Origin of the sequence: Flavobacterium resistens, assembly GCF_900182645.1 — a bacterium.
Taxonomy (GTDB): domain Bacteria; phylum Bacteroidota; class Bacteroidia; order Flavobacteriales; family Flavobacteriaceae; genus Flavobacterium; species Flavobacterium resistens.
On record NZ_FXTA01000006.1, the window covers coordinates 57,672 to 115,342 of the forward strand.

At 33.5% G+C, this 57,671-nt stretch carries 53 protein-coding genes (2 of these 53 cut by a window edge); 12 read left to right on the forward strand and 41 right to left on the reverse strand.

Annotation, left to right across the window (positions count from 1 at the left end):
- The 3 genes from FN795_RS19360 to FN795_RS19370 all read left to right on the forward strand — a co-directional run.
- On the forward strand, nucleotides 1-754 hold the 3' portion of the coding sequence (locus FN795_RS19360) for a RagB/SusD family nutrient uptake outer membrane protein (RefSeq protein WP_142452136.1). It extends 749 nt beyond the left edge of the window; only the last 754 of its 1,503 coding nucleotides appear in the window; its start codon lies off the left edge, out of view; it ends in the stop codon at nucleotides 752-754.
- 265 nt (nucleotides 755-1,019) lie between these two features.
- Nucleotides 1,020-2,267, forward strand: a complete 1,248-nt coding sequence (locus tag FN795_RS19365) for a glycoside hydrolase family 71/99-like protein (RefSeq protein ID WP_142452137.1) — start codon at nucleotides 1,020-1,022, stop codon at nucleotides 2,265-2,267.
- A 25-nt stretch (nucleotides 2,268-2,292) separates the two neighbouring features.
- The gene (locus FN795_RS19370) at nucleotides 2,293-4,311 is read left to right on the forward strand and encodes a glycoside hydrolase family 97 protein (protein ID WP_142452138.1); all 2,019 of its coding nucleotides are present in this window, start codon (nucleotides 2,293-2,295) and stop codon (nucleotides 4,309-4,311) included.
- 305 nt (nucleotides 4,312-4,616) lie between these two features.
- On the opposite strand, the gene FN795_RS19375 is transcribed toward FN795_RS19370, so the two are convergent.
- From FN795_RS19375 to FN795_RS19385, 3 genes are all read right to left on the reverse strand, one after another.
- The gene (locus FN795_RS19375; protein WP_142452139.1) at nucleotides 4,617-5,534 is read right to left on the reverse strand and encodes a hypothetical protein; all 918 of its coding nucleotides are present in this window, start codon (nucleotides 5,532-5,534) and stop codon (nucleotides 4,617-4,619) included.
- A gap of 373 nt (nucleotides 5,535-5,907) precedes the next feature.
- Complete coding sequence (locus FN795_RS19380; RefSeq protein ID WP_142452140.1) at nucleotides 5,908-6,342, reverse strand: DUF6526 family protein; 435 nt, start codon at nucleotides 6,340-6,342, stop codon at nucleotides 5,908-5,910.
- 258 nt (nucleotides 6,343-6,600) lie between these two features.
- The gene (locus FN795_RS19385) at nucleotides 6,601-7,095 is read right to left on the reverse strand and encodes a DNA-deoxyinosine glycosylase (RefSeq protein WP_142452141.1); all 495 of its coding nucleotides are present in this window, start codon (nucleotides 7,093-7,095) and stop codon (nucleotides 6,601-6,603) included.
- Nucleotides 7,096-7,288: 193 nt separating this feature from the next.
- Here FN795_RS19385 and FN795_RS19390 point away from each other — a divergent pair, with 193 nt between their 5' ends.
- Nucleotides 7,289-8,296, forward strand: a complete 1,008-nt coding sequence (locus tag FN795_RS19390) for a helix-turn-helix domain-containing protein (protein ID WP_142452142.1) — start codon at nucleotides 7,289-7,291, stop codon at nucleotides 8,294-8,296.
- A gap of 65 nt (nucleotides 8,297-8,361) precedes the next feature.
- On the opposite strand, the gene FN795_RS19395 is transcribed toward FN795_RS19390, so the two are convergent.
- From FN795_RS19395 to FN795_RS19430, 8 genes are all read right to left on the reverse strand, one after another.
- A complete protein-coding gene (locus FN795_RS19395) occupies nucleotides 8,362-9,561 on the reverse strand; it encodes an NAD(P)/FAD-dependent oxidoreductase (protein WP_142452143.1) in 1,200 nt (399 codons plus the stop codon).
- A complete protein-coding gene (locus tag FN795_RS19400) occupies nucleotides 9,558-10,097 on the reverse strand; it encodes a low affinity iron permease family protein (protein ID WP_142452144.1) in 540 nt (179 codons plus the stop codon). The genes FN795_RS19395 and FN795_RS19400 overlap by 4 nt, the downstream gene beginning before the upstream one ends.
- Nucleotides 10,075-12,924 (reverse strand): AsmA-like C-terminal region-containing protein, encoded by a 2,850-nt coding sequence (locus FN795_RS19405; protein ID WP_142452145.1) that lies wholly within the window; start codon nucleotides 12,922-12,924, stop codon nucleotides 10,075-10,077. The genes FN795_RS19400 and FN795_RS19405 overlap by 23 nt, the downstream gene beginning before the upstream one ends.
- A gap of 12 nt (nucleotides 12,925-12,936) precedes the next feature.
- Nucleotides 12,937-13,767, reverse strand: a complete 831-nt coding sequence (locus FN795_RS19410) for an MlaD family protein (protein WP_142452146.1) — start codon at nucleotides 13,765-13,767, stop codon at nucleotides 12,937-12,939.
- 22 nt (nucleotides 13,768-13,789) lie between these two features.
- Nucleotides 13,790-14,569 (reverse strand): ABC transporter ATP-binding protein, encoded by a 780-nt coding sequence (locus FN795_RS19415; protein ID WP_142452147.1) that lies wholly within the window; start codon nucleotides 14,567-14,569, stop codon nucleotides 13,790-13,792.
- A gap of 1 nt (nucleotide 14,570) precedes the next feature.
- Nucleotides 14,571-15,329, reverse strand: a complete 759-nt coding sequence (locus tag FN795_RS19420) for an MlaE family ABC transporter permease (protein WP_142452148.1) — start codon at nucleotides 15,327-15,329, stop codon at nucleotides 14,571-14,573.
- Between the two features lie 259 nt (nucleotides 15,330-15,588).
- Nucleotides 15,589-17,859 carry a glycosyltransferase gene (locus tag FN795_RS19425; RefSeq protein WP_142452149.1) on the reverse strand — a complete coding sequence of 757 codons (2,271 nt, stop codon included), beginning with the start codon at nucleotides 17,857-17,859 and terminating at the stop codon, nucleotides 15,589-15,591.
- On the reverse strand, nucleotides 17,840-18,919 hold the full coding sequence (locus tag FN795_RS19430) for a glycoside hydrolase family 130 protein (RefSeq protein ID WP_142452150.1): 1,080 nt from the start codon (nucleotides 18,917-18,919) through the stop codon (nucleotides 17,840-17,842). Before FN795_RS19430 ends, FN795_RS19425 begins: the two co-directional genes overlap by 20 nt.
- Before the next feature lie 261 nt (nucleotides 18,920-19,180).
- Between FN795_RS19430 and FN795_RS19435 the strand changes: the two genes are divergently transcribed.
- Nucleotides 19,181-19,348, forward strand: coding sequence for a DUF1328 family protein (locus tag FN795_RS19435; protein WP_142452151.1), 168 nt, complete (start codon nucleotides 19,181-19,183; stop codon nucleotides 19,346-19,348).
- Between the two features lie 80 nt (nucleotides 19,349-19,428).
- On the opposite strand, the gene FN795_RS19440 is transcribed toward FN795_RS19435, so the two are convergent.
- The 13 genes from FN795_RS19440 to FN795_RS19500 all read right to left on the reverse strand — a co-directional run bounded on the left by FN795_RS19440 (nucleotide 19,429) and on the right by FN795_RS19500 (nucleotide 32,153).
- Nucleotides 19,429-19,893, reverse strand: coding sequence for a DUF1440 domain-containing protein (locus tag FN795_RS19440; protein WP_142452152.1), 465 nt, complete (start codon nucleotides 19,891-19,893; stop codon nucleotides 19,429-19,431).
- 34 nt (nucleotides 19,894-19,927) lie between these two features.
- The gene (locus tag FN795_RS19445; RefSeq protein ID WP_142452153.1) at nucleotides 19,928-20,437 is read right to left on the reverse strand and encodes a DinB family protein; all 510 of its coding nucleotides are present in this window, start codon (nucleotides 20,435-20,437) and stop codon (nucleotides 19,928-19,930) included.
- A gap of 20 nt (nucleotides 20,438-20,457) precedes the next feature.
- The gene (locus FN795_RS19450) at nucleotides 20,458-20,832 is read right to left on the reverse strand and encodes a VOC family protein (protein ID WP_142452154.1); all 375 of its coding nucleotides are present in this window, start codon (nucleotides 20,830-20,832) and stop codon (nucleotides 20,458-20,460) included.
- A 71-nt stretch (nucleotides 20,833-20,903) separates the two neighbouring features.
- Nucleotides 20,904-21,113 (reverse strand): hypothetical protein, encoded by a 210-nt coding sequence (locus FN795_RS19455; protein WP_142452155.1) that lies wholly within the window; start codon nucleotides 21,111-21,113, stop codon nucleotides 20,904-20,906.
- Between the two features lie 12 nt (nucleotides 21,114-21,125).
- Entirely contained in the window at nucleotides 21,126-21,506 is a 381-nt protein-coding gene (locus FN795_RS19460) for a DoxX family protein (RefSeq protein ID WP_035650975.1), read from the reverse strand.
- A gap of 129 nt (nucleotides 21,507-21,635) precedes the next feature.
- Nucleotides 21,636-22,367 (reverse strand): GNAT family N-acetyltransferase, encoded by a 732-nt coding sequence (locus FN795_RS19465; RefSeq protein ID WP_142452156.1) that lies wholly within the window; start codon nucleotides 22,365-22,367, stop codon nucleotides 21,636-21,638.
- A 69-nt stretch (nucleotides 22,368-22,436) separates the two neighbouring features.
- On the reverse strand, nucleotides 22,437-23,042 hold the full coding sequence (locus tag FN795_RS19470; protein WP_142452157.1) for a Crp/Fnr family transcriptional regulator: 606 nt from the start codon (nucleotides 23,040-23,042) through the stop codon (nucleotides 22,437-22,439).
- A 6-nt stretch (nucleotides 23,043-23,048) separates the two neighbouring features.
- Nucleotides 23,049-23,873: a hypothetical protein gene (locus FN795_RS19475; RefSeq protein WP_142452158.1), complete on the reverse strand. Its 825-nt coding sequence runs from the start codon at nucleotides 23,871-23,873 to the stop codon at nucleotides 23,049-23,051.
- A gap of 271 nt (nucleotides 23,874-24,144) precedes the next feature.
- On the reverse strand, nucleotides 24,145-25,563 hold the full coding sequence (locus tag FN795_RS19480) for a TolC family protein (protein ID WP_142452159.1): 1,419 nt from the start codon (nucleotides 25,561-25,563) through the stop codon (nucleotides 24,145-24,147).
- Between the two features lie 124 nt (nucleotides 25,564-25,687).
- On the reverse strand, nucleotides 25,688-28,852 hold the full coding sequence (locus FN795_RS19485) for an efflux RND transporter permease subunit (protein WP_142452160.1): 3,165 nt from the start codon (nucleotides 28,850-28,852) through the stop codon (nucleotides 25,688-25,690).
- 11 nt (nucleotides 28,853-28,863) lie between these two features.
- The gene (locus FN795_RS19490; protein WP_142452161.1) at nucleotides 28,864-30,081 is read right to left on the reverse strand and encodes an efflux RND transporter periplasmic adaptor subunit; all 1,218 of its coding nucleotides are present in this window, start codon (nucleotides 30,079-30,081) and stop codon (nucleotides 28,864-28,866) included.
- Between the two features lie 247 nt (nucleotides 30,082-30,328).
- A complete protein-coding gene (locus FN795_RS19495; protein ID WP_142452162.1) occupies nucleotides 30,329-30,922 on the reverse strand; it encodes a TetR/AcrR family transcriptional regulator in 594 nt (197 codons plus the stop codon).
- A gap of 313 nt (nucleotides 30,923-31,235) precedes the next feature.
- Nucleotides 31,236-32,153 (reverse strand): SMP-30/gluconolactonase/LRE family protein, encoded by a 918-nt coding sequence (locus tag FN795_RS19500; RefSeq protein ID WP_154275374.1) that lies wholly within the window; start codon nucleotides 32,151-32,153, stop codon nucleotides 31,236-31,238.
- 383 nt (nucleotides 32,154-32,536) lie between these two features.
- On the opposite strand from FN795_RS19500, the gene FN795_RS19505 reads away from it, so the two are divergent.
- The 3 genes from FN795_RS19505 (at nucleotide 32,537) to FN795_RS21495 (ending at nucleotide 35,208) form a co-directional block, all read left to right on the forward strand.
- Nucleotides 32,537-33,973 carry a gluconokinase gene (locus FN795_RS19505; protein WP_142452163.1) on the forward strand — a complete coding sequence of 479 codons (1,437 nt, stop codon included), beginning with the start codon at nucleotides 32,537-32,539 and terminating at the stop codon, nucleotides 33,971-33,973.
- A gap of 75 nt (nucleotides 33,974-34,048) precedes the next feature.
- Nucleotides 34,049-34,492, forward strand: a complete 444-nt coding sequence (locus FN795_RS19510; RefSeq protein ID WP_142452164.1) for a cupin domain-containing protein — start codon at nucleotides 34,049-34,051, stop codon at nucleotides 34,490-34,492.
- Between the two features lie 338 nt (nucleotides 34,493-34,830).
- Nucleotides 34,831-35,208, forward strand: a complete 378-nt coding sequence (locus tag FN795_RS21495) for a hypothetical protein (protein WP_167498101.1) — start codon at nucleotides 34,831-34,833, stop codon at nucleotides 35,206-35,208.
- A gap of 83 nt (nucleotides 35,209-35,291) precedes the next feature.
- On the opposite strand, the gene FN795_RS19515 is transcribed toward FN795_RS21495, so the two are convergent.
- From FN795_RS19515 to FN795_RS19555, 9 genes are all read right to left on the reverse strand, one after another.
- Complete coding sequence (locus tag FN795_RS19515) at nucleotides 35,292-35,636, reverse strand: dimethylsulfonioproprionate lyase family protein (protein ID WP_142452165.1); 345 nt, start codon at nucleotides 35,634-35,636, stop codon at nucleotides 35,292-35,294.
- 16 nt (nucleotides 35,637-35,652) lie between these two features.
- Nucleotides 35,653-36,078, reverse strand: a complete 426-nt coding sequence (locus FN795_RS19520; RefSeq protein WP_142452166.1) for a DoxX family protein — start codon at nucleotides 36,076-36,078, stop codon at nucleotides 35,653-35,655.
- A 270-nt stretch (nucleotides 36,079-36,348) separates the two neighbouring features.
- Nucleotides 36,349-37,143 carry a helix-turn-helix domain-containing protein gene (locus FN795_RS19525; RefSeq protein WP_142452167.1) on the reverse strand — a complete coding sequence of 265 codons (795 nt, stop codon included), beginning with the start codon at nucleotides 37,141-37,143 and terminating at the stop codon, nucleotides 36,349-36,351.
- A 136-nt stretch (nucleotides 37,144-37,279) separates the two neighbouring features.
- Nucleotides 37,280-37,597 carry a GIY-YIG nuclease family protein gene (locus FN795_RS19530; protein WP_142452168.1) on the reverse strand — a complete coding sequence of 106 codons (318 nt, stop codon included), beginning with the start codon at nucleotides 37,595-37,597 and terminating at the stop codon, nucleotides 37,280-37,282.
- Between the two features lie 290 nt (nucleotides 37,598-37,887).
- Nucleotides 37,888-38,700: a hypothetical protein gene (locus tag FN795_RS19535; protein WP_142452169.1), complete on the reverse strand. Its 813-nt coding sequence runs from the start codon at nucleotides 38,698-38,700 to the stop codon at nucleotides 37,888-37,890.
- 11 nt (nucleotides 38,701-38,711) lie between these two features.
- Nucleotides 38,712-39,233 carry a hypothetical protein gene (locus FN795_RS19540; RefSeq protein ID WP_142452170.1) on the reverse strand — a complete coding sequence of 174 codons (522 nt, stop codon included), beginning with the start codon at nucleotides 39,231-39,233 and terminating at the stop codon, nucleotides 38,712-38,714.
- Nucleotides 39,234-39,571: 338 nt separating this feature from the next.
- Nucleotides 39,572-40,660 carry an efflux RND transporter periplasmic adaptor subunit gene (locus tag FN795_RS19545; RefSeq protein ID WP_142452171.1) on the reverse strand — a complete coding sequence of 363 codons (1,089 nt, stop codon included), beginning with the start codon at nucleotides 40,658-40,660 and terminating at the stop codon, nucleotides 39,572-39,574.
- Complete coding sequence (locus tag FN795_RS19550) at nucleotides 40,650-43,934, reverse strand: efflux RND transporter permease subunit (protein WP_142452172.1); 3,285 nt, start codon at nucleotides 43,932-43,934, stop codon at nucleotides 40,650-40,652. The genes FN795_RS19545 and FN795_RS19550 overlap by 11 nt, the downstream gene beginning before the upstream one ends.
- Nucleotides 43,935-43,945: 11 nt before the next feature.
- Nucleotides 43,946-45,331: a TolC family protein gene (locus FN795_RS19555; RefSeq protein ID WP_142452173.1), complete on the reverse strand. Its 1,386-nt coding sequence runs from the start codon at nucleotides 45,329-45,331 to the stop codon at nucleotides 43,946-43,948.
- A 164-nt stretch (nucleotides 45,332-45,495) separates the two neighbouring features.
- Between FN795_RS19555 and FN795_RS19560 the strand changes: the two genes are divergently transcribed.
- From FN795_RS19560 to FN795_RS19570, 3 genes are all read left to right on the forward strand, one after another.
- Nucleotides 45,496-46,533 carry a sensor histidine kinase gene (locus FN795_RS19560; protein ID WP_035651006.1) on the forward strand — a complete coding sequence of 346 codons (1,038 nt, stop codon included), beginning with the start codon at nucleotides 45,496-45,498 and terminating at the stop codon, nucleotides 46,531-46,533.
- Nucleotides 46,533-47,231, forward strand: coding sequence for a LytR/AlgR family response regulator transcription factor (locus FN795_RS19565; protein ID WP_142452174.1), 699 nt, complete (start codon nucleotides 46,533-46,535; stop codon nucleotides 47,229-47,231). The genes FN795_RS19560 and FN795_RS19565 overlap by 1 nt, the downstream gene beginning before the upstream one ends.
- Nucleotides 47,232-47,474: 243 nt before the next feature.
- Nucleotides 47,475-47,879, forward strand: coding sequence for a hypothetical protein (locus FN795_RS19570; RefSeq protein ID WP_244290009.1), 405 nt, complete (start codon nucleotides 47,475-47,477; stop codon nucleotides 47,877-47,879).
- 88 nt (nucleotides 47,880-47,967) lie between these two features.
- Here the strand turns inward: FN795_RS19570 and FN795_RS19575 are convergent, their stop codons facing one another.
- The 8 genes from FN795_RS19575 to FN795_RS19610 form a co-directional block, all read right to left on the reverse strand.
- Complete coding sequence (locus FN795_RS19575; protein ID WP_142452176.1) at nucleotides 47,968-48,684, reverse strand: DUF4386 domain-containing protein; 717 nt, start codon at nucleotides 48,682-48,684, stop codon at nucleotides 47,968-47,970.
- Between the two features lie 172 nt (nucleotides 48,685-48,856).
- Nucleotides 48,857-49,621, reverse strand: coding sequence for an SDR family oxidoreductase (locus FN795_RS19580; protein ID WP_142452177.1), 765 nt, complete (start codon nucleotides 49,619-49,621; stop codon nucleotides 48,857-48,859).
- A gap of 132 nt (nucleotides 49,622-49,753) precedes the next feature.
- A complete protein-coding gene (locus FN795_RS19585) occupies nucleotides 49,754-50,482 on the reverse strand; it encodes an SDR family oxidoreductase (RefSeq protein ID WP_142452178.1) in 729 nt (242 codons plus the stop codon).
- Nucleotides 50,483-50,665: 183 nt separating this feature from the next.
- Nucleotides 50,666-51,589, reverse strand: coding sequence for a helix-turn-helix domain-containing protein (locus FN795_RS19590; protein WP_142452179.1), 924 nt, complete (start codon nucleotides 51,587-51,589; stop codon nucleotides 50,666-50,668).
- Between the two features lie 93 nt (nucleotides 51,590-51,682).
- Nucleotides 51,683-52,246, reverse strand: a complete 564-nt coding sequence (locus FN795_RS19595; RefSeq protein ID WP_142452180.1) for a 2'-5' RNA ligase family protein — start codon at nucleotides 52,244-52,246, stop codon at nucleotides 51,683-51,685.
- A 17-nt stretch (nucleotides 52,247-52,263) separates the two neighbouring features.
- On the reverse strand, nucleotides 52,264-54,525 hold the full coding sequence (locus FN795_RS19600; protein WP_142452181.1) for a CocE/NonD family hydrolase: 2,262 nt from the start codon (nucleotides 54,523-54,525) through the stop codon (nucleotides 52,264-52,266).
- Nucleotides 54,526-54,635: 110 nt separating this feature from the next.
- On the reverse strand, nucleotides 54,636-54,950 hold the full coding sequence (locus FN795_RS19605) for a response regulator (protein ID WP_142452182.1): 315 nt from the start codon (nucleotides 54,948-54,950) through the stop codon (nucleotides 54,636-54,638).
- A gap of 467 nt (nucleotides 54,951-55,417) precedes the next feature.
- Nucleotides 55,418-56,350, reverse strand: a complete 933-nt coding sequence (locus tag FN795_RS19610; RefSeq protein ID WP_142452183.1) for an alpha/beta hydrolase — start codon at nucleotides 56,348-56,350, stop codon at nucleotides 55,418-55,420.
- Nucleotides 56,351-56,724: 374 nt separating this feature from the next.
- Between FN795_RS19610 and FN795_RS19615 the strand changes: the two genes are divergently transcribed.
- Nucleotides 56,725-57,671 carry the 5' portion of an MFS transporter gene (locus FN795_RS19615; protein WP_142452184.1) on the forward strand. Its footprint extends 649 nt past the window's final position, so 947 of the gene's 1,596 nt are visible here — the first part of the coding sequence; the start codon lies at nucleotides 56,725-56,727; its stop codon lies off the right edge, out of view.

Sequence of the window (57,671 nt, forward strand, 5' to 3'; positions counted from 1 at the left end):
ATTAACGCCAGATTTCTTTGCCAATTTCGCTACAGAAAATCAAAAATCACCTGAAATCATTTTTGCAATTCCTTACGATTCAAAAGCAGGAACTGTTGGAAACTACATGAATTCAATGTCTTGCCACTACTTGCATAAATTGACTGTTTCTGCAACTGCCGATTATCCTTGGAGCGCAAACGGAATGTGTGCACAGCCAGGAGTATTCTCAGCTTTTGCTGATACTGACAAAAGAAAAAAATGTATGGTTGCCGGAGATCAGATCAATAAAGCTACAGGACAAGTGATCATTATGGATAGCGGTGAAAAGTTAACTTATACAGAAGAAGTTACTAGTGTAGCCGATGCTAAAGAAAATCAAGGAGTACGTTTAGGAAAATATGAAATGAAAGAAGGTGAACAGTGGGAACGTGATCACGATTTAGTGGTAATTCGTTATGCCGAAATCTTAATGATGCAGGCAGAATGTTACGTTCGTTTAGGATCTCCTGATTTGGCAAAACCATTCTTGCAACAAGTAACAGCGCGTGCAGGTGAAGAAATGCCAGCAACAATTGATCTTCATTTTATTGATCAGGAATTACTTAAGGAATTTACTTTTGAAGGAAGAAGAAGAACAGATAACATTCGTTTTGGAACATTTTTCTTGCCATGGTGGGAAAAAGGAACGACTGAAAAATACAGAGCTATTTTCCCAATTCCAAGTACCGTTTTAACTACAAATAAAAACCTAAAACAGAATCCTGGGTATTAGGTTATTGAATGTCAGTCTTCCATGTTGGTTAGTCGTGGAAGGCTGACATATTTTTAAATCTGGATTATTCTTAGGTATAAATCATGGGAATATTATTAAACACATAGAAACACAGATTTTATGTGTAGGCAAAGAATATAAAAAAGAAACTTATTTCTTTCACAAAGATTGCTATGTGCATTTTAAATAAGTGAAACGCCTTTTTTTGAGTGCTAAAAGCTATGTTTCTATGTGTTTAAAAATAAAAAAAACAAATTACATCAATATGAAAAGATATATCACCTTATTGTTTTTTGGGATCGTGAATATTTTAATCGCCGCCGGATGTAGCAGCAGTGATGACAAAGGTCCAGATAAACCAACTGAACCGGAAACACTTGCTCCTGTCGCGATTGAAAAAACGAACAGCACCAAAATTTACGTTCATTATATGCCTTGGTTCGAAACCAATGAAAGCAGTGCCGATAAAAAATGGGGATATCACTGGACAATGGCAAATAAAAATCCAAATACTATTGGAGCAAACAACCGCAGGGAAATTGCATCCTACTATTATCCACTGATTGGGCCTTATCATTCGGGCGACAATAATGTGATTGAAAATCATTTATTATTGATGAAATATTCAGGAATCGATGGTGTTTTGATCGATTGGTACGGCACTTATGACGTAAACGATTACCGAATGGTAAAAGAAAATACAGAGCAATTAATTGCCATGCTAAGTAAAGTCGGACTTGAATATGCAATTGTTTATGAAGACCGAGTAACAACAAATGTTGTAAATGCAGGAAAAGCAATTTCTGTTACCAGTGCTGCAAAAACTGATTTAGCTTACATGCAGACGAATTATTTTTCTAACGCCAACTACATCAAAATAAACGGAAAACCTCTATTGCTGAATTTCGGTCCAATTGTATTGCAGACACCAGCCGAATGGACAAATGTTTTTAGCACATTATCTGCAAAACCTACTTTCCTGACGCTTTGGGATCAATCTGTTGAAGCGGGAGATAATGCTTCTGGAGAATATTCATGGGTTTATAAAAACAGCACTTATTTAACGAATTGGTACACCAATACAAAACCAAAACTTTCAGTTGCAATGGGAAGTGCTTATCCTGGTTTTAAAGATTTTTATGCCGAAGGTGGAGGCGGAGCAGCAATTGGATGGACAATTGAGCACAACAATGGCGCAACGCTTGATGAAACGCTTTCTTTGGCTAAAAATGCAAACCTGAGTTATTTGCAGTTGATTACTTGGAATGACTTTGGTGAAGGTACAATGTTTGAACCAACAGTTGAATTTGGTTACAATTATATCGAAAAAGTAAAAACTTTTGCCGGAGTAAAAAACACCGAATCCTATTTTGCAGATATCAGCAAACTATATAACCTAAGAGTTGAAAAGAAAAGCAGTGCCGATGCTCAGAAAAAATTAGATCAGGCTTTTAATTATTTTGTTTCGATGCAACCTGCAAAAGCAAAACAAGTAATAAGCGAAATAAAATAAGAGCTGTAATTAATACAATTAAATAATGAAAAACATAAGATATAGATACTGCCTGATCGCATTAGCCTCAATGCTGATTTGCGCTTGCGGTACTAAAAAAACGACATATAAAATCAGCTCTCCTGGAAAAAACACCGAATTAGTTTTTGAATTGACTGCTTCTGGACAACCTCAATATAGTTTTACTTCTGGCGGAAAATCGGTTATTGAGCCTTCTTTGCTGGGTTTTGAGTTTCAGGGAATTCAAAAAATGACAGATGGTTTTGAAGTAGTTTCTACCGAAGAAAAAACTTCCGATGAAACTTGGGAACAACCTTGGGGAGAATTCAAAAAAGTGAGAGATCATCACAATGAATTGATTGTTCATTTAAAAGAAGCAAAAGGTGAGGAACGCTTGGTTGATATTATTTTCAGAGTTTTTGACGATGGTTTAGGATTTCGCTACTCTTTTCCCAAACAACCTAATTTAGGAAAAGTGAAGATCTCGAATGAAATTACGCAGTTCACTTTCAAATCAAATAATGACGTTTGGTGGATTCCTGTGCACCGCGAAAATAGTTATTATGAAAGTGAATATCGCAAAACGCCAATCAGCAAAACCGATACCATTAATACTCCGGCTACTTTCGAAACAAAAGAGAAATTATATGTAGCGATTCACGAAGCTAACTTGACTGATTTTGCTTCAATGACACTTTTAAAAACAAGTGATAAACAATACAAAAGTGATTTAGTGCCTTGGGCTGATGGTGTAAAAGTGTATGCCGAAACTCCTTTTGTAACGCCTTGGAGAACTATTGTTGTCGGAAAAACTCCAGGTGATGTGGCGACTTCGACTATTATGCTGAATTTAAATGAACCTTCAAAAATTGAAGATCTTTCCTGGATTACACCATCAAAATATATTGGAATTTGGTGGGGAATGCATTTAGAAAAATTCACTTGGGGACAAGGGCCTAAACACGGTGCTACTACAAAAAATACCAAAGAATATATTGATTTTGCTGCGAAAAACAATTTTGACGGCGTTCTGGTTGAAGGCTGGAACGAGGGCTGGGACGGCGACTGGACTGCCGACGGATCTGCATTTAGTTTTGTAAAAGCCTATCCAGATTTTAATTTGGAAGAAATTACAAAATATGCAGCCATAAAAAATGTCCGATTAATTGGCCACCATGAAACTGCGGGCGCTTCTAAACATTATGAAAGTCAGCTTGAAGATGCTTTTAAACTGTATCAAAAAATGGGAGTTAATTCGGTGAAAACGGGTTATGTAAACAAGTATTTGGATAAAAAAGAATGGCACGATAGCCAGTATGGAGCGCGTCATTACAGAAAAGTAATTGAAACGGCGGCTAAATACCATATTATGATTGATAATCACGAGCCGATGAAAGGAACGGGAATTCAACGCACGTATCCAAACTTTATGTCGCAAGAAGGCGGAAGAGGACAGGAATACAATGCATGGTCTGTAGATGGCGGAAATACTCCACAACATTTAACAACTTTGCCATTTACAAGAATGCTTTCCGGACCTTTTGATTATACGCCCGGGAATTTCAATTTTGATTATAAAACGCCTTCTGGAGCACGAGTGCAAACGACTTTAGCGAATCAATTGGCTTTGTATGTTATTATTTTCAGTCCGTTGCAAATGGCTTCTGATTTGCCAGAAAATTATGTTGGCAAGCCTGAATTTCAATTCATAAAGGATGTTCCTTGTACGTGGTCATACACAAAAGTTTTGGATTCTAAAATTGGAGAATACACTACAATTGTTCGTAAAGATTGGGACGAGAAAAACTGGTATTTAGGTTCAATTACAAACAAAGATGCCAGAGATTTAAAAGTGGAATTGTCATTTTTAGATGCCGGAAAAGAATATGAGGCAACCATTTATGCTGATGGAGAAGGAGCAAATTATAAAACAAATCCGTATCCGGTTACGATTTCAAAACAAAAAGTAAATAATAAAAGCGTAATAAATATCAAATTGGCAGCTGGAGGAGGAACAGCTATAAAATTCACTCCGTTAAATTAATTGAATTAGTTTTCGTTTTATTTTAGTTAAGTTTAAGTTTGAGCAAATGAGCCCGATTTCTTTTTAAAGATTTCGGGCTTGTTTATTTTTTGTTTCAGGTTTCAGGTTTCAAGTTTCAAGTTTAACGTTGACAGTTTAACCGCAAAGCACGCAAGGTTTTTATTATCTGTATGGCTTAATATAAACGCAAAGTTCGCAAAGCTTTGTGTAAAAAAACTTTGCGAACTTTGCGTAATCCTTAGCGTGCTTTGCGGGAAATAAAAACTTAGTATCTCAGAACCTTAGCACCTTAGCATCTTAAAAAATTATTTATGAAGTTTAACATGGCTTCCAAAAGTATAAACAGCAGCTATAGTTGGTCCATTATAACCCCATTTAAAGAAACCATTTAGTCTTTCTTTTTGAGCATCAACTCTAATGTTTAAGCCTGTAAATCCTGCTGTTAAACTAAAGTTTTTATAAACGTTATATAATACAGAAAGGTTGTAGCTCAAAATACGGCCATCGATATCATTTACTTTTAAAGCGAAGTAATTGAAATTAGCATAAAGTCCCACTTTTTTGCCTAATACAAATTCTCCCCAAACACCAATATCTGGTAATGGCGCAGTTACACCGAAATCATCATGAAATTCGACGCCCTGTGTCTGACCTTCTAGTCTCAGACCAACATCTATTAACATTACGTGAGCACCTATTAAGGCACCTATTTCATAAGTTGGTTTTGACACAAACGCGTAGCCATAATATATTCTAATAATTTGATTGTCAAAAAATGCTGAAACACGACCATCAATTGGATAAGTATGATCACCGAATTCGATATCTTTTTGAAGGGTTTTTGTTGATGTTCTGTCTAAATAATAATATTCAGAACCTAGTCTTGATCTTCTTGAAATGCGCCACTCAAAAGAAGCAGCAAATGATTGGGTGTTTTTTTTAAAACCGAGATCTTTTTCAAAATCGATCATATTTCCAAAATTACCGTTGTTGCTTCCTACTTCTACCTGTGTGTTGTTTATTGGAAAAAATGCACCGGCTGTAAATTTAAATCGACGTGCGTGCCAAGGCAAATCTTCGGGATCATAATTTTGACCTTCGTCAGATTTTAAAGAGTTGTTTTGTACGGCGGGTAAAGTTTCGGCTGGAATTTCGGCAGTAGTTTGTGCTTTGGCCAAAAAACAAGAGAAGAAAACTATCATAAAACAAATTAATTTTTTCATCGGATTTAATTTTAGAGTTTTTGATAAATTTTTAACACTTAAAGTTAACAAAAAAAATCATTCATTTAATTTTTTGCCGTTTATTATTTAGATAATTCCGTTGATTATCAGTTTGATAGTGTTTTGAGATTCAAAAATTTATAAAATATCTCTTGAAAACGAGAGCCGCGTGAGGGATAGAAGCTGGCTGCCGAAGCAGCGCGGATAGCCCGACAGCTTTTAAAAAAAGGCCTCAATACGCACAAAGCATATTAAGGCCTTTTTTTAAAAGGTGGCACGCCCTTATTGAAGTTATGAGTTATGAGTTTTGAAATGTAAAATGATGACATATAGTGTGAATTCATAATTCATAATTCAAAACTCATAACTAAAATCAAACCCTGTTATAATCCGCTTTCCAGTGAATGATTGCTTTTTTGATGGCATCGCCGGTAAGATTGTTTTTTAAGGCATCTTCCAGCAAGGGTAAAAATTCATTGTCTGGTGCAAAACGAAGTGCGAAAATTTGGTCATCAGTTAATTTGTATTCGAATTCTTCAAGTCTTTTTCCAGTTAAAGTGAAGTAACGATAACGGAGTTCTAAGCGTACGATTCGGTTTTGTAAAATCAGGGCGTAATGCTGACGAAGCATGAAAGCCAGACAAAAAAGAAATATAAAGCAAACGCTTATAAAGGACCAAATTAACGTGTCGTTTGTAGTGCAGGCAAAATAAATGCTGCATAGCAAAAAGACAGTTAAAATGGGATAATATACAAAATGATGAGGTGTGTAAAATCGTATGTGGTTGTAATAGGTTTGAACTTTCATAATTGTTGTTTTTGGTATTAATTAAAAAAACAAAGCTACCCTAAAAATTAGAATAGCTTTCTTTCTCAAAATAAACTAACATAACCAATGTTTCCTTTATACTTTAAACTTTTTAAAAGTTTGTAATTCTATTTATTTGAAAAAAGCCTTCATTTCTGTCTTAAATCTTTTGCTGCTATGGCTTTAATTTCTTGATAGTAAAATTAGTACGTGTGGGATTTTTTTCGTTATACTTTAAGTTTAAATTGTTATATGATTTCAACTTTGATTTCGTAAATCGGCAATAATTTTCCATTCGGATAATTTTGAATCGAAAGTTTTTCCAGCATTCGCGGGGCTTGTTGATGGAAGTGTGTAAAGTTGGTAAGGATTTTTCAGATGAACGTATTTTTTGAAAAAGGCATGCGCTTTCTGGCCATTGAAAAGTATGGTTTTGATATTTGGATGCTGTTTTAAAAAGCTTTCAAAATCGTTGGCAATTTCATTTTTAATAGCAGTATCCAAACTTCCTATTCGTTCACAATATTGTAAAACATCCCAAACTGCAATTTTATTTTTTTTAAGTATTTCTTTTCGGACTTCATAATCAGTGGAGGAATCTTCATTGAGAATTATGAAAATGAATTTCCAGAAATTATTCTGCTTATGTCCGTAATATTGATTTAGTTCTAATGATTTTGTACCGGGCATTGTTCCGAGAATCAGAATTTCAGAGTCGTTTGATGCGATTGGAGCGAACGAATAGCTTTTCATTTTTTTTGAATTAAGAAAATTTCTGTTTGAGTTAAATTTTTAATTCCGAAGTAATTATAAAACAAAACGCCAAAATTATATAACATTTTTGATGAATGCTTGACCGAACTTTGGAATATTGATTTATAAAACAAAAGAATTTGTTTTTTGCCTGAAATATGAAATAAAAATACCAAATCTAAATATAAGCAAAATGAAAATAGTTACCATACATACAGAGCAAATCCAAACTGTGTTTGAGGAATTAAACAGTAATCTTGACGGAACCATAACTTTTGATTTCGATGAATATGCTTTAGAAATCAACAATAGTTTTGCTAAAGGAACTATAACTGGAGCTTCTTTCAATGATAATATTTCATATGTTCAATTTGATATGACGTTTTCGATGGCTGTTCGAATGGATTTTTTGAATGTGATATCAACGCCTGTTTATTTTGCTTATTGCTCAAAAGGAGGTTTGTCGCACAGTTTTGGAATTAATGGCGAAGAACGTAAGTTTCAGACTTTTCAAACTGCTATTTTGGCTTCAAATCAAAATCAGGATAATGTTTTGTTTTTTGAAAAAGATGTGAACACGAAACTGACTCTGATTATTGTAGGAACTGAGACAGAATCTCACTTAATGCCTTCTTTAAACCAAAAAGTAAAAGAAACTTTTTTTGAAAATAATGCACTTCAGAACTTTTTTTATATGGGTTCATACAATTTAAAAATTGCTGAAAAAATCGAACAACTAAATGCCGTAACTCAAACCGGTATAGTTAGAAATTTGCTGAAAGAAGGAATTCTGAAAATCATTCTGGCAATGGAAATCCAACAACATAGCGACGATTTAAATGCTTTTCCGAAAGATGCAAATTGTCTGACATTAAAAGAAATGGAAGAAATAAAAGAGCTTTCAGAATTTATTAAATTAAGTCCGGAAGAACCATTTACTATAAAATCGCTGAGTAAAAAATCGGGTTTGTCGCCAAATAAACTTCAGGAAGGATTTAAAATGATTCACGACAGAACGGTCAATGATTACATAACACACATGAGGGTTTTGAAAGCCGAAATTTTAATGCGTACATCCGATTTAAATATTTCTGAAATCGTATACTGCATTGGTTTTACGAGCAGAAGTTATTTCTCTAAAATTTTCAAACAAAAATTCAATTGCAGTCCGAAAGAGTATAAGTTTAATTTAAGTTGCTAAGGTACTAAGCTATATTGAAGCGAAACTTAGAATCTTAGCAACTTAGTACCTTAGTACCTTTTTTCTCAACGCCCAAAGCGGTAATATTCTAAATCCATATTGCTTTTATTATTTATCGAATCTAAAATTGAATTCATTCCGATGATGCTGAATGTGATTCCGTTTCCGCCAAAGCCTAAAACATAATGCTCATTTTTTTTAGGATCTGGTTTTCCAAAATAAGGTAAACCGTCTTTTGTTTCGCCGAATGTTCCCGCCCAGGAATAATCTAGCTTAAAATTAATATTTGGAAATTTTCTTTTGAAGGAACGCATTAAAAACTGTTCTTTTTTCGGAATTAATTTATCACGTTTTTTAGCGTCTACGAAATCTTCATCGCCACCGCCTATAATCAATCTGTTGTCTGTGGTGGCTCTAAAATACAAATAAGGATTTGAAGTATCCCATAAAATTGAGTTTTTGAAGACTGCAGGCAAATCAGGTAAACTTTCAGATGCGATGACATAAGTACTTTTTAAATCGACCACTTTTTCTTTTAGGGTTTCAGTGCTTTCATAACCAGAACAATGTATTATGTGCTCTGCCGTAATAAGGTTTCCGTTTTCTGTTTTAGCAATAGATTTGCCACCGTGATTACTTATCGATTCAATATTTGTGCGGTCAAAAATTTCCATTCCTTTATCGCGGCAATAGATAAGTAAATCTTGCGCCAAATGATAAGGATCTACAACAGCAGCTGTTTTCGATTCTATACCAGCAATTGCTTTTAATCCCATTGTTTCTAATTCGGCTTTTCCAAGCCAGTTGACATCAAATCCGTGTTGTTTTCTAACCTTGAATTCATTTTTTAGAAAAGAAATATCTTTTTTAAGCGTACAGAAATAAATACTTTTTTTGAACTCAAATCCGCAGTCGCTTTGTATGGTGTCAATAATAGTACGCAAATCAAAAATCGCTTTTTTTCCATTTCTGTAACTGTTTATAGCACAGTCAGCGCCGCGCATTTTGATGAGTTCGTGCAACGAAACATCAATTTCATACTGAAGCAATGCGGTGCTCGCGGCGGTGCTGCCGTTGCAAATATCGCGTCGGTCCACGAGAACAACCTTTTTTCCGTCATTAATTAATTTATAAGCAATTAATGCACCTGTAATTCCTCCGCCAATAATCAGAATCGGGGTTTCGATATCTGAATTTAAGGAGGGATAACTTGCCTTCATTTCGTTTTTTAATGGCCAGAAAGTTTCGGTTGAGCGTAGTTTCATTTTTTAGCGGTTTTTGAGGTAGTTGTCGAATTTGGTTTTTTTGCTGTTTTGCTTTTAGGCTTATTCGGAATTTTATTTTCGGTTCTATTTTTATTTTTTCGCGAATGTTGCTCTTGTGCTTCAGCAATAGAATGCGATGTTCTTATGGTTTCGTCTTTTTTAGCCAGCTCACTTAACCTGCGATAATATTTTTGAACGATTTCCATTTCTTCTTCAGTCATGCTTTCAATATCAACCAAGCTGTTGCTGGAAAATTCGCTTGATGCAACCAATTCATTAAGTTTTAGCTGAATCGCCAGTGAATCTTTGTTTTGCGCTTTCTGAATTAGAAAAACCATCAAAAAAGTGATGATGGTGGTTCCGGTATTAATAACCAATTGCCAGGTTTCAGAATAGTCGAAAAATGGCCCGGAAACTGCCCAGACTACAACAATTAAAAAAGCGATAATAAAGGCCGGAGTGCTTCCGGTGGCTTTGCAGACTGCACTTGAAAATTTTTCGAATGCGCTGTTTTTATTTTGAGTTTTTGTTTTCATTTGATTTTGCATTTTTGGGTTTGCTTACTTTTTCTTCCCGAATTACTTTGTTGTGTTTTTCATCATAAACAGCTTCATCTATTTTTTGTCCTGTTTTGCTGAAAATCTTAATTTTTGGATCTTCATGTGTTCCAGTGATGACAATTGGAAATCCGATTATCCCAAATGGCGGAAGTCCCAAACGCATTCTTAAATCCAATAAACCATCAAAACTCGTAGTACCTTTAATCGTTGGTCTAAAACTGGCAACGGAAAAAGTAAATGGCTCAACATGAATCAAGTTATTATCAATACTCGAATTAATTTCGATTCCTTTCATATCTGGATTATCCAAACCTTTTTGGCCCGTTTTTGAACTGATTCCGTCAAATAATTTTAAGCCTTTTACCTGAACATCACTTAAGTTTATGGTTCCGCCACCTTCGAGGGATTCATAAATTGGTCCCATATTTCCGTTTAAATCGCCTTTGACTTTATAATCAACAGAAATAATTCCCTGCGCTTTTTCGGCAACAGTTACCATGTCATGAAACATCGGAATTTCTTTGTATGCACGCTGAACGCTAAAATCTTTGGCTGTAAAATGTGCATCAAAATGGGCTGAAGTTGGCGATTCATCTTTATAAGAAGCATCAATTCCAAGAATACAATCGATAATGCTAAAAGTGGCTTTTTCTAAATAAAAACCTTCTTTTGCGATACCCACTTTTCCTGAAAGTTTGTTTAAAATCAATCCGTTGTATTCGACTTTATCGGCATTGGCGTTAAGCGAAACATTCAGATTTTTAGGAACAATTACAACACCGCTCATTTTCGGATGGTCTTCTTTGGCATAATCCACTTCAATATTTCGGTCTTTATTTTCGCCTTTTTCAAGTGCCATAAATTCATCAACATTGATCAGTTTTGATTTCATGTTGAAATTTCCGCTCAAAGTTCCGTGTGATTCAAGGAAATAGTTGATGGTGTTTAAAAGATATCCGTTAATGTCAAAATCTGATTTTCCATATGAAGCATAGAATTTCTCAAACCACATTTTTTCATTTTGAAAGCGGAAATTTCCTTGTTTGATGAAGAAAGCTTTCGGAAAAAGTTCTGATGTTGCTTTAATGTTTTTTAGTAGAAGAGTTCCTCGATTATCCAACTTATGATATTGTCCGGTTGTCGCATAACTTTGTTTTCCTTTAAGCGAAAGATCAGCTTTTGCATAACCAGTAATGTCAATTCCTTTTTGAGAAAAAACCTGATAAATTCGGCCAACATTCAGCTCTCCTTTAATTTTTGCATTATAAGCCAAATCACTAAAATCAGAAAGTGTTGCGTTTACATACATCGGATTTCCCTCAAAAACAAAGGATGCCGGTGCAACTGCCACGATTAAATCCTGATATGTTCCCGCTTTATTGAGCACATTGGCCACAAAAGTGATATCGGTAATTGGGTTAGGATAGGAGTTGGTTTTGAGCCAGCCGTTATGTAGTGCGATGCCGCCAATGGTTTTTGGAAATAGTTTTTTTGAAGTGCTAAAAAGACCTTTAGCCTGAATATTCGTTTTTAAAATTCCTTTTAATTCAAGAGAATTCAGACCCAGTGCTGCGTCAACAACAGCGAGATCTAATGCGCCTTTTACGCTTGCATCAATCATCATTTCGTTAAAACCTTTACTGCGCAGATAAGCATTGAAATAGTCTTTTTCGCCTACTTTAAATTTAAAAGTTCGAAGATTGACCAATAATTGCTCCATGTCTAATTCAGGTAAAATCGCATTCAGATCCATTTGAAAATCAGTCAACGGAACTGGGGCATTTTTATAATTTACAGCGCCATTATCGATTTTTAAATTGAAAGCTAAATTTGGTTTTTGTTTTTTGGCGACATTGTAATTTCCTTTAAAAGTGAAAAGCAAATCGCTTCGACCGGAAACTTCAGTTTTTTCCAGCCAGGTCAAATATTCCGGAGGCATTACAGATAATAAATCTTTTACAGTTGTATTTTCTGAAGCGGCTTTGATGTTGATTTTATAGCCATCTTTTAAAATCGTAAAAAGCCCTGTAAATTTTAAGGGCAGTTTATTGATATGAAGTTCATTTTTTTGAAGAATAAACGAAAGAGCGTGCGTATTGATTCGGGTTATTAAATTGGCACTGACATTTTTTCTTCGTAAATAACCTGTCCGATCATAAAAGAAATCGAGATTGTCAATTTTTGCATTTGTATTTAAATCAAATATATCTTCGCTCAGATTTCCTTTTCCGATGTAATTAAAGCCTTTCGCATCAACCAAAATCTTCGCCGAACGATCATTGTATTTTACATGACAATTTTTAAGATCAATTCTTTCTAACCGAATTGCAGTTCCTTCTTCAGGTGCATTTGGATCATTTTTTTCATCTTTTCGATCTTCTGGCGCGATATAAATATTGTAATTAGCTTGTCCCTTTTGGTTGACCATTATATTGATTAAAGCATCAGAAACGTACAATTTGTTGATTTTAACTTCATTGTCAAAAATCAATCTTTTCAAGTTTATTCCAAATGCAACTTGTTCGGCTTTCAGTAAAGTATCATTGCTGAAAGGCGCAGATCCTGTCATCGACAAATCATCTAATGAAACTGTCAGCGACGGAAAATGAGTAAAAAAGGAGAGTTTAGATTTCGAAAAATCCAATTTGGTATCTAAACGTTCATTGGCAATTTTTTTAACTTCAGAGGCAACTTTTCCGGGGAATAAAAGCGGAATCAAAAACAACAATAACAAAACTCCTGCTATCGTTATTCCTGTCCATTTTAAAATTTTAAGGCTTATATTTTTATACGAAGTTTTCATGGCGTAGAAATTTTACTGTTTTTTTTCAGGCTCTTTTTTAGCCTCTTCGGCTTTTTGTTTGTCCTGTTTTTCTTTTTCTTCCTTAGCTTTTTCTTGTTTTTCCTTTTCTTCTTTAGCAGCTTTTTCTTGCTGTTCTTGCTGCTTTTCTTTAATTTCTTCTTGCTTTTTAGCTTTTTCTTTCTCTTTTTTCTTGAAGTAGCCTCTAAACAGGAAATTGCTTTTTGCGGCTTCCATATTTTCACTGAAACCTTTAGTGCCACTTTCTAAGTTTGAAAGTGTATTTGTAACACTGTTTGCCATTTTATCATCGCGCACTAGTCTTGCTAAAGCACCATTTCCGTTGTTCATACTGTGACTGAAAATGGCTAATTCTTCGGAGATTACGCCTACGTTGTCGACACTTTTTTTGACGCTTTTCATGATATCATTCATTTCTATACCATCAATTGATGCTATTGCGCCGTTGTCTTCAATGATTTTTGTTGATTTTGGACCTGGAGAAATTGTCAGTACTTTATCGCCCATTAACCCATCTGAGCCAATGCTGGCACGGGCATCGGTTTTTATGAATTTGCGTATTTCATCTTTTATAACCATCGAAACAATTACAGAAGAGTCGTTTATAATTCTGATTTCTTCGACAGTCCCAATGTTGATTCCAGAAAAACGAACATTGTTCCCAACTTCTAAACCGCTTACCGTTTTAAATTTTGAGCTAATGTGAAATGTTTGGCCAAATAGGTTTTTTTGTTTTCCAATAAAATAAATGGCCATAATGAAAAGCAGCAGTCCAACTGATACAAACATTCCTAATTTCCAAGTATATCCAGATTCCTTTTCCATGATTTCTACAATTTATTTTGCTTTATTCAAAAAATGAGCGTACCCATTCGTCCTCGTCTTTTTCTAATTCTTCATAAGTTCCTTCAGCATGGATAACACCATCTTTTAAAACCATAATCCTGTCGGCAGTTAATTTGGCACAGGCCATATCGTGTGTAATAATTATCGATGAAGTTTTTTGTTTGTGTTTGATATCCAGAATAAGTTCGCTTATTTCTCGCGACGTAATTGTGTCTAATCCTGTTGTGGGTTCATCGTATAAAATGATTTCCGGTTTTAAGATCAGCGTTCTTGCCAGACCAATTCTTTTTCGCATTCCGCCAGATAATTCGGCTGGCATTTTATCAATTGCATCGCCTAGACCAACACTATCAAGGGCTTCTATAACTTCATTTTCAACTTCATCTTCGGTTAAATCTCTTCTATGTGCACGTAATGTAAAAGCCAGATTTTCTCTAACCGACATTGAATCGTAAAGCGCACCGCTTTGAAATAAAAAACCAATTCGAACCCGCATTTTATTCAATTCTTCTTTTGAAAGATCCAGTAAATTTTCATCAAAAACAGTTATTTCGCCCTGATCAGGTTCAATCAAGCCCACAATACATTTTATGGTAACTGATTTTCCAGAACCAGAACGGCCTAAAATCACCAAATCTTCACCTTTATTGACGGTGAGATTCACACCTTTCAGAACTTCGTTGTCTTTGCCAAAAGTTTTGCGCAGATTCTTGATCTCAATGATTGGAGTCTGTTTTTTTTCTTTTGATTTTGGGTCGATATTTTTCTTTTCCTTAATCATCTTAAAAAAATAAATCGGTTATCTGTACAGCCACCATATCAATAATAAAAATGCTTAATGAAGCTGTAACTACGGCCGAGTTTGCGGCTCGTCCCACACTTTCAGTTCCGTTTGCGGCATTAAAACCTTTAAAACAGCCAATCATTCCGATGAAAAAACCGAAGAAAAAAGTTTTGATTGTTGCCGGAATTACATCTAAAAATTCTAACGATTGTATAATCTGTGTTAAATAACGACGGAAAGTCACATCGCCATGAATATTGATTCCTGCATAACCTCCCACAATTCCAACCGCATCTGCAAAAAACACCAATATAGGAACCATTAATGTACAGGCTAAAATTCGTGTTACAACTAAATAATTATAAGGATTAATTGCCGAAACTTCCATAGCATCAATTTGTTCTGTCACTTTCATTGAGCCAAGTTCAGCTCCAATTCCAGATGAAATTTTTCCGGCACAGATTAGAGCTGTAATTACTGGTGCAATTTCACGAATCAAGGAAAGTGCCACCATTCCCGGAAGCCAGCTTTCGGCACCAAAAGTTACTAAAGTAGGTCTGGATTGAATGGTTAAAACCAAGCCCATGATAAAACCTGTTATCGCTACTAAAGGAAGCGATTTGTAACCAATGACATAACATTGCCTTAAGAACTCTTTTGCCTCGTAAGGAGGAATTAAAAGTTCCTTAAAAAATCGCGATGCAAACATCGTTGCACTTCCAATTTGTGAGAATGTATTTTTTAAGCTGAGAATCAAAATATGTCTTTTTTAAAGTTGAAACATGTTATAAATCAGTTTTTAACAGTTTTATGTTACTTTTCTAATTATACATGAAAGTTACCCTAATACTTGTTAAAATCTTTTACACAACTTTTTTTGAAGCTTATATAATTTACATTCAAAGGCAATATTTTGATGAACGTGACGTTCGCAGGTTTTTTAAAACAAAAAATCCCTTTCATTGAGAAAGGGATTTTAAGGGTTTAATTGAATTTTGGTCAGCGTTATTGCAAATTTAAGAATTTATAGCAATACCTCTACGAGTTTTTATTAGAGGAATAACTTTAGTTTCTGAATGAACGAAATTTTCCATTAATAAACGTGCGGTTAAAAAACAAATGGTCGATTCTGCACCTTGATTTAAGTTTACGTTTTCCTTTTCAAGACCGTCGTAACCACCGCCACTTATTGGATTATACATAATTTGGCCTAAATGATTTTTTCCTAAAAACCAGTTAAAAGCGGCTTTCATTTTGTGTTTGTAATCCGGGATTTCAAATGCATCATAAAAAGCATTTAAAGTCTGAATCGTATAAGAAACATCAATTGGTTGTTCACCATATTCTCTTGGAACTGAATTTTTTTGAAGCCAGCCCTGATTTGAAATCACTTTAAACTCTTTGTTGACAAACATTTTTGACATTAAAAAATCTAAAGAATCTAATGCTACTTTTTTGTAAATCGGCTTGTTGGTAATTAAATAGGCATAAAGCATTGATTCTGGAAGAATTCCGTTTGCATAGGTCAAATAATTTTCAAACCATTTCCAGCTTTCCGATGCGTGATCTTCGTAATTGGCAAGCAGTTTTGCATTTAATTTATTAATGATTGCCGCAACATATAAATTAGGAACAGCATTATGATAATAATACAAACCTTTTGTAGCAAAACCTATTGAACGCGGAGATTGAATCGTTTCGGCCCATTTTAAGGAATTCAACAAGCATTTTTCTGCTTTTTTTGAAATGTTTTCAGGCAGAATATCCTTATTAGAAATCACAACTCCTAAAGCCCAGATTGCTCTTGCATTAGAGTCTTCTAAATTCACCTCGGCATTTTGTTCAATGTGTTCGCGATAATCCTGATCGACATAATTGATGAAGCTGCCGTTTGGTTTTTGACATCTTTCAATAAAATCCAAATAAATTAAAATATATGGCAAATCTTCTTTGTCTTGCGTTAATTGATAATGCATGCAAAAAGCAATCAGCGCACGCGCATTATCATCTAAAGTATAACCAGATTCCAAATCTGGAATCGAAATTTTGCTGAATTGGATAATTCCCAAATCAGTAGTTAATTTTTTAATATGATTTAAGTGAATTTTTGGATAACTAAATTTAATTTCAGAGGTATTTTGAAACAGTTTTTTATAAGTATTCATGTGTGTAATAGCACAGTTTTCCCATGAAAATGCTCTGGTTTTTGAGAAAGCCTGAATTCCCATTTCATGTCTTAAATCTTCGTCGGAAATTAATTTTAAAGCAGCTTCTGCAAATTGATCTACATTTCCAATATCAACTAAAAATCCCAATTCAGGAGTCAATACTTCTCGTGTATGCGGAATTTTTGAAGCGACCATTGGGCAGGCACAGCTCATCGCATAAGAGAAAGTTCCACTTACGGCCTGATTTGGATCTTTTGATGTAAACAAGTAAATATCAGTTGCTTTTAAATAATCTAAAAGCTCGTTTGTCTCTAAATATTCATTTATAAAACGGACATTATTTTGCAAACTTAGTTCTTCGACAATTGCTTCTAATTTATTGCGATAAGCATCAACGCCGTCGACAATTAAATTTGGATGAGTTCTGCCAATTATTAAATACAAAACATTTGGCTCTTTTTCAATAATTTTCGACAATGCATGCAAACCTGTTTCGATATTTTTCCCTTCGCCCAAAAGCCCGAATGTAGATAATACCAAACGATCCTGAATATTGAATTTTGCTTTTGCCTGATACGGTGTCTCATAAACTACAATATGCGTTCCGTGGTGCATTGTTGTGATTATTTCTTCTTTAATTTCATAATCGTTCATCAAAATCTCTCTTGATTGATTTGTCATTACAAAAACAGAATTGCTATAACTCAAAAGTAATTTTACAAATGTTTTCAAATCATTGTTCGGATTCGGAATAACACTGTGAAAAGTAAAAGTTACCGGTTTTTTTATAACGTTTAAAAAATCAAGCAAATGATCTCCATAATTACCACCAAATAAACCAAATTCATGCTGAATGTGGACTAATTTTACGTTTTCATCTTTATTGATTTCCTCGGCTACTTTTGCATATTCTTCTCTGTTTTTAGTATTTAAAGTATATGCTTGTGTGGGATTTTCTTTTGGTTTGTCAACTAATTCGCAAATTTCGCAAGCAATCGATTTGCCAAAAACATCTGTAATTCCTTTAATGGTATCTTGCGTATAAGTTGCTATTCCGCATTGTGTTGGAGGAAAAGTAGAAAGAAAAACTATTTTCGATTTATTTGATATCGTCTTCATGGGGATTCTGTTTTAATTCAGTTAATAAGTCGTTCAAGTTCAGTGAAGCCACCGCAATTTTGTCATCGGCGGCGCCGTAATAAATATATAGAAGGTCATCAAAAATGGCTGTTCCGGTTGGAAAAACTACATAATTTACATAACCGTGTCGTTCGTAATGTTCTGAAGGCGTAATGATAGGTTTTGTCAATCTTGACAGCACTTTTGCTGGATTATTAAGATCCAATAAAGCAGCGCAGGAATGATATACCAAACCTTTTTCTCGTCTTTCAGCTGCATGATAAATCAGCAGCCAACCATCTTTGGTTTCAATTGGTGGGGCGCCTGGACCAATATGACTGGTTTCGTGGTCAAATTTTGGTTCCAGAATAATATGGTCTGGTAAGTTTTTGATGTATTCCTTCCAGAATTCAACTGTTAAGTCATTTTTTTTCTCAAAAGAGACAATCTGAATGGAAGGAAACAATCTATGTAAAGCTATAAATTTTCCGTCAATTTTCTTAGGAAAAAGGACTACATTTTTATCCCAAACAAACAAATTTTCCTTCATTGTTTCCGTCAGCGGATAATTTCTTTCAGTATTGAAAGCCAATATTCTTGCTATACTTGGGTTTTGTAAGTGTCTTCTAATCAGATTTGTAAAATCGTGTAAAATAAATTTAGGCGTTATTATCCCTTTTTTTTTGAAAGAAATCAAATCTTTTGATGTTGCCAAAGCACCGCATGCATTTATTCCGTCATATGTTACATACGTCATATAAAAAGTATCATCAATTTTTGTTATTCTGGGATCCTCAACCCCATGGATTTCATAAATATATTCAGGAACAAAAATTGGCTCTGAACGTCGCTCTACTAATGTTTTTGGTCCCTCAAATTTGCAATATCCAATCGTTGAAAAGTTGCCTCTTTTTGCAGCCCTGTAAAACATATGAATGTTATTTCCATCTTGATAAATAGCAGGATTTAAAACACCTAATTCTTCAAAGGAGCGTTCCGTTTTTTCTAAAATGATGCCATGTTTTGTAGCTGTTATGCTTTGAACCGTTGCTATTTCCATAGTGCTAAAAATTTTTATCTAAAATTACTTTAGGAACTAGGCGACGATTAATCCAATCGATCAAAAAGTTAACTCAAAAGCATTTGCATGGGAATTTTGTAACAGCGATTTATGAATTTTAAAACGTTATGATAGAATATATTAAAATACTAATGCGTTAATAAAAAAACTTTTAGAGTTAATGAAAAATTATCCAAAAATTACCTTTGAAAAATAATAAAAAGACTATGAAAATTTTATTAAAAAATAAAATCATGCAGTATGACACATTGGACAGTTACTTTTGTTGTACTCGCTTTAATAGCAGGAATCTTGGGATTTGGGACAATGGGAAATGAGCCTTCTATGCTTGGTCAAGCGTTGTTTATTGTATTTTCGATATTATGCTGTATAACCGTAATTATAGGAAAGATAAAAGTGGCACATTAAAGCAGTAATGACTAAAAAAAAAGCGAAACCTAAATTATTAGGTTTCGCTTTTTTTAATTTTATCTTTTGTTGTCAAGCTATTATCGCAACGATAGATATTTTTTATGAAGGAAAGCTATCGGAGTTCCAATGCAGCAGATCAAAATTATCATGGATAAGAATAACGGAAAATCTAAATGTTTTTCTGGCAAAACTGGAAATACAACCGGAAGAACTACAAGATTCATTATAATCCAAACAAAAATGCCGTAAACAATTCCAGATATTAATGTGTTTTTTTTCAAAAATGAAAAATAAGGGTAAACGGTAAAATAAAACCAAGTAAAGGTAAAAGCTATAAAATAATGCAATAATAACCCGTATAATGCCATTTGCGAACCTCCAGAATAGGCTTCTTTTTTGAAGATACCGCTTGCAATGGATTGTAAAATTTTAACTCCGGTAGTTTTGTTCAGAATTCCGGCATAAATAGTAATTGCAGCAACAACGTCGAGAGTTCCGGCAATTAATCCTGTAATAAAAATTGCTCCGCTTTTTGATTTCATATAAATAGGTTTTGGTTGATTTGAAGCTTTGGAATTATATTTTGGTCAGCATTTTAAAAATAGAATTTAATTGGTGTGTATGTCTTTGCGTATGTACGAGTGCAAAATGAATCCATTCATAAATCGTGAAATTTTCAAAACCCGGAACATGAAAATCCAGACAAGTTTGGGTTAAATCATGCTTTTCAGTTTCCTCAAGCAAATCCGATTCTATTTTTAAGATGGATAAAGTTAATGAATTTTTATTGTAATCTTTTTTTTCCGGTACAAGAAACTCAGGCGCATTCATTTTCGAATTAAAATTGAGAAAAATAGAATCCAATTGCGATACAAATTCCTCGTATTTCCGAATGGTTTTTTCTTTTCTTCCATCAAATAATTTTGGATAACCAGAACAGGCAAGTATAATATGTTGTGTTGTTTGTCCTGCGGTCCAGCCGTCTTTATAAGGAATTGTGTTAAATTCTTCTTCTGAAAAAGAAGAAACTATTTCGTTTAATTTTTTGAATGTTTCAACAATATTTTTTTGGACTTCGGTTTTCATATTATTGATTTTTAAGTTAATCAATTTACGGATGTAATCCACCAGACATTTCCAAACGGATCAGTTACGCCACAGGTTCTTCCATAATCCTGATTGCTTAATTCCATTAAAGAAGTGGCTCCGTTTTCTAAAGCTTTTTTATATGTTTCATCAGCATTTGGAACGTAAACAAACAAGTTTGCATTTTGTTTTGCCCAGTCTGTTATTTCATCGGTAATCATTATCGTGCTTCCGTTGAGTGTGATTTCGGCGTGCATAATGGTACCGTCTTCGCGAAGGGATTTGGAACTCGTTTCAGCTGCTCCAAAGACATTTTTTGTGAAATCTATAAATTTAGATGCGCCTTGCAAAATTAAATAAGGCATTATCGTTTGGTGTTCTGCTGGAATATTCATTTTTCAAAAAATTAAGTAAATTAAAATTACAATTTTATTTTTAATATTTTGTAATTCAGTGAATTATGAATTTAAAGAAGTGTTTCGCAATGGTATCCGCAGGAATTTAGAAGTTCAATTACGCTCGTATTGCAAATGAATGATGCCTGAATACGAAGAATTTTATCGCAATCTTCTAAATCAAAATTGATAATGCTATTTGGAAAATGTTCAAGAAGTTTCCCAACAATCAGATTAGATTGTTCAACTTCCTGAACATTTGTTTTGAAAACCTCAATCATCACAACCCAAGGTTATAAGGCTATATTTTTATAACGTTCTATTTTATGATAATAGATATATGAAATTGCTAAAATCAATAAAATGATCAATGGGAAAAAACTTTGAAAGTTGACTCCATCAACTGCAAAATGACTAATTGAAGCAAAGATAAAATCGAATCCGAATCCGGCGTATGCCCATTCTTTTACATTTTTTGGAACTTGAGGAATGACTAACGCTAAAACTCCCAATACTTTGAAAACGACTAAAGCATTTCCAAAATATTCTGGATAACCTAAATGTCTGATTCCTTCTTTGGCCAATTCAGTTTGCGAAGTAAGCGCGGGCATAACTCCTTCGAATAAGAAAATTAGAATTGTCGTTGTCCAAAAAATAATTTTTGCTTTTTTCATGTGGTTTTGTTTTTAAATAGTTATTAGTTAATGTCTTACAAACTTAATAAACTTATTTTTCTCCGAAATACACATTTACGACTATTTTAGGGGCATTTGAGACAAGTGTCACTTATGATGTAAAGAAATTTAGCTTAAAAAGTAATTCGTAATCGAGAACAAATCCTCAAAACCTAATCTGCTGTAAATGTTTTTTCCTAAAGCTGATGCTTGTAATTGTGCATATTCACAATCAGCATCAATAGCTTCATTGATGGCATACTTCATGATTTCTTCGGCAAAACCTTTTTTGCGCATTTCAGGAATGACACCAACTCCGTGAATTCCCATGATATTTTCGGTTTGAAAAAGTGTAAGGGTTCCTATTGATTTCTCTTCGAAATGAACGAGATAAAATTTGACATTTTGATAATTTGAAATCAATGTTTCTTTACTGATTACATAATTAAAAGATAACGGATAAATATCTGACCACGTTTTCGCATCGTCTTCTTTTAAAACTCTTTTAAAAGTAAGCTTGTTTTCCAGTTGAAATTTTTCATCCAATTTTAAAGCCATTGCTACAAGTTGGTTTCGAATTTCAAATCTATTTTTCTCAAGAATTTCATTTGAATTACTTTCGAAAATATCCCAATACGGAATCACTAAACCTGGTTTTTTTTCAATTGTTTCCAGAATTTGCGGAATATTTTCTTCTGTAATATCTTCTCGAAACCATAATCGGTTTGGCCATCCTGAGTTTTTTATTTGACTAAATTCAAATGGATCATTTTTATGATAAGAAAGGAGCGGAGTGGCAACCGTTTTCCAAAGAGTTGTAAGATTGTCAATGTTATCTTTGATGAGGTTTATATTTTTCATTTTAATATCAAATTAATTATAAAACAAAGATAAACGGGCAATGTGAGGAAAGCCTTTACATATGTTGATTTACAAAACTTTTTCGAGATTTTTTCTAATTCGGCTTAATTGTGTTGGTGTAATGCCTAAATGCGAGGCAATATGCAATAACGGAACGCGATCTGCAATAGTGGGATGTTTCTCTAAGAAACTTAAATATCTTTCAGTTGCATTTTGCATAACCAAAGCAATCTCTCTTTGTTCTTTTTCAATAATCCAGTTTTTTTCCAAATAGGCAATATAGAAGGTTTTAAGATCATCGTTTTCGTTAATCAACTGGGTATATTTTTTGTAATCAAGAGTGATCAAAATACAATCTTCTAAAGCTTCAATTGTAAAACTGGAGGGAGTTTGTAGTATTGATGAAACTTTAGAGCATGCAAGTTTGTTTTCGAAAAAAAGGTTTTTGTTATAGAAATTTCCTTGTTCGTCTGTAATAAAAGTTCGCAGAATTCCTTTTGCAATGAAATAAAGATTTTTGCAGATTTCTCCATTTTCTAGTACTATTTCTCCTTTTTTGATGGTCTGGAAATGTGTCAGGTTTTCAATCAATTTCCAGGACTTTTCAGAAATTGGAGCGTAACTTTCGAAATATAGTTTTAGATTGTTGAGGTATGTGTCTTTATTGAAAGTCATAGTATTTTATTCGAAGCTAATTCTTAAAGTATTTTCTATTCTGGCTTTAACACCTTTGTAGGTTCCTGGTTTCCAATTATTGTAATCTTTCTTTAGAGTATTTATAGCAAGATTAACTAACTCTTGTTTGTACTTTTTATTAATGCCTTTTTCATTTACCCAATTAGTTTCTTTTAGATTACTTATTGTCCCATCTTTTTCTACAATAAATTCTATATCAGTAAATAAATCGTTCATACTTTTTTTATTTATCGGTAAATTAGTTTTTATGGTTGTGTAATAATCATTTTCAATAGCAATTTTTGGGTTTAGTATTTTTGGTTTTTCATTTGGCTCTAAATCGTAAATACTAATAACTTTATTATTGATGTTAATGTTTTTTATTAGAATTTTTATTGCATCATTTTCTATTTCGGATTTATAATTTTCGCCATATTTTGCCTTCATTTTTAAATCAATGTAGGCACTATAGCAACCTTGTGTCTGTCCTTGATATATAACACACCCTAAATCCTGAATTCCTAGTTTAAATTTTTTCCTTTTGAGAACCTCTTTAATTTCTTCTTCATAAGGTTTAAAATCGCAACCAAAACATATGGTTTGAACATAAACGCCATCATATTTTGAAAGATCATTTTTTGCCCTTTCAATTTCACCACTGCATAAAGTGTCTGTTTTAGGAACATTCTCCATGTATTTTGTATAAACTAACCTTGGAAGTTTAACAACTTTAGTTGTATCAAACGTTGATACATTAGATATTTCTTTGTTTTTTTTGCAGCTAATTGTTAGAAAGAAAAATATATATAGAAGGAAGTAATATTTTTTCATATAATGATTAATAATCTAAAAGTAAATATATGAAATTATAGAAATGTATTACTAATGTAATTTATGTTGTGGAGCTTCTTGTGAAGATTTCTACTTCGGCGCAATGATAAAAATGAAAATAAATCGGCTTAAAAAACATGGCGTTCTTTGCGTATCCCGCTAGCTATCGGGATTGCGCCATTTGCGGTTAAAAACAAAAAAAAACGCCATGAAACCAAAAAGTCTCACAGCGTTTTCATCTCAAAAAATAAATAATTAACGGGTATGGGTATTATTTCCAGCCGCCTCCGAGTGCACGATACAATTCAGTATTGGCTGTTAATTGTTGTCTTTTTATGTCTGCTAATTCTAATTCGCTTTGCAATAAATTAGCCTGTGCAGTTAAAACTTCAAGATATTCTGCCATTCCGTTTTTGAAAAGCAGATTGGCATTTTTAATAGCTTGTTGCAACGTTTTTACTTTTTCCTGAAGAAAAGTTTCCTGTTGTTGCAATTTTTCGTTTACAACCAAAGCATCAGCAACTTCGCTTACAGCAATCAAAACCGATTGTCTGAAATTTAAAACTGCTTTTTCTCTTTCGGCAACAGCGATATTATATTGCGTTTTTAATTTTTTATTGTTCAATAAAGGTTGAGTCAAACCTCCGGCAACCGTTCCAAACAAAGAAGCTGGAATTGTAAACCAACTGCTGGTTTCAAAAGAATTCACGCCACCTTGAGCTGTAATTTTCAATGTTGGATATAAATCTGCTTTTGTGATTCCGACGTTTGCATTTGCTATTTTTAAAGCTAATTCAGCACTTTTAACATCAGGTCTTCTGCTTACTAATGAAGATGGAATTCCAACTGAATTGTTGTTTTTAACTGGAACTGAACTTAAAAGAACTGTTCTTTGTTTTGATGTTGGAAACGAACCTGTCAAAACACTTAAAGCATTTTCCTGAATTGCAATATTTTGCTCCAATAACGGAATCAATTGCGCCGAATTTAATTTCTGCGCTTCAGATTGCTGAATGGCTAATGACGTTGTTTGTCCCGCATCATATTTTAATTTGATGATGTTGGTTGTACTGTCATTTAATTTCAGATTTTGTCTCGCAATATCCAATTGTGCATCCAGCATTAAAAGATTATAATATCCTCTTGAAACATTGGCAACTATATTTGTTTGCAAAGCTTTTTTAACTTCTTCAGACTGAAGATATCCTGCAAAAGCACCTTTTTTCTGGTTTTTGATTTTTCCCCAAATATCAGCTTCCCAAGAAAGCGTTGCTCCAGCCGAATAATCATCGATATGTTTAGCACCTAAAGCCTGATTTAGGTTCATTCCTGTAAAACTATTGTCAGACGGATTACTTGAACTTGCATTTACAGCTAAATTAATCTGAGGAATATTTCCCCATTTTGACTGTGTAAAACGGTATTGTGCAATTTCGATGTTTTTGGTAGCAATCTGCAAATCATTATTTCTTGCAATGGCGCTGTCAATCAATTGTACAATATCTTTTTCGGTATAGAAATTTTTCCACTCCAAATCGCCAATACTTGCCGTATCTTTTGAAACAGCTGCATTCCTGAAATTCTCAGGAAATGCATCTTTTGGTGTTTCAATATCCTTTGATACCTTACAGGATATTAAGGTCGTGATCAGAATGGCGAAGACCACGATTTTGGTTATATGATTTTTCATTGTCTTTTTATTAGATTTCTGTACAAGTATCTTTTCTAGTTTCAAGATCTTTTGAGATTCTGTACGATATATAAGCGATGCCAACTATTATGGTCACCAAGATTGTCGTTATATAGTTTTCCATTTATTTTTCTTCGTTATGAATTACTGCTACTGGTTTTCCAGTAACTTTTTCTTGTAAATGTTGGAATACGATGAATAAAACCGGAATAATAAATAATCCGAGAATTACTCCAGAAAGCATTCCGCCCGCTGCTCCAATACTAATCGAATGATTTCCTTGAGCCGATGGTCCTTTGGCACTCATCATTGGCACTAAACCAACCACAAAGGCTAGGGAAGTCATGATAATTGGTCGCAAACGTAATTTTGCAGCGTCGATTGAAGCTCTTACTAAAGCTTGTCCTGATTTTCGTTTTTGGACCGCAAATTCCACAATCAAAATGGCGTTTTTGGCGAGAAGTCCAATCAGCATGACAAGTGCAACCTGAACGTAAATGTTGTTTTCAATTCCGGTCAAGCCGATTGCCACAAATACTCCAAAAATACCTGCAGGGATTGATAAGATTACAGCCAATGGCAGAATATAACTTTCATACTGTGCGGCAAGTAAGAAATAGACGAATATCAAACACAGTAAGAAAATTGTTGCCGACTGTCCTCCAGAAGAAATCTCTTCGCGAGTTTGTCCTGAAAATTCATAACCATAACCTGCAGGAAGCTGTTGTGCTGCAACTTCTTCAATTGCTTTAATAGCGTCTCCAGAACTAAATCCAGGTTTCGGAATCGCATTAATCGAAATTGAGTTGAATAAGTTGTAACGTGAAGCGGTTTCTGAACCATAAACACGAGTCAGTTTTACTAAAGTGTTTATCGGAACCATTTCGCCTGTTTTGTTTTTTACAAAAACTCGGTCAATTGATGATGGATCAGCTCTGTCAGCAATATCAGCCTGAACAACAACTCGGTAGTATTTTCCGAATCTATTGAAATCGGAAGCCTGAGCACTACCAAAATAAGTCTGCATCGTTTGTAAAATGTCTTTTACATTTACACCTAACTGATTTGCTTTTTCATCATTAATATCCAATTGCAATTGTGGATAATCAGCTTTGAAACTGGTAAAGGCTACAGCAATTTCTGGGCGTTTCATTAATTCTCCAATGAAATTTTGAGAAATTCCACTGAATTTATCCAGTTTTCCTCCGGTCTTATCCTGAAGCACTAAATCTAAAGCTTCAACATTACTAAATCCAGGAACAGTCGGGAAACTGAAAACGAAGAAACTTCCTCCAGAAATACTACCCAATTTACCACGAACCTGATTCATGATTTCGTCGATGTTTTTCACTTCGCCACGGTCTTCATTTGGTTTAAGCAATACGAAAACAACTGCTGAAGACGGACTTGTAGAATTTGTCAATAAGTTGAAACCTGAAATTGCGGTTACAAATCGTGATGCATTTAAACCTCTTAAAGTATTTTCTGCTTCCGTCATTACTTTTTGAGTTCCGTCAAGAGATGTTCCAGATGGCGTGTTTACTGCAATCGCAATAAATCCTTGATCTTCTGTTGGAATAAATCCTGCTGGAGTTGTTTTTACCAATATAACAGTTGCTATTGTAATTGCAGCTAATCCGCCTAAACTCAACCATTTTTTTCTGATTAAGAATTTAATTCCGCCCACATAACGATTCGTAAGCGATTCAAAACTGCTATTGAAAGCGGTAAAGAATTTTTCTTTAAATCCTTTTTTCACGTAAGGCGCATTTGCATCGTGAGCACTATGATTATCTTTCAAAAATAATGCAGCAAGTGCAGGAGACAATGTCAGGGCATTAACAGCCGAAATTACAATTGCAATTGCCATAGTAAAGGCAAACTGACGATAGAAAACTCCCGTAGAGCCTTCCATAAAACCAACCGGCAGGAATACAGCAGCCATTACCAGCGTAATCGAGATAATAGCACCCGTTATTTCGTGCATTGCTTCATGTGTGGCTACTTTTGGAGATAAATGTTTATGCTCCATTTTCGCATGCACGGCTTCTACGACGACAATCGCGTCATCCACCACAATACCAATCGCCAGAATTAATGCGAAAAGCGTTAGAAGGTTGATCGAGAATCCGAATAACTGCATGAAGAAGAACGTTCCTAAAATTGCTACAGGTACAGCAATAGCCGGGATTAATGTTGATCTAAAATCCTGAAGGAAAATAAATACCACAATAAATACCAGTATAAAAGCTTCTAATAAAGTGTGTTCAACCTGTTCAATGGATTGATCCAGCGATACTTTTGTACTATAGAAAATATTATGTTTTATTCCTTTTGGGAAATCTTTAGAGGCTTTTTCCATCATTTTATTGATGGCGATCTGAATATCATTTGAGTTGGAACCCGCTAACTGAATAACTCCAATTACAACTCCTTTTTTACCATTTAAACGTGTTAAACTGTTATAAGAATATGCACCTAATTCAACTCTTGCAACATCTTTTAAGTGAAGAACAGAACCGTCAGGATTAGAGCGAATTGCGATATTTTCATAATCTTCTGGTTTAGTTAGTTTTCCTTTGTATTTGATTACATATTCAAAAACTTCTTTGCTTCGTTCACCAAATTTACCAGGAGCAGCTTCCAAACTTTTATCCTGAATGGCACTCATGATTTCGTTTGGTGTCACTTTATAAGTTGACATTTGCGTTGGATTCAACCAAACACGCATAGAATAATCTTTTACACCACCAAAAATACTGGCAGAACCTACACCCGGAATACGTTTTAATTCCGGAATAATATTAATCTGTGCATAATTGGCAACAAAAGTCTGATCGTATTTTGATTCATCTTCGGTATACATACCAATTGCCATGATGAAACTGTTTTGTTGCTTAGCCGTGATCACACCTTGCTGTACAACCTCTGCAGGCAGTTGGCTTGTCGCTTGAGCAACTCTGTTTTGAACGTTAACTGCAGCTTGATCGGCATCTGTTCCTAATTTAAAGAACACTGTGATAGCCAAACTACCGTCATTACTCGCGGTAGAACTCATGTAAGTCATGTTTTCTACACCATTTATAGATTCTTCCAAAGAAGGTGCAACAGAACGCAAAACCGTTTCTGCGTTTGCTCCCGGATATACCGCCGTTACCAAAACCGATGGAGGCGCAATATCAGGAAATTGCTGTAAAGGCAATTTAGTCAAGCCAAGTACTCCCAGAATCACCAATAAAATGGAAATAACGGTTGCCAGTACAGGCCTTTGTATAAATATTTTGAACATTGTCGTTTTTATTATTTTTGATTAATTACTTGGGCAACTTTAGTTGATTTTTCAGGTTGAATAACTTGTCCTTCTTGAAGTTTGTCAATACCGCTCAAAACGATTTGGTCACCTGATTTTACACCATCTTTGATTAGATAATTAACACCGCTTTTACCAGCAATCGTGATTGGCATTTTGCTTACTTTATTGTCTTTGCTTACAGTGAATACAAATATTTTATCCTGCATTTCAACCGTAGCCGATTGTGGAACTAAAATCGCATCGTCGTGCTGAACGCCTAAACGGATTCTTCCTGTATTTCCAGAACGTAAAATTCCGTTTGCATTTGGGAAAGTTGCTCTTACAGTAATCGCTCCGGTAGTTTTGTCGAACTGACCGTCAACCATATCAATTTTCCCAGTTTGAGGATACGCATTGTTATCTGCCAAAACTAAAGTTACAGGAGGTAGTTTTCTGATTTTATCACCGATAGTATTTCCGGCATATTGTGCTTTGAAATTGATAAAATCAGTTTCTCCAAGAGAAAAATAAGCAAAAACTTCATGAACATCTGAAAGATTTGTCAAAGGTTCAACATCTGTAGCTGAAACTAAACTTCCTTGTTTTTTAGGTAATCTTCCAATGTAGCCACTTACAGGAGCAGTTACAGTAGTATATCCTAAATTGATTCTAGCCGATCCAACCATTGCTTTTGCTTGTTCGATATTTGCAGCAGCAATTTTTTGAGAAGCTTTAGCCGTTTTTAATTGATAGTCTGAAACTACTTTATTTTGAACTAATGGAGTCAATTTGTCAACTTCTAAATTAGCGTTTATCAAAGCCGCTTCTGCTGCGTGAAGATTTGCTAAAGCATTATTCAATTGTTCGCGGAAAGGACGTTCGTTTATTTTGAATAAAGTTTGACCTTTTGTTACATAAGCACCTTCGTCAACATAAACTCTTTCAAGGTTTCCGCTTACTTGCGGACGAATTTCAACGTCAACAGTACCTTGTATAGAAGCAGGATATTCAGCGTCAGTAGTTGTGTTAGCGCTTGTGATTGCTGCCACAGGTAAAACCGGTGGAGGCGGAGCAGCAGGTGTCTGATTTTTATCAGCACAGCTGCTTAGTACTAATGCCAGAATAAAGCTGGTTATAATTACATTTTTCATTTTCATATTGGTTTTAATTTGTTGGACATTCATTTGTTTTAAAATCTTTTGCATTCTGACATTCTCAGGATTCATAATTAATTTAATTAAATTATCTAACGTTGTTAAGTTTAAGTGCGCAATTTTCTTATTGTAAGCTGTTTTTTTGATTCTGCTTTAAATCGGTATTAAATCATTTATCACTGTTAAGTAAGAGAGTAAAAAAAAGCTCTAATTACGTTAATTAAATTTTCTAACAGCGTTAAGTTAAACTTCTAAAAAAAAGGATTTTTAAAATTGTCCTTAAATTATTTTACACTGTTAAGTGAAATTGAAAATTTTTTTATTGTATTGATTTGATAATACCGCCAATAGCGTCTTTCAAAATTTGATTGTTGATACTTTCCAAAGCTCCATTTCTGTTAATGATGTTGATCGCAATCAAACCATGAATAATAGAAAAGAAAGTAAAATACTTTTGTTTAATAATTTCCGCATCCGGATTGCTGTTTTTCATGACTTCAGCAATAACTGCTGTGAACATCATATAAGGCGAATCTGAAAGCGAACATTGTTGCGAACAGCAATTCATCTGAACTCCGAACATTACCTGATACATTTCGGTATCTGTAAAGGCAAAATCCCAATAAGCCATCCACATGGCTTCTAATTGTTCTTCTGGTTTTTCAAATTTTGCTTTCGCTTTTTCTAATTCTTTTGCCAGTTTAATAAACCCTTGACCAGTCAATTCAGTCAAGATAGCATCTTTATTAGAAAAGTATTCATAAATAATAGGGGCAGTATATTCAATTCTGTCAGCAATTTTGCGCATACTCAAACCATTCCAGCCGTCTTCTTTTACGATGTCATAAGCAGCCCCAAGAATGTTACTTCTTGTCTCTTCTTTTTGTCTTAAAATTCGATCTTTACTAGCCATTTTGATTTAGTATTAAATTGTTTAACACTGTTAGGCAAATGTATGGCGGTTTTTCTGATTATGAAATATTTTTATCATAATATTTTCTTATTGAATCATAGAGAGTTCTAAAATGCTAGTAAAATATGGCATTTCTGAAGGTTTTCTATTTTTAGAAAATTTCATTTCAAGCAAAATTCAAACCAAATTCGAATCAAATTAAGATGTTTTTGAAGTTTTTTGATTCTGGAAAATGTCTGATTTCTCATTAACGAATAAAATTTCAATCAAAATTTTGGAAAATGATAAAAATAAAAAAGAGAAATAGGAACGATTATTTCATTCCCCGAACATTCATTTCTATTGTATAAACACTTTTACTGGCAGTAATAAATAATGTTTTAAATTTTTTTCCTCCAAAACAAACATTAGCGGTCCAAGGTTCAGGAACATCAATATGGGCTATTTTTTTTCTCTTTGGATTGAATACAGTAACTCCTTTTCCGCATAAGTAAATATTTCCGGACTCATCTATTGTCATTCCATCTGAGCCTGATTCAGTAAACAGCGTTTTTTTGCCTAAAATACCGTTGCTTTCGATTGTATAAGAATACGTTTTATTTGCTCCTATATCCGCTACGTATAAGGTTTTCCCATCTGAAGTTCCAATAATGCCATTCGGTTTTACAAGGTCATCGGCAACGTTGATAACTTTGGATTTATCCGGAGATAAATAGTAAACAGATTCTTTCTCAATTTCTTTGGAAGTATGTTTCCAGTAATCTCTTTGATAGAAAGGATCTGTAAAATAGATACCGCCTTTTGGGTCAACCCAAAGATCATTGGGACCATTCAGCCTTTTTCCTTCGAAGTTGTTTAATAATACAGTATAATTTTTGTTTTTGTCTATTTTCCAAAGCTCATTTTTTTCATCGGCGCAAGCCAAAAGGTTTCCTGCATGATCAAAATACAAACCGTTAGACCTTCCTGCATTTTCCATAAAAACAGAAAGTTCTCCATTTACCGACCATTTCATGATTCTATTATTAGGCTGATCGGTAAAATAAATATTTCCTTTTTTATCCGAAGCAGGGCCTTCCGTAAAACTGAATTGATCCGATAGTTTTGTGAGAACTGCGCCTTTTGCTATTAAGTTATAGCTTTTTTCTTTTGATGTCTGAGCGGATATAAAATTTGTAAAAGTTAAAGCAATAAGAAATATAAGTTGTGATTTTATTTTAAGTTGGAGCATTATAAAAAGGTTTAAAAGTTGCTTTTGAAGCGTTTTTAAAAGTAGTTTTTATTTCGGATATTCTGCAAAGTTGAGTTAAGAATTTTTTCAGGAGCAGAAATTTCGTTTTCAAAAGAATGTTTAGTCCTGCTCTCCACTATATCTTTTGTGGCGAACCCCGTCACAAAAGGATGCCGTTTCTATCAGGGCTAGACGAGAAGATATCTTTTTCATAATTTTTCTAAGCAACTTTAAATGAATTTATTTAACGTATTAAATCTTAAATGGCGCCTTTTTACGTGTAGAAAGTAATATTTTTACGAGACAAATTAAAAAGACGCTTAATCAATAATTTAATTATGTGGCGTTACACAGCGAATTAGTTCTGTTATACTTTTAAATTTATGAATCAGATAAATAATATGGAAGCATTGTATATTGGCATTGACATAGGAACAACAGCCACAAAAGCCGTTTGTTTTGATAGACAGGGAAATGTGCTTCGACAAATTGCTAAGTCGTACGAAATGTATCATCCCAAGCCGGAATGGAGTGTTCAAAAACCATATGAAATTTTGCAAACTGTAAAAGAATGTATTAACGAGATTACAAACGGAATTCAGCCTCAGTTTATCAGTTTTAGCTCGGCGATGCAAAGCGTTATTGCAATTGATGAAAATGGAAAACCACTGACTGATGCTATTTTATGGGCAGATAACAGAGCTGCGGGAATTGCCGAAAAACTTAAAAATTCAGATCAGGGAAAACACTTTTATCAAAAAACCGGAATACCAATTCATCCTTTTTCTCCCTTGACAAAAATTGCCTGGTTCAAAGAATTTGAATCTGAACTATTTTCCAAAACCTATAAATTCATAAGTATTAAAGAATATGTCTGGCATCATTTGACCAATGAATATTATACAGACACCTCTATGGCGTCCGGAACTGGATTGTTAAACATTCATACTTTGGATTGGGATGAGGAAGTTTTGGATTTCTTAAATATACAGCCACATCAACTATCTAAAGTTTGTGAAGTCACACACCAATGCAAAGGAATTTCAGATGATTTTCTTTATATCATGGGTGGTGGCGACGGTGCGTTGGCCAATCTCGGAACAGGCGCTATGAACAAAAAATGTATTGCTTTGACTATTGGCACGAGCGGAGCAGTTCGATTGCCTATTGACAAACCGTATCTTGATGATCAAATGCGCACGCAGTGTTATCATTTAATGGACAATCAATATCTTACTTTAGGTGCTGTCAATAATGGTGCGATAGTTTTACAATGGCTGAAAGAAACTTTGCTCAATACAGCACAATCTTTAGAAGTTCTTATTGAAGAAGCCGCAAAAATCCCTGCAGGTTCTGATGGACTGCTTTTTGTACCTTATTTATTGGGAGAACGAGCGCCAATCTGGGATGCCTCGGCTCAAGGAAGCCTTTTAGGAATGCAGATTACGCACACACAAGCGCACTTGGTAAGAGCCACTTTAGAAGGAATTTTATTTGGATTGTTCCAAATTACAGAAATTTTAATTCCGGATCCTGAACATAGAAAAGAAACAAAAGTTATGGCCAGCGGCGGATTTGGTAAAAGCGAACTGTGGCTCCAAATGGTTGCTGATATTTTTCAGATGCAGGTTGAAACCTCGCAAACTATCGAAGGATCTTCCTGGGGCGCTGTTCTTATAGGTTTAAAATCACTAGGCGAGGAAATCACAAATGATAACAAAATCGGACAAACTTATTTTCCTAATACGGAAAATAAAAATGTATATGAAGTTGCGTTCAACAAGTTTAAAAAAGTATATCCTTTATTGAAGGATTTTTAAGAGCTAATATGAATGGACAACAAATAGAGAATTAAATCAGTGAAAGAGATTTTTTCATAACATTACAAAAAAATAATGAAACCAACAATTCTTATTAAAACCACATTAGCTGTTCTGTTTTTCCATCAGATTAGCTTTTCTCAAGAAGTAAAAAAAGAAACAACTTCAACAGAGCCAAAATACACAATCGAAAATTGTGTCAATCATTTTGATTTAAACAAAGCCACAAAAACAAAAGTAGGCTATCAATATTGGTTTGCCGATAAAAACTTCACTCAGGAAAACACACTTAAAATGAGTATTGTAGAACCTGGAAAATCAACTCATGCGCCACATCACCATCCTGAAGAAGAATTTTTCTATATTTTAGAAGGAACAGCCGAATTCTTCCTAGAAGGAAAAACCGTTACAGCTGGACCAAACACCAGTTTTTATTGTCCGCCAAATGCTGAACACGGAATCAGTAATGCTGGAAAAACGGATTTGAAGTATTTGGTTATTAAGAAGGATTTGAAATAGTTTTTATTTACAAGTACAATTTATACTACTGATAAAAACTTATTTTAATATAATTTGGTTTTTTAAGTTGTCTTTTTTGTTTTTATTTTCTGAAATTTAACAGATTTGAAAATTAAATATAATAATATTGATTTATGAATAACTTGAAATTTAAGCATACGACATGTAAGGGTAATTTGGAAAAAGATAGTTTTCTAAAAAAAAATAGCAAGTCGATCTTTGCAATTTATGCACTAATTTTAATGCTAATTTATATATCTGCAATGATATTTTTTAAAAAATGTGTATCTTATGAATTTAGTAAGTTTTCCTTTTTCGTAGGATTAAATTTGTGGATTATGTTTTATATAAATTCACAGAAAATTATAGACAAGAATCAATTTAAAGAATATGCTTTTTTAGGTTTATTACTTGTTGCTTTAAACTTTTTTTTACAAATATTTATAAATAATAACGATCTTATAAGTTTTGTATTGACAGGATTTCCATTCTTTTATATTGTTTATTTTCGATTGTTACTTTTTTTATTTTATAATGACTTTGCTGCTTCTTATAAAAGGCCTAAGATTTTTTTTGCATCAAGAAGTAAATGGAGCAGTGGAGATCTAGAATACGATTATATTGCAACTAATAAAGAAATCCTATTTTCTAGATGTTTATTCTTTGGTCCTCTAATTTTTGTAGTTTTGGCTGTATATTTTATAATTAGAAATTAACAATCTGAATTTATATGTATTCAAATTTTAATACCTCTATTTATAGTGAGAGGTATTAAAATTAAATGAAGATTTTAATTACGTTACTTCAAAATTACAACTTCCTCAGGCACCATAAACAAAAGTGTACAACCTGTTCTTGAAAAAACAGAATGCGTACTTCCAGGAGGCATATACAAATAATCCCCAGCTTTTAATTCGTCTTTTCCCGAACGGACTTCGCCTTCGAGAACGTAGATTTCTTCGCCGGCGGGATGAACGTGATTTGGGTACGACGCGCCAGGTTCAAACTTTAAAAGAAAAGTAGGAGGTCGGTTGGTGGTTTTGTCGAAGCGTAGTACTTTAGCATAAATTCCGTCTGTTTTTATGCCTTCTTCCTGAAGTGGTTTCCACTCTAATTCATTGCTTTTTGTGATTCTAGTTTCCATAATGTATTTAATTTAATTAGTTGATTTTTAAAAGGTATTCGTCTAAACTCCATCGGTATTTGTCGGCGGTTGATAAAAGGAAAGCACCCATAGAAAAGACAAAATCAGAATAATCAAGAGGTTCTTTAATTCCGAAAGAATACGTCATTGCCAACGCAAACAAAAAAGTTAGAATTGAAGCACCAATAGCAGTTTTTCTTGTTTGATATCCAACTAAGAATAAAACAGCAAATAAGGATTCCAAAAAAGTGCTGAAAATTGCAATTGACGGAATAAGACTTTTAGGCAAAAAAGAATTGACTTCTTCGGCGTAAGCCAGAAAATTTTCCCAGCCCGAAGATTGTTTTCCCAAGAAACCCAACCGACTTAAAACGGCGGATAAAAATCCAATAGCCATTGCAATTCGTAAAAGCAAAGTGGCATAATCCTGATATCTTTTCATAAACTATTCTGTTAGTTATTAATCAGATACAAAGATCAGGCAGTGGTTCGCTTTAAAGAATAGATAATCTTGGAAAAAGCATGTAATGGGATATTCTGTGCGATTTATTTAAACACATAGAAACATAGATTTTACAAACTTATAAAGGCTTTTCACTTGCATTAATAAACATAGCTATGTGTTGAGAAACTAGTTTCTCTTTTACATTTTTTAAGCACATTTAAAACCTATGTTTCTATGTGTTAAAAAAAACGCGTAACAAATTTCAAATTATAAACCCGCTACTTTTTCTTTATAAGATTTAGGAGAAATGTTAGTATGCTTTTTGAAGAAGTTCGAAAAATAAAACGGATCATTAAAACCTAAAGAATAAGCCGTTTCTTTAACCGATAATTTCTCGTAAGTAAACAAACGTTTTGCTTCAGAAATAATCAATCCGAAGATGATATTTTGAGCGGTTTTATTGCAATGCAGTTTTGAAAGTTCATTGAGTTTGGCTTCTGTAGTTCCAATTAAATTGGCAATTTCAGTAACCGAAAGATTTTTATCAAAATTCCCGCGAATGGCTTCTAGAAAATGAAGAAACAAAGCATCAGGTTTATAGATTTCTTCTCCGAGTTTTATTTTAGAACGATTGATTTCTATTAAAATCAATTGGATTCTAGAATGAATAGAGATGAGGTATTGATACGGTTTTTCGGCAATTTCTTGTTGAATAAGTTGTAGCGAATCAATAACCAGTTTATCGTTATCAACTTGAATGACTTCATTCATTGCAAAATGGCAGAATAAACTATTGTGAAAAATCAGTTCGATGTCATTATCATTTTTGCAGAAAAAATCATAAGTAAATTCAAGAACAAATCCGGTTGCTTGGTTACTGTTTTTGATATAATGTATTTGACCAGAAGTGATCGTAATGACTGAATTTTTGGTAATCGTATATTCATTTTCATCCACAGAAAGCGTCATTTCTCCCGATGTACAAAACAGAAGCACATATTTTAATACACGTCTCGGGTTTTGTAAATCTTCTGCTTGATCAAATGTTTTTATATCAATCATTTATTGGGAATTTTATATTCAAAAATAAGAATATTTTTTTGAGATTTTGGTCTTGAGATTTTTGCATTCAGTTTGTCATTTCGAGGAACGAGAAATCACACAAGTATATCGACAAAGATTTGAAAGAAAGTAAAACTTATTCAAAATGAAAATTTAGAAATTCAAAAGTTTCATTAAAACTCCTTATCAATTCAATTTTCTTATCTCTTCGCCATTTTTTCAATTCTTTTTCTCGTGCGATTGCTTCCTGTATCCAAGTAAATTTTTCGTAATAAACTAAAAACTGAATATTATATTTTCCTGCAAAACTATTAATGTTCAAATCAATATTTTCCTTATGCTTTGCAAGTCTTTGTTTTAAGTTATTTGTAACACCATTGTAAAAAGATGTTCGATGTTCATTTGTTATAATGTAGACATAATAGCTATGAAAGCCAATTTGAGGATTAAACATGTTGTTTTTTGTACGAATATACATGTTTTTCTATTCGATTTTGTCATTTTACACAATAGTTCAATGCGTACAGTTTGTCATTTCGACCGAAGGGAGAAATCGCACCCGTTGATCGACAAAGATTGGCGACATACTTAGCGGAGTTTCTAGTGTGATTTCTCCCTTCGGTCGAAATGACAAACTAAACTTAATGACTCACTGCGTTCACGAGCGAGACGCTCGCGCTAGCGGGGATTTTTGTTTTAATTATTGCTGATTTATTATTTTTTGAATAATTAACTTTAATCAATTTAAATATTTATAATTGAATTAGCTACTCTCTTTTCAGCACCAATTGGTGTCGTGTAAAATCTCTGTTCAATTCCCCAAAGAACAAATTTTAAATCATCATCAGTTTCGATTTTAAATTTTCCATTTTGATAGGTCACATGTCCATATTGATTTGTATAATCATATATTGCTTGTTTTTCATCATTAGTAAAACGACTTAAAGTTTCATTAACTAAAGCAATCCGTTTTCTATTTGGAACACTAACATTGTTTGTAAGAAAACCATTGTTTACATCAAGAAAATCATTATTTAAGAATGCCTGTGTCTCATCTTCTGTTGCTACTCTGTATAATTGGTCCATTCCTTTAAAAATTTTTTGCGCAGCAGGCAATCTTTTAAAATATAGGATGTCACTTTGTTTATCATAGATGGTATCTGCACATGGATTTATAGTGATAATTGGTTTTTCAGTTTGTATTGTCAATTCTTCAATAGAAAACCATTTTTTACTAATATAAAAACTCGAATTTATTATTTGAAAAAAATATAAATTAGTTTGTACTGTACATATGAAAGAAAGTTTCTTTAAATCAGCTTGTGAAATTTGATCGTGATTCACAGAATCTATATCATTCTGAAGAAATTCTAATATGAAACCTGAGGTTGAAAAACTAGTAACTTGATAAAATTCTTCATTTTCAATGAGAGTTGCAGGATTATAATCGATACCATTTAAATTTAGTTGTCCAATATCGTAAACATTCGTTTCTGTTTCAATGACACGAAACATATTTTGTTTTCTTTTTACTTTTCCGTAAATATAATTTGCCATATTAATGTTAATTAGAGTTCTATAAAAGTATAATTGTTGATTCTTCTTAATTTTTCAAAACCATTTTCACTTGGTGCTTTTAATTGTTTTCTTGTTATTAAAAATATTTTTATGTTTCTAGATGTTTTAATAAAATAGAAATGATAGCCAAAAAGCAAGAAAATAGGATTGAAATAAAGAGTTTGTGATAGAAATGTGAAAACATATATAATTGTAAAAACAACAATAAGTGTAGAGATATCTTCTATTCCCAGCGACACAAAAAAGTATCCTAAATATGTTGGGAGAAAATTATTATTTGCTAATTCAATTTCTAAAACTGAATTGTTTTGTAAACTGTCTTTTGGTAAATTTCTAGCAATTAAAAAGCTTAAAGCGCTTAGAATAATCGGAATTGCTACAAAAAGAATCCATGAATAATACGTATGATATTCATCTAAAAAAATAAATTCATATTTTTCTTTGACTAAATAAACAACAACGATTAGCCAAGTTGAGTTGAATGCCAAGAATAATTGATACAAATATTTCATAGTTTTTCAGTTTGTTAATTTTTGTACTGAAGTATTCCGTTTCAGACAAATATCTAGATTCGAATTCTGTCTTTTTTATGGAAAACCGTAATCGGAATAAAATTTATAAAGACAAGTGTAACAATAAATTATCTGAAACTAATAAGTATATATACCTGTTTGCAATTAAATAACCTATTATTAAAATCAAAAAAAGAAGCGGCACTAAAAATAGCACCGCTCCCTTTTCAAAATAAATTTAATTTTACATTTTAAAACCAAATCAAATTTTAAAATGCTCGCATTAAATAATGCGTACAGTTTTTGGGTAATCTACTAAAAAGAAGACTAAACGCAGGTTATTCGTTTATTGTATCGCCTTCCTTAGTTTCTTCGCTGGCAATTTTTACCAGTTTATCTTTCAGAGTCAAATCACCGAAAATTTCAATTTTATCGTCGATTTCTCTTCCTTTTTTAATGTCAACTCTTGTGGCTTTGTGGTTTACCACTTTTATCACATATATTCCTTCTGCAGAACTTACTACCGCTGATTTTGGCACTACAAATGTGCTGTCTTTCGCGTTAAGCGGTAATAAAACTTCGGCAACCATTCCTGGTAATAAATCGCCTTTTGTATTGTGAACGTCCATTTCGACTCTTTCAGAACGTAATTTTAAATCCAAAGCGCCAGACATTCTGGTAATTGTTGCTTTAAAAGTTTCAGGCAATGATTTTACGTTGAAACTCATTTCGTCGCCTTGGTGCAAATATCCCGTGTACAATTCCGGAACCGAAACCGCTAAACGCAATTTACTTTGTTCCTGAATCGTTAATAAAGGCAAATCTGAACCTTTTCCTGATGGACCAACAAATGTTCCTAAATTCACATTTCTAGCGGCTACAACACCGTCAAACGGCGCACGAATTTCTAAATAACCTCTTATAATAGAAATTTCTTTGTGCGCTGCAATTGCGGCTTGATATTGTGCGTAATCAGAGTTTTTCTTTCCGTTAGCCATTTCTAAATCATTTTTAGAAATTGTTCCTTCCACTTTGCTGGTTTCATACAAACGGTTGTACGTGCTTTTGCTAGTTGCGTAAATGGCTTCCATCGATTTTAATCTTGATTCGGCTGCAGCCAATTGAGAACTGATTTCAGGCGCTTCCAAAACAATCAAAAGTTGTCCTTTTTTTACTTTGGAACCAATATCAACTTTTAAATCTTTTACGAAACTGCTTACTTTTGCATATAAATCTACTTGTTGAAAACCAGTTAATTCGGCTGGTAAACGCAATTCGGTAGTCAGTTTTTCTTTTTCTAAAAGAAACGTTTCAGTTTTAGGTTCGATTTCTGCTGTAACAACTTCTTCTTTTTTAGAATTACAGCTGTTCAGGAAAAATAATGCTGAAAAAAACAGCGCGCTATATTTTATAATTTTAGTGTTCATTTTTTGGTTTTAAAGATGAGATATAATGGATGCTTTCTTCGTCTTCAGGATCTAAAGAAACAGATTGTGTTGTTGTTTTTTCTTGTGCCCACGCAAATATCTGCGGAAGGATTAACAGTACGGCAAAAGTAGAAAATAATAATCCACCAATTACCGCTCTTCCTAACGGAGAAACCTGATCGCCTCCTTCGCCGTGTCCAATCGCCATTGGCAACATTCCCATAATCATCGCAACTGATGTCATGATAATTGGACGAAGACGCAACGCCGCAGCTTCACGTGCCGATTCTAATGCATTTCCGTTTCGTTTGCGCAATTGCTCGGCATTGGTAACCAATAAAACGGCATTCGCAATCGAAACCCCAACCGACATGATGATTCCCATGTACGATTGTAAATTCAATGTTGAACCAGTTAATGTCAGCATTATTAAGGCTCCCAAAACTACCGCCGGAACGGTTGTTAAAATTACCAGCGAAACTTTGAATGACTGGAAATTAGCGGCCAACATTAAGAAGATTACAAAAATGGCAACCAATAATCCTACTTGTAAACTGCTTAATGTTTCCTCCAATACTTTACTCAAACCGATTGGCGTAATGAATAACCCCCTAGGTAATTCTCCCAATGAATTTATAGTTGCAGCAACATCTTTTGACGCGGTCCCCAAATCGGTCTGGTTGATGTTTGCTGTAACGGTAATGTACGGCATTGCCCCTAAATTGTCATTTTCACCGCTGACAAAGCTTGGTGTAATTTTAGCAACGTCACTTAAAACTGGACGCAGCGAGTTTTTCAATACTGGAATTTCTCCAATATCGGTTTTGCTTTTCATTTTGTTCAATGGCACTTGTACCTGAACGTTGTATGATAATCCGGCTCTTTCATCGACCCAGGTATTTTTTTCGGTATATCTTGATGATGAGGTTGAAGCTACAAGTGATCTCGAAATATCGTTCATATCAACGCCTAATTCGGCAGCACGCGTTCTGTCAATATCAATATTCATTGCTGGATAATGAATTGGCTGTCCAATTTGAACGTCTCTGAAATATGAAATTGCTTTTAGTTTTTCAACAATTTGATTTGCGTATAATTCATTTCGTTTTTTGTCTTTTCCTGCAATTCGAACTTCGATTGGAGTAGGAGAACCTTGGCTTAAAACTTTATCAGTCAATTCGATTGGTTCGAAAGAAAGCTTAGTATCAGGTAAAACTTTTTTTAGTCTTGCTCTAAATTCATCTTTAAAGTCATCCATGTCTTCGTGATATTCTTTTAAACTCACTTGGAAAACCGCTTCGTGAGAACCTGCCATGAATAAATAAATTGGGTTGATTGAGAAAAGAGAAGGGTGCTGGCCGACATAAACAGAAGAGATTCCGATATGTTCTTTTCCAACCATTTTTTCCAGTTCTTTCAAAACAATTCTTGCTTGTTCTTCTGTTCTTTCTAAACGGGTTCCGTCAACAGCGCGTATTCTCAATTGAAACTGACTTGAATTGGTTCTTGGGAAAACATCTTTTCCAATAAAAGTAATTAATAGAATAGCTAATGCCGTAGCAGAAATCAAATACGTAATAGTTGTTATTTTTTTATGAACGAATAAACGATCCAGCAATTTCATAAAACGGACTTTGAATCGTTCAAACGGACTTATTTTTCCGTTTTGATCAGTGTCTAGTCTTTCAACCATTACTTTTTTCTGCGTAATCAAATCTTGTTCAGATTCTGGCGTCAATCCGCACGCGTTGAATTCTGCTTCATCATCTGTGATTTCAGGCGTATGTTCGTGTTTTGCATGTCCTTTCATCAACCAGTTTGCCATTACAGGAACAAAGGTCTGTGATAATAAGAATGAAATTACCATTGAAAAACCAATTGCTAAAGCCAAAGGCAAAAACAACGCTCCCGGAATACCAACCATTGTAAATGCTGGAGCAAACACAGCCAAAATACAAAGTAAGATCAATAATTTAGGTAACGCAATTTCCTGACAGGCATCCCAAATGGCGAGTGCTTTTGGTTTTCCCATGTCGAGATGTTGGTGAATATTTTCAATCGTCACCGTACTTTCATCCACCAAAATACCAATGGCCAAAGCCAATCCTGATAAAGACATCAAGTTGATTGTTTGACCGAATAATTTAAGGAATAAAACTCCAGAAATAATCGAAATCGGAATTGTCAAGATTACGATCAAAGCCGCACGACGGTCGCCAAGGAATAATAAAACCATTAATCCCGTTAAAACTGCTCCAATAATTCCTTCTGTAATCAAACTTTTTACCGAGTTGATTACATAAACAGATTGGTCAAATTCGTATGATAATTTAACGTCTTCAGGAAGTGTGCTTTGGATTTTTGGCAATTCAGCTTTTAATTTCTGAACCACATCCCAAGTCGAAGCATCTCCCGCTTTTGCAATACTGATGTAAACCGAACGTTTTCCGTTTACCAAAGCATAACCCGCAGTAATATCGGCACCGTCTTTTACAATTGCTACATCACCTAATTTTAGGTTTTGAACACTTCCTTTAAATAGCGGAATATTTTCAAAATCTTTAATTTCTTTAATCGTATTGTTGGTTGGCGTAATATAGTTTTTGTCGCCCATACGAACGTTTCCTGATGGCGCTGTCTGGTTGTTTAAACGAATCGCTTCTACGATTTGATCTGGCGTCATATTGTGAGAACGCAATAAATCGGGATCTACGTTAATCTCAATAGTTCTTGGACTTCCTCCAAACGGAGCCGGAGATAATAAACCAGGAATTGAAGTAAATGAAGCACGAACATAAACGTTGGCCAAATCCTGCAATTCATTATTTGATCTGATTTTACTGCTCAAAACCAATTGTCCGATTGGTAATGAAGAAGCATCAAAACGAATGATAAACGGAGGTTGTGTTCCTGGAGGGAAAACCGCTTGGATTCTGTTTGAAAGCGCACTCAACTCGGCAGCAGCCTGAGCCATATTTGTACCTTCGTAATAGGTTAATTTCATAATCATTAACCCTTGAATATTTTTGGTTTCTACTGATTTTATACCATTCGAGAAAGGCAAAACATTCACGTAGTTTTTGGCAAAATAAGCCTCCATTTGGTCTGGCGTATAACCTCCAAACGGATGCGCAATATAAATTACCGGCAAGTTCATTTTTGGCAAAATATCTACCTTAATGTCCTTGATGGCACCAATTCCGAAGAAAAATAGACCCGCAACCAATACTAAGATGGAGATGGGCTTGCGGAGTGCAAAACGTATTAAATTCATTTGGCTTTTAATTAAAATTCATTTATAAATAAGTCAAAATTGCCCGTTGCAGCAACTTTCAGCAAAAACGACTGCCATACATTATTGTTGACAATATCACGGTCGATTTCGGCGCGGTTTAACGTAAACATCGTTTGAGTCAAATCGGTTAAATCAGTTAAGCCGTTTTTGTATAAAGTCGATTTCTGAATATAAGCACGTTGTGCAGCATTGACCTGAATTGGCGCTTCGGCATAATTTTCCAAAGTGATTTTTATTTTATCTTCAGCAAAAGTCAACTGCGATTGCAATTCTCTACTCGCCTGATTGTATTCTTCCTGCAAAGCCTGAGAAACAAATTTTTGAGACGTTACTTGTTTGTTGGCTCTAAAAGGCGTTGTCAAATTCCAAGTAATTCCAACTCCAACCAAATAATTAGAGCGATCCGGATTTACGCCATCCCAATAATTTCTGCTAAAATTCGATTGATCGACAGCATAACCTGTTTCAAAACCCGAAGCTCTGGTTTGTAAAACTCCAAAAGCGCTCATTGTTGGATAATAAAAACGTTTGTATAATTTAACCTGTTGATTGCTGTAATCAATCTTCGTTTTATAAAATTGTAATAAAGGATGTAAACTGTCAGTTGAAGCTGTTGATCTTAAAACCTCTTTCGGAATTTGATTTACAAACAAAGTGTCTGCGATGAAATCCTGAGGTGCAACGCCCATTAAATCGACTAATTTATTGTTTTGTTCTTTGACAAAATTTCGCGCAAGATTCAAGGCGATTTTTGCTTTTGAAACTTCAGCAGTTGCTAAGGTTGAATCTACTCCAGCCAATAATCCGTTTTTAACTCGGGCAACAGCTGTCTTTTTGAAAACTTCTGCACGGCTTAAATTCTTTTGCTGGGAAATCAGTAACCTTTGGCTTGCCAATAAATTCAAATAGGCCGCCGAAATTTTAATTTTTTGCTGAAACATTTCCTGCTCTAAATCTTTTTCTTTTGCCTGAACATCAACTTTTGCCAAATTGATTTTTTCCTGAGTTTTTCCGAAAGTAAAAAAGTCCCAGTTCATGTTCACTAAATATAAGGCACCAAAAGCAGAATTCCAGTTTTGTTCTGGTAATGCTGGTCCGGAAGAAGCAGTTCCTAAACCATTAAATCCGTAAAGCGCACCGTTTTGGCCATTAATAGTTCCATAATCTTGTTGTGCGGATAAATTAAGATTAGGAAGATAATCACGTCGAGATTGTTTTAATGTCTCTTTTGAGGCACTGGCGTAATTGTTTTTTGCTTTGATCGAACCATAGTTTTCGAGACCTGTTTTTATTGCTTCTTTTAAAGACAAGGTTTGTGAATAACCATTTGAGGCTAAAATCAAGAAAAATAATAAAGTAATTTTTTTGAAATACATAAAACTCAAAGTGTGAAATTAAAGTGCAAATTTATTTCTCTTATGCTGATAAAGCTCAGGTTAAGTGATGTACTGCACTGATAAATGACCAATTCAATTTGTCATTTTTTGGAAAAAATAATTAAATATTTGTCCGTACTTTGTACACTATTTAAGTTTTAAAAATGAATAAAAAGATTGATAATATTTTGGATAACAAGTGGTGGCAGGAAATTGCTGTTGTCCTTTTTTCATTTACAATTTATACGTTAAAAAATGACTGGATGCTTTTCAGCTCCGTTACTTCCATTTTAATGGGGATTTTTTTCTATTTCATTTTGTACATGCATGCGCAGTTCAATCGGTTTTTTCTTCTTCCTATATTATTCAAAACCCAGCGTCCGTTAACTTATATTTTTCTGACTCTTTTTGGGGTTTTTGTGTTCTCTGTTATTTTGTATGAAATCACAATGCTGGATATGTTCAGTAATTGCCGTTTGTATCAGAATTCGCATCAAAGAAGTTATGTGTACCAATTGGCGAGTGTTTTAGGAACTTTGGTTTGTATTTTAAGCCCGATTATTGTTTTTAAATTCTACAGAATTCATAAAAGAAGAACTGATGAAACTTTATTGTTCAATCAGATGCAGCTGAATTCCTTAAAAGGACAATTGAATCCACATTTTTTATTTAATACCTTTAATACGCTTTACGGAATCAGTTTGGAATTTCCCGACAGAACTCCAGATTTGATTATGAAAGTATCGCAATTAATGCGTTATCAGCTCGAAAGCAATAATAAACAATGCGTATCTTTAGAAGATGAATTGGAATTTATAAACAGTTATGTACAGCTCGAAAAGGAACGTGTAGGATATCGTTGTGATATTACTTTTGACAGTAAAGTGGATAATGAAAATGCCTATAAAATTTCGCCGATGCTGTTGATCGCTTTTATTGAAAATGCATTTAAGCACGGAACCTGCGCGATTGAAAAATGTTTTGTCCGAATTTTTATTACAGCTGAAAACGGATATCTTCATTTGCACGTTGTCAATTCAATTCCGACGAAAAAAACAGATGTGGTTTCGACTAAAATTGGTTTGAAAAATACAATCGAAAGATTGAATTTAATTTATGGAAAAGACTATAAATTAGATATTCAGGATGAAAAAAATACCTATATAATTGATTTGAAACTGCAGTTGAAAAAGTTTTTATAATGAAAGAGCCAAAAAAATGTATAATTGTTGATGATGAGCCGGCGGCGCATTATGTTTTGGCGAATTATATCAAACAAAATCCGCAATTAGAATTGGTTTTTCAAGGATATAACGGAATTGAAGCAATGGATTATCTTCGTGAAAATCACGTCGATTTAATGTTTTTGGATATCAATATGCCCGAGATTTCAGGAATGGAATTGTTAAAGATTATTCCAAATCATCCCAAAACAATTTTAACGACAGCTTATTCTGAATTTGCTTTAGAAAGTTACGATTACGGCGTAATTGATTATTTACTGAAACCTATTTATTTTCCAAGATTTTTAAAAGCAGTTGACCGATTTTTCTCGACAGAAACATTAAAAGTAAAAGAAGAAGAAACTATCGTAAATTCAATAAGCGTTAAAGTCGATGGTTATTTTATTGATATAGAATTAGATCAACTTTTGTACGCGCAGAGTTTTGGAAATTATGTCAAACTTCACACCATTAAACGAACGTATCTGGCTTCAATAACTACAACTGAATTAGAGAAATGTTTGCCAGAAAAAAGCTTTATTCGAATTCATAAATCGTATATAGTAGCGCTTGATAAAATTGAAGAGACAGAAAAAGATTTTGTGGTCATCAAACACGAAAAATTGCCAATTGGAATTACATACAAAAGAGAATTATCAGACCGACTTAAAAAATAGTTAGTTTATGTGAAATGTGAGATGTTATCAGTAAATGCGAAAAAAGAGGATTCATTTTACATTTTACACATAACATTTCACAATAAAAAAAATATAAAAATTAATTTGTTCTTCATTTAAAAGTAGTAATTTTAATACGATATTTCAAGGCTATTAATTTGTAAATGAGGAATTATGAGAAATCTTTTGCTGATTGTTCTTTTTTTATCCAAGGGTTTTGTTTTTGCGCAAGAAGGCATAAACATGAAGAAAGTAATAACGCCTCCGGAAAAGGTTCGGTTTGCTTTCGAGAAAGAATATCCAGGAAAAACTGCGGTTTGGTCTGAAGAATATGTTGGCGACGATGATGATGAAGTTCGTTATGAAGCGAAATTCAATAAAGATAAAAATACAAAAGCAGTGGCAATTTATGATAATTCAGGAGTTTTGAAAGCGTTCGAACTTCAAATTCCTTTAAACAAATTGCCAATTAATGCGCAGACTTATTTAAAGAAGAATTATTCGCCGAAAGCTATCAAAGAAATAGCAGTTGTTGTTGATGATAAAAATAAAATAACCTATGAAGTTGGAGTTACAAAAGACTCGAAATTTTACGATGTTGTTTTTGATAAAGATGGTGACTTTAGTGTCTCTATCGAGAAAAATTGAAATATACTTGCTTACTAATTCAATATATTTAAAAAGGCAAACCCGACAGTTTTTATGACTGTCGGGTTTTGTTTTTTATGAGAATAAATTATGAAATGGCTAATTTTTCTTTCCAAATATTCAGTCTTACGCCTTTAATAATAAGCCATAAAGTAAGTCCGAATTCGGCAATAATACATGGAAATAATAGTGCAAAGCTGGAAAGTTCCGGCGCCAGAATTGATGCAAAACTATTTGCTAAATAACAAATTCCTGCAATCGCCATTAAAACTCCTAAAACTTTTGGGAAATAACCAGATTTATAAATTAAATACCCTTCGATCAGACACACAAATCCGAAAAAGATTAAGCCAACTCCAAATCCATATCCGTGTAATTTTATGGAAAGATAAGCAAGCGTATGCAATTGGTCAGGATTAAATGATTTTAGATATTCGCCATCTCCTAAAAAGAATAAAGCTGCAAGAAGATTTAATTTATTAGCGACCAAAACGGCAGTCTGAATCAAATTAAAAGATAAATTAAGAAGCGCCAGTTTTTTGCTTACAGGTTTAAAAAGGTAATAAAGTATAATCATTACAGGAAGATCGCAAATTTGCATAATCAAATCGGCACTAATACCTAATCTCCACAGAAAATCAGCATGAATAATATTGTTTGCTGTTGCAGTAGCATTTCCAGGAATAAATAGTTTATTTCTAACGAAGGCTTCAGCAAATAAGCCAGTTAAAATAATGACTAAGTATAAAAGTCCTGCTATTCTAGCATAAAATTGAGGAGAATTTTCAAAGTTTTTTGGTTTCATATTTTGGTTGGTTTTAGATAAGACGCTTGTCTATTCAAATTGTTACCAGCCTATGAAAATAGTTTAATGTTTTGATATTGAATGAGAAAGCCCGACAGATTTTATAGCTGTCGGGCTTTGTTTTTATATTAAAGTTATAGTTAATAATTTATAATTAACCATTTACAATTAATTAAAGCATCATTCCGCCAGAAGCTTCAATACGTTGTGCATTTACCCAGCGCGCATCTTCGGTACATAAAAATGCAACAACGCCGCCAATATCATCTGGTAAACCAACTCTTCCTAAAGCAGTCACAGAAGCAATTTGCTGATTCATTTGTTCATTATCTCGAACAACGCCTCCGCCAAAATCAGTTTCGATGGCGCCTGGAGCAACAACATTTACTCTAATTTTTCTCGCTCCCAATTCTTTTGCCTGATATTTGGTTAAAGTTTCGATTGCGCCTTTCATAGAAGCGTAAGCTGCGTAACCAGGGAAAGAAAATCGTGCTAAACCAGTTGAAATATTTACAATTCCGCCACCGTCATTCATTACATTTAATGCTTTTTGAGTCAGGAAAAACGGACCTTTAAATTGAATATTACTCAATTGATCAAATTCAGCTTCAGTTGTTCCAATGAATGAATTGTGAATCCCTATTCCTGCATTATTCACCAAAAAGTCAAATTTATCTGTTTTAAAAGTGTTTTTTAAAACCGTTTTTACTTCTTCAAAAAAAGAATCAAAAGTTCCGGAGTCAGCAACATTCAATTGAAGTGAAGCGGCTTTTTGCCCTAAGTTTTCAATTTCTTTAACTACTGAATCAGCTTCTTCTTTTTTGCTGTTATAAGTTATGATTACGTCGATTCCTTTTTTTGCAATTGCAATTGCCATATTTTTTCCTAAACCTCGGCTTCCTCCTGTAACCAGAGCTATTTTTGTATTTACTGCCATGTTTTTAATTTTGAATTGTGAATTTGTGAAAGGTGAAATGTTATTTGTAAAATGGAATGTGAAATAGTTGTCATGTTTTCTAAGTTTTAAAAGACCAAAATCTTTTGCATTTCACATCTCACATCTATCATTTTACATAGTTGGATGCATTGCATTAAAATGATTTCTCAAATCTTCTGCACTAGCGTTTAATCTTGTTTCGCTGGTTCCAAAAGTAAGTTCTGATCTTCCTTCTTTTAATTGTTCAAAGATTGATTCGATAAAACTGCTTACGCTTGGATGTGCGTCATGCAGGCCAATTCCGCCTAAATCTGTGTTTAATGCTGGAGGAATAATTTCAATTACTTCAATATTTTTCGCTTTTAGCAAATGACGAAGTGAAAGTGTAAACGAACGGAAAAATGCTTTTGTAGCCGAATAAACCGGAACTTTTGCAAAAGGAGAAAATGCCAATCCAGAAGTTACATTCATTACAGTTGTCAACGATTTCAACTGAATAAATAAAGACGTTAAATGTAATGGAGCTTCAATATTAGTGGTAAGTTCTGATTTCATACTTTCGTAGAAATCAGCATCTGTAACTGAAACCCATTTCTGAATCCCTGCATTATTGATTAAAACGTTTAAATCAGGATGATTTTCAGAAATCCATTCATAAAGTGCAATACGTTCTTTTTCTACAGATAAGTCACAAACTTTGGTAATAACTGAAGGAAATTTTGTTTTCACTTCATTTAAAACCGATTCTCTTCTTCCGCAAATTATAACAATATTGTTTTCTTGAATAAATCGTTCGGCAAGCCCAAGTCCGATACCGCTTGCACCGCCTGTTATTAAAATTTTGTTGTTTGATAAATTCATCTTTTCGATCTTTTAAATTGATAAGACAAAGGTAGGAGTGAAGTAGTTTTGGAGAATTGTAAATATCAAACCGATGTTTGCAAAATTCAAATCAGATATTAAATTTTTTAATTTATAGATTTTAAACCTGAAACCTGAAACCTGAAACCTGAAACCTGAAACCTGAAACCTGAAACAAAACAATTAAGACCTAAAAGCCAGAGGCGTCAAAGAAGTTTGTTTTTTAAAAAAGTTAGAAAAATGCGCTAATTCTTCAAAGCCAAGCGAATAAGCAATTTCAGAAATGTTCCAATCCGTTTGTTTTAAAAGGATTTTGGCTTCGTTGGTTAATCTTGAACTAATTAATTCGGTTGTGGTTTTTCCTGTATTTTCTTTTAAAACCTTATTTAAATGATTGACGTGAACGGATAATCGGGCTGCAAAATCTTTCGCAGTCCTTAATTCTAATTTCTGATGCGGAGATTCAATTGGGAATTGTCTTTCTAATAATTCGGCAAATAATGAAGAAACTCTCGCAGCCGAATTATGTTTGGAATACAAAGCTGTAATAGGTTGTAATTTTTGTCCAAAGTGAATTAATTCCGCAACATAATTTCGGATTAAATCGTATTTATAGATATAATCAGAATTGATTTCTTTTTGTATTTTGTTGAAAATCAATTCAACTTCCGAAACTTCTTCATCCGAAAGTTGAAAAATAGGATACCCATCTGAAGCAAAAATTGGAAGATCATCCAAGTCGATTCCGCTTTTGTTTTTGGATAAAAATTCGCTCGTAAAAACACAAAATTGTCCGCCTTGATTGGTGTCTTGTGGTAAATAGTTGTATGGAATTTTTGGAGTGGCAAACAACAATCCTTGTTTTTCTATTTCGATTACTTTATCGGCATATTCAGCTTTGTTGTGACCTCTAATAAGACTTATTTTGTAATAAGCTCTTCTGTCATAAGGCATTCCAGGTTTTCCTTTCATACGTTCCAGAAGCTCTTTAATGTCAAAAACATTAAAATGACCAATTTCTTTTTGAATGTCATTTGGTAATAAAGAGTTTGGTTCAATGGATGAGCCTTCGGTAATATCCTGATAAAATGAATCTAGAGATTTCATATTGTTATGAATTGTAAAATTCAAATATACGAAAATTATAAGTTTGTTTTTTTAGTTTTTAAGTTTCAGGTTTCAAGTTTCCTTGTTTTGTGGCTAAAAAAGACTTCCCTGAACAAACTCAGGCTCTGGATTATTGCCAAAGGGAATTGTGTCAATTACAAAAAACTGTTTTACAACAGGATCAAATTCTCGTAAGACAATATTCTCGCACAAAAAATCCATATTAATGGTAGTAAAAAGCTGTGATGCGATTTTTAGATTTTCAGGAGTTAATCTTCGTCCAATAGACATATGCGGATCGTCGCTTTTTTTAAGTTTTAGAGGTTTTAAAGTTTCATGAATTTTTTTCATGATGGGCTTTAAATTGTTTTTGGAATCTTCATTTGGATTTATAAAAAACGCGCCGCTGTTTTCATAAGATCCAAAATCGTTTAGGTAAACTGTACTTGAAGAAAAAGTATCACAGATTTTAGCAAGTTTTTGTCTGAAGTTTTCAAGTTGCGAGTCGTCAATCGTAAATTCGCAAATTGTAATATGTGCCACAGAATTGCAGCTGTTGTACCATTTGATTTTACTTCTTAAAAAATCCTTCATTGTCTTGATAGCATCAATGACTTCTGGCGAAGGATGAAATACAATTGAATATGTTTTTTCCATTTTAATAAATAGAGCCTCTAAAGTTTTAAAATTGGGATTATGATTGTACTGTCTGAATACCATTTTATTTTTAGTGGCTCTCCTGCATCAGCTATTGTTTCATCGCTTACGTTTTTGCCTGTGCCATAATTGATTTCCCAATCCGGATTTTTATTTACGCCCAATACTATTACAATAGAACTGCCTTTCTCTAATTCCTTCGAAGTTATAAAAGTTTCTTCGATATCTATAGTTTCTATTTTGCCAGGTGTCAATAATTGTCTTTTGGTTCTGTCTTTTGCGTAACTTGCTCTTTGTAAATTATTAGTTAGGGCAAAATATTGGCCTTTTGCTGTTTTTTCATAAAGCTGTATTGCAACATCTATATCTTTTTTGTTGATGTTTACTTTTAAAGATGCTTTTAATGAACCACTTATAATAGTTGCCTTTTCAAGGGGATCACTTTCAAAGGCCATTAGTTGTTTTTGGGGCTTTAAAATTGAATCTACAATTTTAGGGAATCCATTAATGTAATCGCTAGTTTGAACATTTAAATCTGGGCGCTCCTTAAAATCAACAGTTTGATTGATAGAAATATTTTTTTTGGGAGCAGTTTTTTGTAAAGAATATTTAGAATTGCTATCGTTTAAATAAAAAGTTAGATGGTCATTATGCATTTTTTCTAATGAAGAAACACTTTTCCATTCATTTTTGCCCATAATTTCAAAGTTTACCTTGTCCTTTAAAATTTCAGGTCTTTTGCCATCTTTCAAAATATAATCAAACCACTGAAAAACAATCGAATTGATTGGTATTTGAGCAACATCATCAATAACATAACCGGCTAATTCTTTTCGTGGAAATCCTTGTGAACCACCATGGTCAAAAGGCCCGATTATGAGATAATAATTATCACTTTTATTATATTTTTGATATTGTTTGTAATAGTACATCGCGCCAAGCTGGTCATCATCATAATAGCCAGTAGTGCTTAATATGGGAATATTGATATTCGCAAAAGCTTCTTTTTGAGGAGTCATATTTTGCCAGTAACTATCATAAGCCGGATGATCTAGCCATCTTTGAAATATTGGAGAAGGAGTTCCTTCGATTTTATCTAATGAACGAAAACTGCTCCCTGTTTTATAATATTGAGTAAAAACTTCTTCCCATTTTTTATTGTTTGAAAAAGTGTTACCATCTGTTAATTTGTTGTTAGTTACATAATGAATCCATTTTAAGCAATAACTCATAAAGACACCATTTTGCATCGGAAAATCGATTCCCGCTCCCACAGAGACCATTGGCACAATTGTTTTTAATGCCGGATGTACTTTTTTCATTGCACTCCATTGGCTAAATCCTAAATAACTGCCACCGTATATTCCAATTTTACCATTGCACCAGGGTTGTTTGCTTATCCAGTCCAAAATAAAGTAAGCATCATCTCCGTCGTGTTCATAAGGTTCAATTGGGTCATTGCTTAAACGTTTGCCTCTTGTATTAGCTACAAAACCGACATATCCCATACTAGCAATTTCTTTGCAATCACTTACTTCATATCCGGCGTAGATATTATATTGCATTACAACAGGCTGTGGTTCTGTCGCCTTTCTAGATCTAACCATTGCGCCTGAAATAGTGCTTCCGTTAGGCAATGTGATTATGATATTTTTATCGATGATATAGGTATCAGCTTCTATTTTTTCAAGTATTTTTTGAGCCAGAGAAAGTGTTTTGCTGTAAATTAAATATCGTGAATAGGTCCTGCATAATTGTACGGCATCTTCAATGCTTATACTGTCATTTTCTTGAGCGGTTTTCAATTTAGATTCGTAGTTTTTTTTCATGACATCTAAATTATAATCATAAACAGTTTCTACATTGTTTTTGCCTTCTTGATCAAGAGTATTGTATAATTTGTAAAATTCAGAATTGAATGTATTTTCAAAATCTAATTTCGTTTTCGGTTCGTGTAATGCTGTTTTACCATACACTTTATAGTGAAATGCTAAGGAACGTTTTGAAATGCTGTCACCAAAAATTTCTTGGCCATAATTTTGGAGTGTCTTTTCTGCGCCTTTGTAATCTTTAGCGACAAATTGTATTCTAAAGCAATTGTCAAAAAAAGTCTCTTTATTAGGGTTTTTATAAATGGATAAGACTTTTTTTGCCAAGACAGGCAAGCTTTTGTCAAGAGTCAGGCTGTCTTTATAATTGCTTTTTTCGAAATAAATTTTTTGCGAAGTCCCTATTTGAAAGGAAAAACAAATTACTAACAGAATGATATTGTTTTTCATGTTTAAAAACTTGATTATCAATGAATTGAATTTAGGTGGTCATTTCAAAAATAATGCAAAATTTTCAATAATTAGTAAGTAATTTATTGTTTTTTTAGAAAAAAAATGATTTAAAGTTTCCCTTTTAAATATAATCGATGCATAATTTCCGATTTCAATAAACCGCTTCCGCCGCCAAAATGCTCAATTACTTCAACGTTTGGTTGTTGTTTCAGGCAAAACGAAGTAAATTCTTTTTCGACATGGTCTTCGATTCCAGAACTTAAAAGAACAATATCAATTTTATGATTTTGAAAATATTCCTGCGCTTCTTTTTCATTATTAAAAGCAACAGCATTCCAATTTTCATCTGCATTTACTAATCGAAGCAAAATAGCTAAAATGGCTTCGTTTTTTCCGAGCAATAAGAATTCAAGCGTTTTCATAGTATTTCAGTTTTCAAAGCAAATTTATTGGTAAAAAGGTGAATCCAACTTAATCTAGAATAAGAAATAATGTAAAGAAAAAGTTAAGTTTTGTATTTTTTGAATTTTTATAAGTTGAAATTTAAAGCGTTAGTTCTTTGTTTTCAGTGTTTTAAATAAAATGCAAATGTTAAAAATAAAAATATTTTTTTAGAATGAGGAAAACCGTAATGTTTTAGAAAATCATGAAAGTAAATTTGTCGCATAGAAATAGAGATTTATGGTGTTTTTGCCTTTTTTAATCATCATTTAAAGATTTCTATTGATTGTTACTAGTTTTTGGAGAAACACAGTAAGTTGAAATTTGACACATTCATTTGATCGTGGGTACTTGTATAAATTTGCAAGATAAATACAAGAAGTCAAAATTTTTATCGGGTTTTTAGATTTGGTTACACGTTAGCTGAATTTAAAAACCCTTTTTTTATTTAATAATATCCATGACTTTTAAGCCATTCTTCACAGTCTTTTGTCCAGTTTTTGCTGGTATCTTTAACGCCTAAACCAAAGCCGTGCCCGCCATTTTCATATAAATGTAATTCTGATGTAACATTATTTTTTTTGAGTGCTAGATAATAATTAATGCTGTTTTCGGGTAAAACGGCAGTATCGTCTGTTGCGTGTATTAAAAACGTTGGAGGAGTTTGCGAAGTCACTTTTTTATCATTCGAAAAAGAATCAATTAAAATCTGCGATGGATTATTTCCTAATAAACTAGTCTGTGATCCTTTATGTGTGATTCCATTTTCCATGGAAATAACAGGATAAATTAAAAGAGAAAAATCTGGACGTGCACTTATTTTTGAATCAGATTCGTATGTTTTGTCATTATAATGTGTTGCCAAAGTTGAAGCTAAATGTCCGCCAGCCGAAAACCCAATTGTACCGATTTTATTATTGTCGATATTCCATTTTGCTGCATTTTCACGCACATAGCGAATAGCCTCCTGAGCATCTTGCAACGGACCAATATTTTTGTTTTTCATAATTAAATCGCTTGGTAAACGATACTTTAAAACAAAGGCTGTAATGCCTAAACTATTCAGCCAGCTTGCGACTTTTGTTCCTTCTTTATCCATTGAGAGGTGCGAGTATCCTCCGCCTGGAAAAATAATTACAGCGGTATGATTTGGTTTAACATCTTTCGGAATAAAAATGCTTAGAGTTGGTATTGTAACAAAACTTGTGCTTTGAAGGATCCCATCTTTTATAGTTTGCTTTTCTTGGTAATCTGAAGAAATAATTTCATCCGGGATTTTACTCCATAAAGGAATTGTTTGATTTTGAGCCTGCAGTTGACAAAAAGTTAATGTAAACAAAGTGAGCAGGATGAATGATTTTGGATAAAAAATGGCTTTCATTTTTTTGATTTAGAATGTAATAGTTTGATATAGTTTATGGTAAGGGGAAGCATTGTAACAATACTAGTAAATATCCAATTTTGTTTCAGGACAATTTTCGTACTTTAAACGGATGAATTTAGCACTTTGATATTTAACAAATATATTGTTTAATATGTAATATTGTGGTATTTTTTTTATTCGATATGTTTATTTATTCGGATAAAATAATTTTTTATATAATTTATTTGGATTATAAAGATTAAAAACTATATTTGTGCAATCGATTACATTAATTTGTTTTATTTGTATTAAATCCTTGTTTTTTAGTGCTTTTAAATTCGAATTGAGAGATAAAACTAACTAACTAAAAAACATAAATTTTTATACTAACCATGAGCCAAAAAGATTCAGTTACTACCAGCCAAAGCAGCAAATCAATAGGGAAATATCGATGGAGCATTTGTGGGTTGCTTTTTTTTGCAACAACAATCAATTATTTAGACCGTCAAGTTCTTTCTTTAACCTGGAAAGATTCTATTGCTCCAGAATTTCACTGGACAAATAGTGATTATGGGGATATAACTGCTTTGTTTTCGATATTTTACGCTGTTTCATTGCTATTTGCTGGTCGATTTGTAGATTGGTTAGATACAAAGAAGGGGTTTTTGTGGGCAATTGGAGTTTGGTCAGTAGGAGCTTGTCTTCATGCTTTTTGTGGTATTGCTACTTCTGGAATAATTACCGGAGATTGGTTTGTGGGCTTTCATGGATCAAAAGAAATAATAAGCACAGTTCAGGATACTGCCTTGGTAATTAATGTAAGTGTTACTTTATTCATTTTTGCACGTTTTGTTCTGGCTGTCGGAGAAGCAGGAAACTTTCCAGCTGCTATTAAAACTACTGCAGAATATTTTCCAAAAAAAGACAGAGCTTTTGCGACTAGTATTTTTAATGCTGGTGCAACGGTTGGAGCTTTGGCGGCTCCAGTTACGATTCCTTTTATAGCTAAAGCTTTTGGCTGGGAAATGGCTTTTATTATTATTGGAGCTTTAGGATTTATTTGGATGGGATTCTGGATATTTATGTATGATAAACCAGAAAAACATAAAAATGTATCTGCCGAGGAATTGGCTTATATTCAGCAAGATGATATTGCTGAAAGTAAATTAGAAGGTTTTGTTCCGGAAACTTCTTCAAAAGTGTCTTTTAAAGAATGTTTTAAATATAAACAAACATGGGCTTTTGCATTTGGTAAATTCATGACTGATGGTGTTTGGTGGTTCTTTTTATTCTGGACTCCAGCTTATTTGAGTTCAGTTTATGGAATGGATTCTGCACA

What these genes read in the sequence shown, in the direction of transcription:
- FN795_RS19365 (WP_142452137.1), top strand. Translation starts at nt 1,020, where the DNA reads ATGAAAAGATATATCACCTTATTGTTTTTTGGGATCGTGAATATTTTA.
- FN795_RS19370 (WP_142452138.1), top strand. Translation starts at nt 2,293, where the DNA reads ATGAAAAACATAAGATATAGATACTGCCTGATCGCATTAGCCTCAATG.
- FN795_RS19375 (WP_142452139.1), bottom strand. Translation starts at nt 5,534, where the DNA reads ATGAAAAAATTAATTTGTTTTATGATAGTTTTCTTCTCTTGTTTTTTG.
- FN795_RS19380 (WP_142452140.1), bottom strand. Translation starts at nt 6,342, where the DNA reads ATGAAAGTTCAAACCTATTACAACCACATACGATTTTACACACCTCAT.
- FN795_RS19385 (WP_142452141.1), bottom strand. Translation starts at nt 7,095, where the DNA reads ATGAAAAGCTATTCGTTCGCTCCAATCGCATCAAACGACTCTGAAATT.
- FN795_RS19390 (WP_142452142.1), top strand. Translation starts at nt 7,289, where the DNA reads ATGAAAATAGTTACCATACATACAGAGCAAATCCAAACTGTGTTTGAG.
- FN795_RS19395 (WP_142452143.1), bottom strand. Translation starts at nt 9,561, where the DNA reads ATGAAACTACGCTCAACCGAAACTTTCTGGCCATTAAAAAACGAAATG.
- FN795_RS19400 (WP_142452144.1), bottom strand. Translation starts at nt 10,097, where the DNA reads ATGAAAACAAAAACTCAAAATAAAAACAGCGCATTCGAAAAATTTTCA.
- FN795_RS19405 (WP_142452145.1), bottom strand. Translation starts at nt 12,924, where the DNA reads ATGAAAACTTCGTATAAAAATATAAGCCTTAAAATTTTAAAATGGACA.
- FN795_RS19410 (WP_142452146.1), bottom strand. Translation starts at nt 13,767, where the DNA reads ATGGAAAAGGAATCTGGATATACTTGGAAATTAGGAATGTTTGTATCA.
- FN795_RS19415 (WP_142452147.1), bottom strand. Translation starts at nt 14,569, where the DNA reads ATGATTAAGGAAAAGAAAAATATCGACCCAAAATCAAAAGAAAAAAAA.
- FN795_RS19425 (WP_142452149.1), bottom strand. Translation starts at nt 17,859, where the DNA reads ATGAAGACGATATCAAATAAATCGAAAATAGTTTTTCTTTCTACTTTT.
- FN795_RS19430 (WP_142452150.1), bottom strand. Translation starts at nt 18,919, where the DNA reads ATGGAAATAGCAACGGTTCAAAGCATAACAGCTACAAAACATGGCATC.
- FN795_RS19435 (WP_142452151.1), top strand. Translation starts at nt 19,181, where the DNA reads ATGACACATTGGACAGTTACTTTTGTTGTACTCGCTTTAATAGCAGGA.
- FN795_RS19440 (WP_142452152.1), bottom strand. Translation starts at nt 19,893, where the DNA reads ATGAAATCAAAAAGCGGAGCAATTTTTATTACAGGATTAATTGCCGGA.
- FN795_RS19445 (WP_142452153.1), bottom strand. Translation starts at nt 20,437, where the DNA reads ATGAAAACCGAAGTCCAAAAAAATATTGTTGAAACATTCAAAAAATTA.
- FN795_RS19450 (WP_142452154.1), bottom strand. Translation starts at nt 20,832, where the DNA reads ATGAATATTCCAGCAGAACACCAAACGATAATGCCTTATTTAATTTTG.
- FN795_RS19455 (WP_142452155.1), bottom strand. Translation starts at nt 21,113, where the DNA reads ATGATTGAGGTTTTCAAAACAAATGTTCAGGAAGTTGAACAATCTAAT.
- FN795_RS19460 (WP_035650975.1), bottom strand. Translation starts at nt 21,506, where the DNA reads ATGAAAAAAGCAAAAATTATTTTTTGGACAACGACAATTCTAATTTTC.
- FN795_RS19465 (WP_142452156.1), bottom strand. Translation starts at nt 22,367, where the DNA reads ATGAAAAATATAAACCTCATCAAAGATAACATTGACAATCTTACAACT.
- FN795_RS19470 (WP_142452157.1), bottom strand. Translation starts at nt 23,042, where the DNA reads ATGACTTTCAATAAAGACACATACCTCAACAATCTAAAACTATATTTC.
- FN795_RS19475 (WP_142452158.1), bottom strand. Translation starts at nt 23,873, where the DNA reads ATGAAAAAATATTACTTCCTTCTATATATATTTTTCTTTCTAACAATT.
- FN795_RS19480 (WP_142452159.1), bottom strand. Translation starts at nt 25,563, where the DNA reads ATGAAAAATCATATAACCAAAATCGTGGTCTTCGCCATTCTGATCACG.
- FN795_RS19485 (WP_142452160.1), bottom strand. Translation starts at nt 28,852, where the DNA reads ATGTTCAAAATATTTATACAAAGGCCTGTACTGGCAACCGTTATTTCC.
- FN795_RS19490 (WP_142452161.1), bottom strand. Translation starts at nt 30,081, where the DNA reads ATGAATCCTGAGAATGTCAGAATGCAAAAGATTTTAAAACAAATGAAT.
- FN795_RS19495 (WP_142452162.1), bottom strand. Translation starts at nt 30,922, where the DNA reads ATGGCTAGTAAAGATCGAATTTTAAGACAAAAAGAAGAGACAAGAAGT.
- FN795_RS19500 (WP_154275374.1), bottom strand. Translation starts at nt 32,153, where the DNA reads ATGCTCCAACTTAAAATAAAATCACAACTTATATTTCTTATTGCTTTA.
- FN795_RS19505 (WP_142452163.1), top strand. Translation starts at nt 32,537, where the DNA reads ATGAATCAGATAAATAATATGGAAGCATTGTATATTGGCATTGACATA.
- FN795_RS19510 (WP_142452164.1), top strand. Translation starts at nt 34,049, where the DNA reads ATGAAACCAACAATTCTTATTAAAACCACATTAGCTGTTCTGTTTTTC.
- FN795_RS21495 (WP_167498101.1), top strand. Translation starts at nt 34,831, where the DNA reads ATGTTTTATATAAATTCACAGAAAATTATAGACAAGAATCAATTTAAA.
- FN795_RS19515 (WP_142452165.1), bottom strand. Translation starts at nt 35,636, where the DNA reads ATGGAAACTAGAATCACAAAAAGCAATGAATTAGAGTGGAAACCACTT.
- FN795_RS19520 (WP_142452166.1), bottom strand. Translation starts at nt 36,078, where the DNA reads ATGAAAAGATATCAGGATTATGCCACTTTGCTTTTACGAATTGCAATG.
- FN795_RS19525 (WP_142452167.1), bottom strand. Translation starts at nt 37,143, where the DNA reads ATGATTGATATAAAAACATTTGATCAAGCAGAAGATTTACAAAACCCG.
- FN795_RS19530 (WP_142452168.1), bottom strand. Translation starts at nt 37,597, where the DNA reads ATGTTTAATCCTCAAATTGGCTTTCATAGCTATTATGTCTACATTATA.
- FN795_RS19535 (WP_142452169.1), bottom strand. Translation starts at nt 38,700, where the DNA reads ATGGCAAATTATATTTACGGAAAAGTAAAAAGAAAACAAAATATGTTT.
- FN795_RS19540 (WP_142452170.1), bottom strand. Translation starts at nt 39,233, where the DNA reads ATGAAATATTTGTATCAATTATTCTTGGCATTCAACTCAACTTGGCTA.
- FN795_RS19545 (WP_142452171.1), bottom strand. Translation starts at nt 40,660, where the DNA reads ATGAACACTAAAATTATAAAATATAGCGCGCTGTTTTTTTCAGCATTA.
- FN795_RS19550 (WP_142452172.1), bottom strand. Translation starts at nt 43,934, where the DNA reads ATGAATTTAATACGTTTTGCACTCCGCAAGCCCATCTCCATCTTAGTA.
- FN795_RS19555 (WP_142452173.1), bottom strand. Translation starts at nt 45,331, where the DNA reads ATGTATTTCAAAAAAATTACTTTATTATTTTTCTTGATTTTAGCCTCA.
- FN795_RS19560 (WP_035651006.1), top strand. Translation starts at nt 45,496, where the DNA reads ATGAATAAAAAGATTGATAATATTTTGGATAACAAGTGGTGGCAGGAA.
- FN795_RS19565 (WP_142452174.1), top strand. Translation starts at nt 46,533, where the DNA reads ATGAAAGAGCCAAAAAAATGTATAATTGTTGATGATGAGCCGGCGGCG.
- FN795_RS19570 (WP_244290009.1), top strand. Translation starts at nt 47,475, where the DNA reads ATGAAGAAAGTAATAACGCCTCCGGAAAAGGTTCGGTTTGCTTTCGAG.
- FN795_RS19575 (WP_142452176.1), bottom strand. Translation starts at nt 48,684, where the DNA reads ATGAAACCAAAAAACTTTGAAAATTCTCCTCAATTTTATGCTAGAATA.
- FN795_RS19580 (WP_142452177.1), bottom strand. Translation starts at nt 49,621, where the DNA reads ATGGCAGTAAATACAAAAATAGCTCTGGTTACAGGAGGAAGCCGAGGT.
- FN795_RS19585 (WP_142452178.1), bottom strand. Translation starts at nt 50,482, where the DNA reads ATGAATTTATCAAACAACAAAATTTTAATAACAGGCGGTGCAAGCGGT.
- FN795_RS19590 (WP_142452179.1), bottom strand. Translation starts at nt 51,589, where the DNA reads ATGAAATCTCTAGATTCATTTTATCAGGATATTACCGAAGGCTCATCC.
- FN795_RS19595 (WP_142452180.1), bottom strand. Translation starts at nt 52,246, where the DNA reads ATGGAAAAAACATATTCAATTGTATTTCATCCTTCGCCAGAAGTCATT.
- FN795_RS19600 (WP_142452181.1), bottom strand. Translation starts at nt 54,525, where the DNA reads ATGAAAAACAATATCATTCTGTTAGTAATTTGTTTTTCCTTTCAAATA.
- FN795_RS19605 (WP_142452182.1), bottom strand. Translation starts at nt 54,950, where the DNA reads ATGAAAACGCTTGAATTCTTATTGCTCGGAAAAAACGAAGCCATTTTA.
- FN795_RS19610 (WP_142452183.1), bottom strand. Translation starts at nt 56,350, where the DNA reads ATGAAAGCCATTTTTTATCCAAAATCATTCATCCTGCTCACTTTGTTT.